At 40.0% G+C, this 57,671-nt stretch carries 60 protein-coding genes and 1 riboswitch (2 of these 61 cut by a window edge); of the genes, 25 read left to right on the forward strand and 35 right to left on the reverse strand.

Annotated elements, in window-relative coordinates; genetic code table 11:
• On the reverse strand, positions 1-469 hold the 5' end (the start) of the coding sequence (locus INP93_RS00560; RefSeq protein ID WP_197545303.1) for a protein-disulfide reductase DsbD. It extends 1,298 nt beyond the left edge of the window; only the first 469 of its 1,767 coding nucleotides appear in the window; it begins with the start codon at positions 467-469; the stop codon falls past the left edge of the window.
• A gap of 179 nt (positions 470-648) precedes the next feature.
• On the opposite strand from INP93_RS00560, the gene arcA reads away from it, so the two are divergent.
• From arcA to ykgO, 4 genes are all read left to right on the forward strand, one after another.
• Positions 649-1,362: a two-component system response regulator ArcA gene (arcA, locus tag INP93_RS00565; protein ID WP_197544845.1), complete on the forward strand. Its 714-nt coding sequence runs from the start codon at positions 649-651 to the stop codon at positions 1,360-1,362.
• A 112-nt stretch (positions 1,363-1,474) separates the two neighbouring features.
• Positions 1,475-1,957 carry an SsrA-binding protein SmpB gene (gene smpB / locus INP93_RS00570; protein ID WP_049357636.1) on the forward strand — a complete coding sequence of 161 codons (483 nt, stop codon included), beginning with the start codon at positions 1,475-1,477 and terminating at the stop codon, positions 1,955-1,957.
• Positions 1,958-2,117: 160 nt separating this feature from the next.
• Positions 2,118-2,384, forward strand: coding sequence for a type B 50S ribosomal protein L31 (locus INP93_RS00575; RefSeq protein WP_014064115.1), 267 nt, complete (start codon positions 2,118-2,120; stop codon positions 2,382-2,384).
• A 9-nt stretch (positions 2,385-2,393) separates the two neighbouring features.
• Positions 2,394-2,531 carry a type B 50S ribosomal protein L36 gene (gene ykgO, locus INP93_RS00580; protein WP_005695435.1) on the forward strand — a complete coding sequence of 46 codons (138 nt, stop codon included), beginning with the start codon at positions 2,394-2,396 and terminating at the stop codon, positions 2,529-2,531.
• A gap of 51 nt (positions 2,532-2,582) precedes the next feature.
• Here ykgO and cgtA read toward each other — a convergent pair whose 3' ends face one another.
• The 4 genes from cgtA to rplU form a co-directional block, all read right to left on the reverse strand.
• Complete coding sequence (cgtA, locus tag INP93_RS00585; RefSeq protein ID WP_005697855.1) at positions 2,583-3,755, reverse strand: Obg family GTPase CgtA; 1,173 nt, start codon at positions 3,753-3,755, stop codon at positions 2,583-2,585.
• A gap of 27 nt (positions 3,756-3,782) precedes the next feature.
• Complete coding sequence (locus INP93_RS00590; RefSeq protein WP_197544846.1) at positions 3,783-4,700, reverse strand: DMT family transporter; 918 nt, start codon at positions 4,698-4,700, stop codon at positions 3,783-3,785.
• 175 nt (positions 4,701-4,875) lie between these two features.
• Positions 4,876-5,133, reverse strand: coding sequence for a 50S ribosomal protein L27 (rpmA, locus tag INP93_RS00595; RefSeq protein WP_005539872.1), 258 nt, complete (start codon positions 5,131-5,133; stop codon positions 4,876-4,878).
• A gap of 20 nt (positions 5,134-5,153) precedes the next feature.
• Positions 5,154-5,465 carry a 50S ribosomal protein L21 gene (gene rplU / locus INP93_RS00600; protein ID WP_005695431.1) on the reverse strand — a complete coding sequence of 104 codons (312 nt, stop codon included), beginning with the start codon at positions 5,463-5,465 and terminating at the stop codon, positions 5,154-5,156.
• Between the two features lie 228 nt (positions 5,466-5,693).
• On the opposite strand from rplU, the gene ispB reads away from it, so the two are divergent.
• Both ispB and INP93_RS00610 read left to right on the forward strand, forming a co-directional pair.
• Positions 5,694-6,683 (forward strand): octaprenyl diphosphate synthase, encoded by a 990-nt coding sequence (gene ispB, locus INP93_RS00605; RefSeq protein WP_197544847.1) that lies wholly within the window; start codon positions 5,694-5,696, stop codon positions 6,681-6,683.
• 1 nt (position 6,684) lies between these two features.
• Positions 6,685-7,425, forward strand: coding sequence for an epoxyqueuosine reductase QueH (locus INP93_RS00610; protein ID WP_049379906.1), 741 nt, complete (start codon positions 6,685-6,687; stop codon positions 7,423-7,425).
• A 50-nt stretch (positions 7,426-7,475) separates the two neighbouring features.
• Here INP93_RS00610 and INP93_RS00615 read toward each other — a convergent pair whose 3' ends face one another.
• Positions 7,476-7,781, reverse strand: coding sequence for a cell division protein ZapA (locus tag INP93_RS00615; protein ID WP_005695425.1), 306 nt, complete (start codon positions 7,779-7,781; stop codon positions 7,476-7,478).
• 160 nt (positions 7,782-7,941) lie between these two features.
• Here INP93_RS00615 and polA point away from each other — a divergent pair, with 160 nt between their 5' ends.
• The 5 genes from polA (at position 7,942) to INP93_RS00640 (ending at position 13,826) form a co-directional block, all read left to right on the forward strand.
• Positions 7,942-10,740 carry a DNA polymerase I gene (gene polA / locus INP93_RS00620; RefSeq protein WP_197544848.1) on the forward strand — a complete coding sequence of 933 codons (2,799 nt, stop codon included), beginning with the start codon at positions 7,942-7,944 and terminating at the stop codon, positions 10,738-10,740.
• Positions 10,741-10,751: 11 nt separating this feature from the next.
• Positions 10,752-11,066, forward strand: a complete 315-nt coding sequence (locus tag INP93_RS00625; RefSeq protein WP_197544849.1) for a cupin domain-containing protein — start codon at positions 10,752-10,754, stop codon at positions 11,064-11,066.
• 19 nt (positions 11,067-11,085) lie between these two features.
• Positions 11,086-12,390, forward strand: coding sequence for an L-cysteine desulfidase family protein (locus INP93_RS00630; protein WP_197544850.1), 1,305 nt, complete (start codon positions 11,086-11,088; stop codon positions 12,388-12,390).
• 165 nt (positions 12,391-12,555) lie between these two features.
• Positions 12,556-13,596, forward strand: coding sequence for a YeeE/YedE family protein (locus INP93_RS00635; RefSeq protein ID WP_269473959.1), 1,041 nt, complete (start codon positions 12,556-12,558; stop codon positions 13,594-13,596).
• Between the two features lie 8 nt (positions 13,597-13,604).
• Positions 13,605-13,826 carry a sulfurtransferase TusA family protein gene (locus tag INP93_RS00640; RefSeq protein ID WP_005631077.1) on the forward strand — a complete coding sequence of 74 codons (222 nt, stop codon included), beginning with the start codon at positions 13,605-13,607 and terminating at the stop codon, positions 13,824-13,826.
• Between the two features lie 67 nt (positions 13,827-13,893).
• On the opposite strand, the gene nanQ is transcribed toward INP93_RS00640, so the two are convergent.
• Positions 13,894-14,361, reverse strand: a complete 468-nt coding sequence (gene nanQ / locus INP93_RS00645) for an N-acetylneuraminate anomerase (RefSeq protein WP_049364874.1) — start codon at positions 14,359-14,361, stop codon at positions 13,894-13,896.
• 242 nt (positions 14,362-14,603) lie between these two features.
• On the opposite strand from nanQ, the gene pnp reads away from it, so the two are divergent.
• The 5 genes from pnp to INP93_RS00670 all read left to right on the forward strand — a co-directional run bounded on the left by pnp (position 14,604) and on the right by INP93_RS00670 (position 21,350).
• Complete coding sequence (pnp, locus tag INP93_RS00650) at positions 14,604-16,742, forward strand: polyribonucleotide nucleotidyltransferase (RefSeq protein ID WP_197544851.1); 2,139 nt, start codon at positions 14,604-14,606, stop codon at positions 16,740-16,742.
• Positions 16,743-16,805: 63 nt separating this feature from the next.
• Complete coding sequence (nlpI, locus tag INP93_RS00655) at positions 16,806-17,747, forward strand: lipoprotein NlpI (protein ID WP_197544852.1); 942 nt, start codon at positions 16,806-16,808, stop codon at positions 17,745-17,747.
• A gap of 75 nt (positions 17,748-17,822) precedes the next feature.
• Positions 17,823-19,661: a DEAD/DEAH box helicase gene (locus tag INP93_RS00660; RefSeq protein ID WP_197544853.1), complete on the forward strand. Its 1,839-nt coding sequence runs from the start codon at positions 17,823-17,825 to the stop codon at positions 19,659-19,661.
• Between the two features lie 95 nt (positions 19,662-19,756).
• Positions 19,757-21,151, forward strand: a complete 1,395-nt coding sequence (mltF, locus tag INP93_RS00665) for a membrane-bound lytic murein transglycosylase MltF (RefSeq protein ID WP_197544854.1) — start codon at positions 19,757-19,759, stop codon at positions 21,149-21,151.
• 55 nt (positions 21,152-21,206) lie between these two features.
• Positions 21,207-21,350, forward strand: coding sequence for a hypothetical protein (locus INP93_RS00670; protein WP_005697833.1), 144 nt, complete (start codon positions 21,207-21,209; stop codon positions 21,348-21,350).
• 46 nt (positions 21,351-21,396) lie between these two features.
• Here the strand turns inward: INP93_RS00670 and hpf are convergent, their stop codons facing one another.
• The 4 genes from hpf to INP93_RS00690 all read right to left on the reverse strand — a co-directional run bounded on the left by hpf (position 21,397) and on the right by INP93_RS00690 (position 26,612).
• The gene (gene hpf, locus INP93_RS00675; RefSeq protein ID WP_005695412.1) at positions 21,397-21,720 is read right to left on the reverse strand and encodes a ribosome hibernation-promoting factor, HPF/YfiA family; all 324 of its coding nucleotides are present in this window, start codon (positions 21,718-21,720) and stop codon (positions 21,397-21,399) included.
• 240 nt (positions 21,721-21,960) lie between these two features.
• Positions 21,961-23,331, reverse strand: coding sequence for an alanine/glycine:cation symporter family protein (locus INP93_RS00680; protein WP_197544855.1), 1,371 nt, complete (start codon positions 23,329-23,331; stop codon positions 21,961-21,963).
• A gap of 88 nt (positions 23,332-23,419) precedes the next feature.
• Positions 23,420-23,541: riboswitch (glycine riboswitch) on the reverse strand.
• 310 nt (positions 23,542-23,851) lie between these two features.
• Positions 23,852-25,849: a transketolase gene (gene tkt, locus INP93_RS00685; RefSeq protein ID WP_197544856.1), complete on the reverse strand. Its 1,998-nt coding sequence runs from the start codon at positions 25,847-25,849 to the stop codon at positions 23,852-23,854.
• A gap of 85 nt (positions 25,850-25,934) precedes the next feature.
• On the reverse strand, positions 25,935-26,612 hold the full coding sequence (locus INP93_RS00690; protein ID WP_148129973.1) for a YtjB family periplasmic protein: 678 nt from the start codon (positions 26,610-26,612) through the stop codon (positions 25,935-25,937).
• Between the two features lie 68 nt (positions 26,613-26,680).
• Here INP93_RS00690 and serB point away from each other — a divergent pair, with 68 nt between their 5' ends.
• Genes serB through INP93_RS00705 form a run of 3 tightly spaced genes read left to right on the forward strand, consistent with a single transcriptional unit; the run spans position 26,681 to position 28,618 of the window.
• Positions 26,681-27,625, forward strand: a complete 945-nt coding sequence (serB, locus tag INP93_RS00695) for a phosphoserine phosphatase (protein WP_197544857.1) — start codon at positions 26,681-26,683, stop codon at positions 27,623-27,625.
• Between the two features lie 20 nt (positions 27,626-27,645).
• Positions 27,646-28,137, forward strand: coding sequence for a YajQ family cyclic di-GMP-binding protein (locus INP93_RS00700; protein ID WP_197544858.1), 492 nt, complete (start codon positions 27,646-27,648; stop codon positions 28,135-28,137).
• Between the two features lie 4 nt (positions 28,138-28,141).
• A complete protein-coding gene (locus INP93_RS00705) occupies positions 28,142-28,618 on the forward strand; it encodes a hypothetical protein (protein WP_232087404.1) in 477 nt (158 codons plus the stop codon).
• 58 nt (positions 28,619-28,676) lie between these two features.
• Here INP93_RS00705 and argH read toward each other — a convergent pair whose 3' ends face one another.
• Positions 28,677-30,050: an argininosuccinate lyase gene (argH, locus tag INP93_RS00710; protein ID WP_197543726.1), complete on the reverse strand. Its 1,374-nt coding sequence runs from the start codon at positions 30,048-30,050 to the stop codon at positions 28,677-28,679.
• Between the two features lie 230 nt (positions 30,051-30,280).
• Between argH and rho the strand changes: the two genes are divergently transcribed.
• Positions 30,281-31,543 carry a transcription termination factor Rho gene (rho, locus tag INP93_RS00715; RefSeq protein WP_005695393.1) on the forward strand — a complete coding sequence of 421 codons (1,263 nt, stop codon included), beginning with the start codon at positions 30,281-30,283 and terminating at the stop codon, positions 31,541-31,543.
• Positions 31,544-31,603: 60 nt separating this feature from the next.
• Here rho and rplS read toward each other — a convergent pair whose 3' ends face one another.
• The 23 genes from rplS to INP93_RS00830 all read right to left on the reverse strand — a co-directional run bounded on the left by rplS (position 31,604) and on the right by INP93_RS00830 (position 53,218).
• The gene (gene rplS, locus INP93_RS00720) at positions 31,604-31,954 is read right to left on the reverse strand and encodes a 50S ribosomal protein L19 (protein WP_005697898.1); all 351 of its coding nucleotides are present in this window, start codon (positions 31,952-31,954) and stop codon (positions 31,604-31,606) included.
• A gap of 36 nt (positions 31,955-31,990) precedes the next feature.
• Positions 31,991-32,731 carry a tRNA (guanosine(37)-N1)-methyltransferase TrmD gene (trmD, locus tag INP93_RS00725; RefSeq protein WP_197543727.1) on the reverse strand — a complete coding sequence of 247 codons (741 nt, stop codon included), beginning with the start codon at positions 32,729-32,731 and terminating at the stop codon, positions 31,991-31,993.
• A gap of 37 nt (positions 32,732-32,768) precedes the next feature.
• Entirely contained in the window at positions 32,769-33,296 is a 528-nt protein-coding gene (rimM, locus tag INP93_RS00730; RefSeq protein WP_197543728.1) for a ribosome maturation factor RimM, read from the reverse strand.
• Between the two features lie 44 nt (positions 33,297-33,340).
• Positions 33,341-33,586 (reverse strand): 30S ribosomal protein S16, encoded by a 246-nt coding sequence (gene rpsP, locus INP93_RS00735; protein ID WP_005697005.1) that lies wholly within the window; start codon positions 33,584-33,586, stop codon positions 33,341-33,343.
• 226 nt (positions 33,587-33,812) lie between these two features.
• Positions 33,813-35,162, reverse strand: coding sequence for an NADP-specific glutamate dehydrogenase (gene gdhA, locus INP93_RS00740; RefSeq protein WP_049371531.1), 1,350 nt, complete (start codon positions 35,160-35,162; stop codon positions 33,813-33,815).
• 233 nt (positions 35,163-35,395) lie between these two features.
• Positions 35,396-36,418, reverse strand: coding sequence for a porphobilinogen synthase (hemB, locus tag INP93_RS00745; protein WP_197544859.1), 1,023 nt, complete (start codon positions 36,416-36,418; stop codon positions 35,396-35,398).
• A gap of 56 nt (positions 36,419-36,474) precedes the next feature.
• Entirely contained in the window at positions 36,475-37,269 is a 795-nt protein-coding gene (gene tatC, locus INP93_RS00750) for a twin-arginine translocase subunit TatC (RefSeq protein ID WP_197544860.1), read from the reverse strand.
• 9 nt (positions 37,270-37,278) lie between these two features.
• Positions 37,279-37,884, reverse strand: a complete 606-nt coding sequence (gene tatB, locus INP93_RS00755; RefSeq protein WP_197544861.1) for a Sec-independent protein translocase protein TatB — start codon at positions 37,882-37,884, stop codon at positions 37,279-37,281.
• A 2-nt stretch (positions 37,885-37,886) separates the two neighbouring features.
• Positions 37,887-38,117 carry a twin-arginine translocase TatA/TatE family subunit gene (gene tatA, locus INP93_RS00760; RefSeq protein WP_197544862.1) on the reverse strand — a complete coding sequence of 77 codons (231 nt, stop codon included), beginning with the start codon at positions 38,115-38,117 and terminating at the stop codon, positions 37,887-37,889.
• 165 nt (positions 38,118-38,282) lie between these two features.
• Positions 38,283-40,202, reverse strand: a complete 1,920-nt coding sequence (locus tag INP93_RS00765) for a BCCT family transporter (RefSeq protein WP_197544863.1) — start codon at positions 40,200-40,202, stop codon at positions 38,283-38,285.
• A gap of 64 nt (positions 40,203-40,266) precedes the next feature.
• A complete protein-coding gene (locus INP93_RS00770) occupies positions 40,267-42,294 on the reverse strand; it encodes a BCCT family transporter (RefSeq protein ID WP_049364860.1) in 2,028 nt (675 codons plus the stop codon).
• A 273-nt stretch (positions 42,295-42,567) separates the two neighbouring features.
• Entirely contained in the window at positions 42,568-43,389 is an 822-nt protein-coding gene (locus tag INP93_RS00775) for a hypothetical protein (RefSeq protein WP_197544864.1), read from the reverse strand.
• Positions 43,390-43,470: 81 nt separating this feature from the next.
• Positions 43,471-44,622, reverse strand: a complete 1,152-nt coding sequence (mnmA, locus tag INP93_RS00780; RefSeq protein ID WP_197544865.1) for a tRNA 2-thiouridine(34) synthase MnmA — start codon at positions 44,620-44,622, stop codon at positions 43,471-43,473.
• 60 nt (positions 44,623-44,682) lie between these two features.
• On the reverse strand, positions 44,683-45,228 hold the full coding sequence (locus INP93_RS00785; RefSeq protein ID WP_197544866.1) for a hypothetical protein: 546 nt from the start codon (positions 45,226-45,228) through the stop codon (positions 44,683-44,685).
• A gap of 4 nt (positions 45,229-45,232) precedes the next feature.
• Positions 45,233-45,493, reverse strand: coding sequence for a (Na+)-NQR maturation NqrM (gene nqrM / locus INP93_RS00790; protein WP_049379890.1), 261 nt, complete (start codon positions 45,491-45,493; stop codon positions 45,233-45,235).
• 2 nt (positions 45,494-45,495) lie between these two features.
• Entirely contained in the window at positions 45,496-46,536 is a 1,041-nt protein-coding gene (locus INP93_RS00795) for an FAD:protein FMN transferase (protein ID WP_197544867.1), read from the reverse strand.
• Between the two features lie 132 nt (positions 46,537-46,668).
• Positions 46,669-47,904, reverse strand: coding sequence for an NADH:ubiquinone reductase (Na(+)-transporting) subunit F (gene nqrF, locus INP93_RS00800; protein WP_160222065.1), 1,236 nt, complete (start codon positions 47,902-47,904; stop codon positions 46,669-46,671).
• Positions 47,905-47,914: 10 nt separating this feature from the next.
• Positions 47,915-48,511 carry an NADH:ubiquinone reductase (Na(+)-transporting) subunit E gene (nqrE, locus tag INP93_RS00805; RefSeq protein WP_049362633.1) on the reverse strand — a complete coding sequence of 199 codons (597 nt, stop codon included), beginning with the start codon at positions 48,509-48,511 and terminating at the stop codon, positions 47,915-47,917.
• Positions 48,512-48,514: 3 nt separating this feature from the next.
• On the reverse strand, positions 48,515-49,144 hold the full coding sequence (locus INP93_RS00810) for an NADH:ubiquinone reductase (Na(+)-transporting) subunit D (RefSeq protein WP_005695375.1): 630 nt from the start codon (positions 49,142-49,144) through the stop codon (positions 48,515-48,517).
• A complete protein-coding gene (locus INP93_RS00815) occupies positions 49,144-49,935 on the reverse strand; it encodes a Na(+)-translocating NADH-quinone reductase subunit C (RefSeq protein WP_197544868.1) in 792 nt (263 codons plus the stop codon). The genes INP93_RS00810 and INP93_RS00815 overlap by 1 nt, the downstream gene beginning before the upstream one ends.
• Positions 49,928-51,163, reverse strand: a complete 1,236-nt coding sequence (locus INP93_RS00820; protein ID WP_197544869.1) for an NADH:ubiquinone reductase (Na(+)-transporting) subunit B — start codon at positions 51,161-51,163, stop codon at positions 49,928-49,930. Before INP93_RS00820 ends, INP93_RS00815 begins: the two co-directional genes overlap by 8 nt.
• 2 nt (positions 51,164-51,165) lie before the next feature.
• On the reverse strand, positions 51,166-52,509 hold the full coding sequence (locus INP93_RS00825; protein ID WP_197544870.1) for a Na(+)-translocating NADH-quinone reductase subunit A: 1,344 nt from the start codon (positions 52,507-52,509) through the stop codon (positions 51,166-51,168).
• 397 nt (positions 52,510-52,906) lie between these two features.
• Positions 52,907-53,218 carry a BolA family protein gene (locus tag INP93_RS00830; RefSeq protein ID WP_197544871.1) on the reverse strand — a complete coding sequence of 104 codons (312 nt, stop codon included), beginning with the start codon at positions 53,216-53,218 and terminating at the stop codon, positions 52,907-52,909.
• 84 nt (positions 53,219-53,302) lie between these two features.
• On the opposite strand from INP93_RS00830, the gene INP93_RS00835 reads away from it, so the two are divergent.
• From INP93_RS00835 to leuS, 5 genes are all read left to right on the forward strand, one after another.
• The gene (locus INP93_RS00835; RefSeq protein WP_049364852.1) at positions 53,303-53,902 is read left to right on the forward strand and encodes a YajG family lipoprotein; all 600 of its coding nucleotides are present in this window, start codon (positions 53,303-53,305) and stop codon (positions 53,900-53,902) included.
• 313 nt (positions 53,903-54,215) lie between these two features.
• On the forward strand, positions 54,216-55,163 hold the full coding sequence (corA, locus tag INP93_RS00840; protein WP_065244534.1) for a magnesium/cobalt transporter CorA: 948 nt from the start codon (positions 54,216-54,218) through the stop codon (positions 55,161-55,163).
• Positions 55,163-55,708: a YggT family protein gene (locus INP93_RS00845; RefSeq protein WP_070868260.1), complete on the forward strand. Its 546-nt coding sequence runs from the start codon at positions 55,163-55,165 to the stop codon at positions 55,706-55,708. The genes corA and INP93_RS00845 overlap by 1 nt, the downstream gene beginning before the upstream one ends.
• Positions 55,709-55,786: 78 nt before the next feature.
• On the forward strand, positions 55,787-56,074 hold the full coding sequence (gene yggU / locus INP93_RS00850) for a DUF167 family protein YggU (protein ID WP_049372764.1): 288 nt from the start codon (positions 55,787-55,789) through the stop codon (positions 56,072-56,074).
• Between the two features lie 118 nt (positions 56,075-56,192).
• Positions 56,193-57,671: the 5' portion of a leucine--tRNA ligase gene (gene leuS / locus INP93_RS00855; RefSeq protein WP_197544872.1), read on the forward strand. Its footprint extends 1,110 nt past the window's final position; the window shows 1,479 of its 2,589 coding nt (coding positions 1-1,479); the start codon lies at positions 56,193-56,195; its stop codon lies off the right edge, out of view.

Below are 57,671 nucleotides of genomic sequence, written 5' to 3' on the forward strand. Positions count from 1 at the left end.
TTTTTTCAGTATTGGCGATCTGTGCAATCGGCAAATCCGCCACTTTGATTTCTTTCACTTCAGGCGGATAACAAAAGCCCGATGTACAACCTTGGTAAGCAATTTCAACCACATCTTCGGCTTTTAATGGCGGGTGGCTTGCTTTAAAAATAGCTTGCACGGGCTTTTTGAAAATCTTCATTAAGCCAAAATAAGGATCGTTATAATCTTCAGGTGAAATAGAAAATGTCGGCACATCAAATGATGAGGTTTCCTCTTGGTTGAGCTTCACAGATATTTTTTCTTGATAGAGATAATACCCTTCTGCTATCGACCAATTGACGATCACATTTTCTTGATTCTCGCTTTTCGCAGCTGAAAATTGAAAAGCGTCATCCACAGGTAAGAAAGCCGGTTTCTTATCAAAAAGACCGGCTTGAGTGGAAAGAGCGGTAAAAATAAAAAATAAAAAAAGAAGAATTCGCTTCATCATAAAGTCCCAACTATTGTTCCTACTAAAATTCTAGCATAGATCAAAAGAATGTTAATAATTTATGACTTAGATCATAAAATTAAATGTAATTTAAACAATGACCACACTTTTCTGTTGTTACAGCAATGTTACAATTATAGAATATGCCCATAACAAAGAATAACAAGGAGCAACGAATGGCTACCCCCAAAATTCTCATCGTGGAAGATGAAGCGGTAACCCGTAATACGTTAAAAGGAATTTTTGAAGCTGAGGGCTATGAGGTATTACAAGCACAAGATGGTGCCGAAATGTATCGTCAGTTAAGCTCGGAAACGGTTAATCTCATCGTATTAGATATCAATTTACCCGGTAAAAATGGTTTATTACTGGGCCGTGAATTACGTGAAAAAACACCTATCCCTCTGATTTTCCTAACAGGGCGAGATAATGAGGTCGATAAAATTTTAGGTTTAGAAATCGGGGCCGATGATTATCTCACTAAGCCATTTAATCCAAGAGAACTCACCATTCGTGCAAGAAATTTATTGCATCGTACGATGACATTAAATGGCAAAGAGACCCATTTACAACGTGAGAACTATCGTTTTAATGGTTGGACACTGGATTTAAATAGTCATAATTTAATTACACCTGAAGGCACTGAGTTTAAGCTACCGCGTAGTGAATTTCGTGCCATGTTGCATTTCTGTGAAAATCCAGGAAAATTGCAAACTCGCGAAGAATTATTGCTAAAAATGACAGGACGCGAATTAAAACCACAAGATCGTACTGTGGATGTAACAATTCGCCGCATTCGGAAACATTTTGAAGATCATCCTAATACACCAGAAATTATTGCTACCGTGCATGGTGAAGGCTATCGTTTCTGTGGTGAATTAGAAGAATAATCTCTCATTAAGTAATAAAAGGCTGAGTCAAATCAGCCTTTTGTTTTTTGCTATCCACGGCGAGATTCGGTAAAATCAACGCCAATTTACGATTAATAAACAACGGATAACAATGACCAAAAAGAAAGTCAAAGTCGGCTCTAACACCATTGCGTTAAATAAACGAGCTCGACACGAATATTTTATTGAAGATGAAATTGAAGCCGGCCTTGAATTACAAGGTTGGGAAGTGAAATCAATGCGCGCAGGTAAAGCCAATATCAGCGACAGCTATATCATTTTTAAAAATGGGGAAGCCTATTTATTTGGCGCAACCATTCAACCATTAAGCTTGGCCTCGACCCACGTAGTTTGCGATCCGACGCGTACGCGTAAGCTTTTATTGAATAAACGTGAACTGGATAATCTTTTCGGTAAATCAAGCCGTGATGGTTTTACCATTGTTGCCCTTTCTCTTTATTGGAAAGGTGCTTGGGCAAAGATCAAAATCGGTCTTGCGAAAGGTAAAAAACAACATGATAAACGCGATGATATTAAAGAGCGTGAATGGAAAGTAGCGAAAGAGCGTATTATGAAAAACGCACATCGTGGATAACTCTCCCTCCAAACTGACAAAATGCCTTTCAATCGAAAGGCATTTTTCTTTTTCTCAATATGAAAAAAATTCTCATCGCCATGAATAAAATTATATTGATAATCATTCTCTTTTGAATTAGTATCTTCGCCCAATTCTTTTCGTTATATAAGGAGCTCTAATGAAAAAAGGCATTCATCCTGAAAATTATCGTACCGTTTTATTTTACGATTCCAATGCGAAACAAGGCTTTCTCATCCGTTCTTGCGCTAAAACTAACAACACCATGAAATGGGAAGATGGTAATGAATACCCTGTATTTATGTGCGATACCTCATCTGCTTCTCACCCATTTTATACTGGTAAAACTCGTCAAATTGGTAATGAAGGTCGTGCAAGTGAATTTGCAAGCCGTTACGGTAAATTTGGCGCATTTAAATCAAAATAGGAATATTCAATGAAAGTATTATCTTCACTCAAAAGCGCAAAAAACCGTCCTGGCTGCAAAATTGTTCGTCGCCACGGTGTCGTTTATGTCATTTCGAAAACCAACCCTCGCTTTAAAGCACGTCAAGGTGGGAAAAAGAAAGGTTAACCCCAATAAAAAAAGAGCGGTCAAATTTCCGCTCTTTTTTTCATTTAGGCATTAAGGTTTGTAAATAAATTCAACACCTTCTTCATCTTCTTCGTCCCAATCATCCCAGTCGTCATCTTCATCATCAAATTGATGTTCAGCGAGTTGTTCTTGATGGTAATCTTCCCATTTGAATTTCACTTCTTCCGGTTTATTTTCTTCTACTTCCGCATCACGTGGATTTGCTTCAATGAAATCCATAATATCACGACAAAGTGGTGGCACATTTTTACCAGTTGCGGCAGAAATAAGGTGATACCCTTCTTCCCAACCAAGACGTTCAGTAATCTCTTGTGCACGTTCATGCGCCTCTTCTTCTGTCATCGTATCAATTTTATTGAAGACTAACCAACGCGGTTTATCTGCCAATTTTTCACTATATTGGAATAATTCTGACTCGATGATCGCAATATTATCAGCAGGATCGGATTCATCAATTGGGTTAATATCCACTAAATGAATTAACACACGACAACGTTCCAAGTGTTTTAAGAAACGAATTCCTAAACCTGCACCATCTGATGCGCCTTCAATCAATCCAGGAATATCTGCCACTACAAAGCTATGGCTCTCATCCACTTTCACTACACCTAAACTTGGCACTAAAGTGGTAAATGGATAATCAGCAACTTTTGGTTTTGCAGCTGAAACGGCACGAATAAAGGTCGATTTACCTGCATTTGGTAAACCTAACATCCCGACATCCGCAAGAAGCATCAATTCTAATAATAAATCACGTTTTTCCCCAGGTGTCCCCATGGTTTTTTGGCGAGGTGCACGGTTCACTGAAGATTTAAAACGTGTGTTCCCTAAACCATGATAACCGCCTTTCGCCACTAACATTTTGGCGCCATGCTTTGTTAAATCACCAAGCACTTCTTTAGTGTCATTATCAATTGCACGCGTTCCCACTGGCACACGTAACGTAATATCTTTACCGCGGCGACCGGTACAATCTGAACTATGACCATTCTCACCGCGCTCAGCTGCAAAACGTTTCGTAAAACGATAATCGATCAAGGTATTTAAGTTTTCGTCTGCAACCAAATAAACATCACCGCCATCACCGCCATCACCGCCATCAGGACCACCTTTGGGGATAAATTTTTCACGGCGGAAACTTACACAACCGTTTCCACCATCCCCTGCTTCCACACGAATCAGGGCTTCATCAATAAATTTCATAAAAACTCTCCAATATTTAACCGCACTTTACTTTGATTGCGGTAATAACTTATGTCCGATTGCCGACAAAATTGCTCCGCATACTACAACAAACGCCCCGATATAGCTAATCATATTTAATTCTGGCGCGGCAAAATTATCAGGGCTCGCATAATGCGCAAGATGAGCAAAGAAAATTGTAAATAGTGGTACTAAGGTAATCACAACGCTTACTTTAGAAACTTCCCAACGATTAAGGGCTTCAGCATAAGCGCCATAACCAAATAAGGTATTTAAGCAACAATAAGCTAAACAACCAAATGCTAACGGGCTGAGCTCTCTCACTTGGGAAAATTCAGCAACAGGCGTAAATACCAAAAGACAACCGAAATACATCATTAATAAAATTTGTTGTGAACTAAAACGACGAAGCATTAATTTCTGTGCCATACCATAAGCAACCCAAACTAATGAAGCTGTTAGGCTTAGCAAGACGCCCGTTAAATAACCACTTTCTCCTTTAAACACCTCAAATTTATCATTGAAGAAAAGCACTAACCCAGCCAATAACAGACCTAAACCAATCTTTTGATGTAATCCAAGCTTTTCTTTAAAGACAAAAATACCGCAAATCAACATGCCAAAAGAAGAAAAATGAATAAAAATTTGAGCTGAAGAAGGATCGATAAAATTAAGTGAGCTATTGAATAAAAAGAAATTACCCGCTAACCCTGCTACACCGATGAGTACAAGCCAAATGAAACGACCACCTTTCGAAAATTGGGGCAGTTTTTTCTTGTAACCTAACAGAATCAATAGCGCAAGAGAAGCTACCGCAAATCGATACCAAACGATCGTTTGTGGCGTCATCACGGATAGAACCTGTTTTAACGCAATAGGTAAAGATCCCCACGCCATCGCTGTAATTAACGCGAAGAGAAAACCTAAAAGCGGTTGTTGTTTCATGATATCTTCCTTTATTTTACTAAAGTGCGGTTAGGAATTAAGATAAATTTCGACTAAGAAATATAAAGATAAGCAATAGTGCCAGAATAACAAATGTGATTGATGATTGTAAATGACTGGTAAAAAAGAAAACGCCCCACAGATAATGCGGGGCGTTTACAAATCAGATGTAAAATTATTCAGTTACAATACTTACGTATTTACGGCTTTTCTCGCCTTTCACTTCAAATTTTACTTTACCGTCAGCGGTAGCAAATAAGGTGTGGTCACGGCCCATACCTACGTTGTTACCTGCGTGGAATTTAGTACCACGTTGACGTACAATGATGCTACCTGCTAATACAGATTCGCCACCGAAACGTTTAACACCAAGGCGTTTAGCTTCAGAATCACGACCGTTACGAGTTGAACCACCAGCTTTTTTAGTTGCCATCTACTTGATCTCCTCTGAAATTATGCTTGAATCCCAGTGATTTTCACTTCTGTGAACCACTGACGATGACCTTGTTGTTTACGGCTGTGTTTACGACGACGGAACTTAACGATTTTAACTTTATCGCCACGACCTTGTGCCACAACTTCAGCCACTACTTTCGCGCCAGCTACTACTGGTGCACCAATTTTAACATCTTCACCATTAACGACCATCAACACTGAGTCGAACTCAACTGTTGCGCCAGTTGCAAGTTCAAGTTTTTCTAAACGAACAACTTGACCTTCGCTCACACGGTGTTGTTTACCGCCACTTTGGAAAACTGCGTACATAAATACTCCGCTATAATTGTGCTTCTCCGTTACTATTTTCGGTCCGCACTTCAAAATTCATATAAATAGGTCGCAAATTCTACGGAAAAAACAACTCGATCGCAAGCACTTATTTGCAATAAAATAAAAAAAAGCGCTTTTCCTCGAGTTTAATTTCAGAAACCTTGAAAAATCGGGTAAAATTCACCGCACTTTCTTTTATATACACAACCATCGAACCAAATGAAGATGAACAAACAAGATTTAATGGATATGCATGCAATCCAAGCATTAACAGATGCGGATATGCAAAAAGTCAACCAAGCCATTTTAGCACAAATTAACTCCGATGTGCCGATGGTTAATCAGCTTGGTTTTTATATTGTGCAAGGTGGCGGAAAACGTATTCGACCACTTATTGCGGTTTTAGCGGCGCGTGCATTAGGCTACGAAAGCGATAAAGTGGCCACTTGTGCGACCTTTGTTGAATTTATTCACACCGCTTCTTTATTACATGATGATGTGGTAGATGAATCGGATATGCGTCGTGGCCGCGCAACAGCAAACTCTGCCTTTGGTAATGCGGCTAGCGTATTAGTGGGTGACTTCATTTATACTCGTGCATTCCAATTAGTGGCGCAATTACAATCGCTAGACATTCTTCGCATTATGGCAGATGCCACCAACGTGTTGGCGGAAGGTGAAGTGCAACAATTAATGAACGTGAACGATCCCGATACCACGGAAGAAAGCTATATGCGTGTGATTTATAGTAAAACAGCACGTTTATTTGAAGTGGCAGCACAATCTGTGGCGATTGTTGCAGGTGCCGAAAAATCAATTGAAACCGCATTTCAAGAATATGGTCGCTATCTTGGTACCGCATTCCAATTAGTGGATGACGTACTAGATTACAGCGCTAACGCAGCCGCACTAGGTAAAAATGTGGGTGATGACCTCGCTGAAGGCAAACCTACTCTCCCTCTATTACACGCAATGCGTCATGGTAATCCAGAACAAGCCGCGCTTATTCGTGAAGCCATTGAACAAGGCGGAAAACGTGATGCGATCGATGACGTACTTGCAATTATGGCAGAACATAAATCCCTTGATTACGCAATGGATCGTGCGAAACAAGAAGCCCAAAAAGCGGTTGATGCTATTGCCTTATTACCTGAAAGCGAATACAAAAAAGCCTTAATTTCACTGGCTTATTTATCGGTAGACCGAACTTATTAATATGACTGAAGAACAAATTCAACCGCAAAGTGCGGTCGATTCTCAACCTAAATTTCAAAAACCACGTAAACAAAAAGTGCGCAAAGATCCCAATGCGCCTTTTATTCGTGAAAAACTCGAATTACCTGAAGGGCATAATAAGCTACTTCTCCACTCTTGTTGTGCGCCTTGTTCGGGTGAAGTGATGGAAGCCATTTTGGCCTCAGGTATTGAGTTTACGATTTATTTTTACAACCCGAATATTCATCCATTGAAAGAATATTTAATTCGTAAAGAAGAAAACATCCGCTTTGCCCAAAAATTCGGGATTCCGTTTATTGATGCAGACTACGATCGCCAACAATGGTTTGATCGCGCAAAAGGCATGGAGTGGGAACCTGAACGTGGCATTCGCTGCACCATGTGTTTTGATATGCGTTTTGAAAAAGCCGCTGAATATGCTCATGAACATGGTTTCCCTGTATTCACCAGCTGTCTTGGTATTTCTCGCTGGAAAGATATGGATCAAATTAATGGTTGTGGTCACCGTGCGGCTGAAAAATATGATGATGTGATTTATTGGGATTACAACTGGCGTAAAGCAGGTGGATCGCAACGCATGATCGAAATCAGTAAGCGTGAACGTTTTTATCAACAGGAATATTGTGGCTGCGTTTATTCTTTACGAGACAGCAATAAATGGCGTGAAGAAACAGGGCGACAAAAAATTGAAATTGGTAAACTCTATTACACGCCAGATTAAAAAACACATAAAAAAAGAACCGCACTTTCAACATGCGGTTCTTTTTTTATTTAATCTACGATGGTACGCCCACCTAATGCATTCTCTAAAGAATGATCTAACTGCTGAATTCGCGTACATAACACGTTTTCAATCTGGGCATTTTTATTTTTTTCTTGGGTTAATTCAAAACTTAAATTCAAGGCAACAATAGAAAGCACACGGTCTAATTGCAATAAACCTGTACGCTCTTTCATTTCAGACACTTGAAGATCTAAATTACGCGCCGCTTGACGCAAAATCTCTTCTTGTTCTGCAGGGACATTCAAGCGCAGCACTTGCCCTAATACAACAACTTCAACCAGTTTTAATGACATGTTATTCCCTTATGTTGAATGCTCAAGTAATCCTATTATGCCACAGCCAAATGCCTTCGTCATACTTTTTACGTTTAATTGACCGCACTTTATCCGTTCGCCCCATTTCGCAATTTACGCTATAATGCGACACTTTTCATTATTTTTGAACGGAATATTTATGCCAACTATCGCTCCAAATCCATTAGTCCTAGTGGACGGTTCATCTTATTTATATCGTGCTTTTCACGCATTTCCACCACTCACCAATTCAGCCGGCGAACCAACCGGTGCCATGTACGGTGTGTTAAATATGCTCAAAAGCCTGATTTCGCAAGTGCAACCGAGCCATATTGCGGTAGTCTTTGATGCAAAAGGCAAAACGTTCCGTGATGAAATGTTTGAACAATATAAATCCCATCGTCCACCGATGCCGGACGATCTGCGCAAACAAATTCAGCCGTTACACGATATTATCCGTGCCCTTGGCATTCCTCTGTTAGTCATTGAAGGCGTGGAGGCTGACGATGTCATTGGTACCTTGGCGGTAGCGGCTTCTAAAGCCAATCAAAAAGTCTTGATTAGTACCGGTGATAAGGATATGGCACAACTGGTGGATGACAACATTATGTTGATCAACACCATGAATAACACCTTATTAGATCGCGAGGCCGTGATTGAAAAATACGGTATTCCGCCAGAACTCATCATTGATTACTTAGCGCTAATGGGCGATAGCGCCGATAATATTCCAGGCGTAGCGGGTGTCGGTGAAAAAACCGCACTTGGCCTCTTGCAGGGTATCGGCAGTATGGCAGAAATTTATGCCAACTTAGACAAAGTGGCCGAATTGACAATTCGTGGCGCAAAAAAATTAGGGGATAAATTATTGGCGGAAAAAGAAATGGCCGACTTATCTTATCGTCTTGCCACGATCAAAACCGATGTCGCCCTCGATATCACTCCGGAGCAACTTACCCTTGGTGCAAGCAATAACGATCAACTTACCGAATATTTCGGCCGTTATGAATTTAAACGTTGGCTCAATGAAGTGATGAATGGTGCTGATTCCATCACCAATAACAGCGAACAACCGACTAAAATTAATCATTATCAAGCCACACCTGCGCTTGCTCAAGACAATAGCGATGAATCATTGCCGGCAATTCAAATTGATCGCAGCCGTTATGAAACCTTGCTCACTGAAGCAGATTTAAATCGTTGGGTGGAAAAACTCAATCAAGCCAAACTTTTTGCCTTGGATACAGAAACCGATAATTTAGATTATATGGCTGCCAACTTGGTGGGTATTTCCTTTGCGTTAGAAAACGGTGAAGCCGCTTATTTACCGCTACAATTAGATTATTTAGGCGCACCAAAAACTCTCGAAAAAACAACCGCACTTACGTTGTTAAAACCGATTTTAGAAAATCCTACTATTCAAAAAGTCGGGCAAAACTTCAAATACGATCTCACCATCTTCGCCCGTAATGGCATCGATGTGCAAGGTGTGGCTTTCGACACTATGCTTGAATCCTATGTACTCAACAGCACAGGCCGTCATAATATGGACGATCTGGCGAAACGTTATTTAGGACATCAAACCATTAGTTTTGAAGAGATTGCAGGCAAAGGTAAAAATCAGCTGACCTTTAACCAAATTCAGTTGGAACAAGCCGCCGAGTACGCGGCGGAAGATGCTGATGTAACAATGAAACTGCAACAAGTGCTATGGGAAAAACTCTCTAAAGAACCCACTCTGGAAAAACTCTTTAAAGAAATGGAATTGCCGTTGTTAGGCGTACTTTCCCGTATGGAACGTCGTGGTGTCTTAATTGATAGCGATGCGCTATTCCTACAATCTAACGAAATCGCTAACCGTTTAAATGAATTAGAAGAACAAGCCTATATCTTAGCGGGGCAGCCATTTAATTTGGCTTCCACCAAACAATTACAGGAAATTTTGTTTGATAAATTAGGTTTGCCGGTCATTCAAAAAACACCAAAAGGCGCGCCATCCACCAACGAGGAAGTATTGGAGGAACTTGCATTTAGCCATGAATTGCCGAAAGTGTTGGTAGAACATCGTGGTCTCAGCAAACTAAAATCGACCTACACTGATAAATTGCCGCAAATGGTGAATCCGCAAACGGGTCGAGTGCATACTTCCTATCATCAAGCGGTGACAGCCACCGGTCGTCTTTCATCAAGCGATCCGAATCTGCAAAACATTCCGATTCGTAATGAAGAAGGTCGCCGTATTCGTCAGGCATTTATTGCGCGCGAAGGCTTTACTGTTGTGGCAGCTGACTATTCGCAAATCGAGCTGCGCATTATGGCGCACCTATCACAGGATCAGGGGTTAATTAACGCCTTTACCCAAGGCAAAGATATTCACCGCTCTACTGCAGCAGAAATCTTTGGTGTGGCACTGGACGAAGTGACTTCCGAACAACGCCGCAATGCTAAGGCAATTAACTTCGGTTTAATTTACGGTATGTCAGCCTTTGGCTTATCGCGTCAACTCGGTATTGGCCGTGCCGATGCCCAGAGCTATATGGATTTGTATTTCAAACGCTATCCTGGCGTACAAACTTTTATGCACGATATTCGCGAAAAAGCCAAAGCCCAAGGCTATGTGGAAACCCTATTTGGCCGTCGTTTATATCTACCAGATATTAACTCTTCTAATGGTATGCGCCGTAAAGCAGCCGAACGTGTCGCGATCAATGCGCCAATGCAAGGCACTGCCGCAGACATTATTAAACGCGCCATGATTCAATTGGATCAAAAACTACAAAACGATCCCGATATTGCGATGATTATGCAGGTGCACGATGAATTGGTGTTTGAAGTGCGGTCAGAAAAAGTCGCGTTTTATAGCGAGCTCATCAAAACACAAATGGAAAGTGCGGCTGATTTAGTGGTGCCATTGATTGTAGATGTGGGGCAAGGCACTAACTGGGATGAGGCTCACTAACAAATTTAGTCATGAATAAAGTTATTAGAAGTCACCTATTTACGGCTGAACGCGCTTGGGGAGCCCTTGATATTACCAATATGAATGGCATTTCCGTGCGTCTTCACTGGACAGATAAACCTTACAAATGGCATATCAATGACGGTGAAGAAGTCTTTGCTGTCATGGATGGTACGGTGGAAATGCGCTACAAAGAAGAGGGCCAAGAGAAAGCCGTATTGCTCTATGCGGGTGATATTTTTTATGCGGGTATCGGTACCGAACATGTAGCTCATCCACAAGGCGAAGCGCGTATATTAGTTATAGAGAAAGAAGACAGCATTTAACAGACTTAAAAAGAATTTTATGAATCAAGAAAGACTTAACGAAATCGAAAAACCATTACTTCATCTTGTAGAACGTGATGTTGTTCCTGCACTTGGCTGTACTGAACCTATCTCTTTGGCGCTTGCCGCAGCAACTGCAGCTAAATATTTAGGCAAAACACCTGAACGTATTGAAGCTAAAGTATCACCAAACTTAATGAAAAATGGATTGGGTGTTGCAGTACCTGGAACCGGCATGGTGGGCTTGCCAATCGCAGCCGCGATTGGTGCTTTAGGCGGTGACCCTGAGGGTGAGTTGGAAGTATTAAAACACATCACACCAGAGCAAGTTTCCCAAGCCAAAGCGATGCTTGATAAAAAACTCGTTAATGTCGATATTCATCAAACCGATCATATTTTATATTCGGAAGCCGTGTTGTTTGCGGATAAGGACCGAGTGAAAGTAGCGATTCAAGATCAACACACCAACATCATTTTGATTGAAAAAAATGGCGAGGTCATTTTTGAGAAAGAACACGATGAATGTGCTGATTGCGACCCTTATGATATTTTCAAGCAGGTGAGCGCACGTGAAATCTTTGAATTTTCTTGTGAAGTTGAGCTCGATAAAATCCGCTTTATCGGACAAGCTGCCGCGCTCAACCGCGCGCTGTCTAACGAAGGATTGCGCGAAAATTATGGTTTACATATTGGCAGAACGTTACGCAAACAAGTTGGTAGTGGCTTAATGTCAGACGATTTACTCAGCAAAATTATGATCGAAACCACTGCAGCCTCCGATGCCCGTATGGGCGGGGCTACATTACCAGCAATGAGTAATTCAGGCTCTGGCAACCAAGGTATTGCCGCGACTATGCCTGTGGTTGTGGTCGCCGATTATTTAAACGTGAGTGAAGAAAAACGTCTCCGAGCGCTCTTCTTATCACACTTAATGGCTATTTATATCCACAGTAAATTACCCAAACTTTCTGCCCTTTGCGCAGTAACCACTGCCTCAATGGGAAGCTGTGCAGGTATCGCTTATTTACTTACGGGAAAATTCGAAACCGTGAGCATGGGGATTTGCAGCATGATTGGTGATATTAGCGGAATCATCTGCGATGGCGCATCTAATAGCTGTGCGATGAAAGTGTCCACCAGTGTGGCTTCTGGCTATAAATCGGTACTCATGGCGATGGATGAAACCCATGTGACGGGTAATGAAGGTATCGTTGAACACGATCTCGATCGCACTATCGACAATCTATGTTCAATTGCCTCTAAGAGTATGCACCATATTGATCGCCAAGTGATTGAAATTATGGTGAGTAAACCCTGCCCTTAACATCGAGATAGCTTACGATAAAGTGCGGTCAGAAAAATATACAAATTTCTGACCGCACTTTTTTTATATCAAAAAAATATATTTTCTAGCAAAAAGTTATTGGCGTTACCTTCTTATTTTTTTAGAAAATACTGCCCTACTTAGTTCTAAAAGAAAGGAATATTTATGCTTTTAACCGGATTACTTTGCGGAATTTTACTCGGATTTGTGATGCAGCGTGGACGCTTTTGTATTACTGGTGCATTTCGCGATATGTATGTCACCCAAAATAACAAAATGTTTGTAGCCCTTCTATTAGCGATTACCGTGCAATCCATCGGTTTCTTCCTCTTAAAAGAAATCGGTGTATTAAATGTCGATCCGGCTGAAAATTTTGCCTTTTTAGCGGTGATTATCGGTGCATTTGTATTTGGTATTGGTATTGTTCTTGCTGGCGGTTGTGCGACAGGTACATGGTACCGTGCTGCGGAAGGCTTAGTCGGCAGTTGGGTCGCGTTATTCACTTATATGTTGTTAAGTGCCATCATGCGTACTGGCCCATTAGGCGAATTCAATAAAACTTTACGTAGCATCAATATCGAACAACGCAATATTTATGATACATTCGGTATTTCACCTTGGTGGTTAGTCGCATTATTAACTTTAGTGACAGCTTTCTATATGTACAAACATCTCAGCAAACCAAGCGTAAAAGTCGCGGCATTAAAACCGAAGAAAACGGGTCTTGCTCACTTATTATTTGAAAAACGCTGGCACCCATTTTTCTCTGCCGTATTAATCGGATTAATCGCACTTGCAGCTTGGCCACTCAGTGTCGCTACTGGTCGTGAGTTTGGACTTGGGATCACTGGTCCATCAGCCAATATCATGCAATTCCTCGTTACTGGCGACGGTAAATTTATTAACTGGGGCGTATTCTTAGTTTTAGGGATTTTTATTGGATCATTCATCGGCGCGAAAGCAAGCAATGAATTCCGTGTCCGCGTACCGGATGCCACCACAATTCTACGCAGCGGACTCGGCGGTATTCTCATGGGTATCGGTGCAACCCTTGCAGGTGGCTGTTCTATCGGTAATGGCTTAGTCGAAACCGCCTTTTTCTCTTGGCAAGGTTGGGTCTCATTGCCATTGATGATTCTCGGTACTTGGGTAGCCGCCTACTTCACCATTATTCGTCCACAACGTTTAAAATTATCAAAAGCATAGGAGCTTATATGATCGTTAAATTACCAACACTCGGCCTTGTTTGCCCATTTCCTCTCGTTGAAGCTAAGGAAGCCATGGCTAAGCTAAATAAAGGCGATGGCCTCGAAATTGAATTCGACTGTACCCAAGCCACTGAAGCTATCCCCGCTTGGGCGGCTGAAGAAGGTTATGAAGTGACTAACTTCGAGCAAATTGATGATGCCAAATGGTCAATTACAGTGATTAAATAATAAAAAAGAGCGGTCAGAAAAATATATAAATTTCTGACCGCTCTTTTGCTTTAATGAATCGAAATAATTAAATCAATTCGACTGGTACTTTCACCACCAGTTTTTTCACAAAACTTGATTTGCCGTTTACGGTGCAACCTGGTTTATGTGGCTCATAAGGGAAAAAGACAGCGAACATTTTTGGTAAAAGTGTCACAGTGCTTTTATTTTCAATTTGCGGGGTGAGTTGGTAATCATCGGCATCACGATATTCATCGTATAAGCTGAGGTTTGGATAAGTCGCGCTTACTTCAACATTCTCTTCACCACGAATAAGTAATTGAATATCCAAATATTTATGGTGAAGTTCAGCTTGTTTGCTATCCGCTTCAACCGTATCAAATTCCATGACATTCATATAGACTTGCTCGCTTAAATCATGACGGCCATTTTCTAATGCTTCAAGATCTAAGGTATTGAGATGATCGCAAATGTCCGCGATAACTTTTGGTAAACCCACTTTGAAATTTGGGTTATTTAATGCACTGATAATCATAGTGTCTCCTTACGTATGTATTTGTATGAGAATATGATAACAAGTTGCTTATATTAAATAAAGTTACCAATAAATTTAAAACTCTGTATAATAAGCGAGCTTTATTTTCTGCATTAGCGTGCGGCTATCAAAAGAGATTTTTAAACGCCCAAAGTGCGGTCATTTTTTCGAAAGATTTCTTTTGCTAGTCGCAATCTGGAAAATAAAGCTTTGTTTTAAATATTATTTTGAAGGAAAACATTGTGAATCCAATTGTTAAACAATTTAAATACGGTCAACATACCGTTACTCTAGAAACCGGCGCAATTGCACGTCAAGCAACTGCTGCGGTTATGGCAAGCATGGACGATACCACGGTATTCGTGACTGTTGTTGCTAAGAAAGATGTGAAAGAAGGTCAAGACTTCTTCCCATTAACCGTAAACTATCAAGAGCGTACTTATGCGGCGGGTAAAATCCCTGGTGGTTTCTTTAAACGTGAAGGTCGTCCATCTGAAGGCGAAACCTTAATTGCACGCTTAATCGATCGTCCAATTCGCCCATTATTCCCAGAAGGTTTCTTCAACGAAATCCAAGTTGTGGCAACTGTAGTTTCTGTAAACCCACAAATCAGCCCTGACTTAGTGGCAATGATTGGTGCTTCTGCTGCATTAACCTTATCTGGTGTGCCTTTCAATGGTCCTATCGGTGCAGCACGCGTTGGTTTTATCGACAACCAATTCGTATTAAACCCAACTATGGCCGAACAAAAACAAAGCCGTTTAGACTTAGTGGTTGCAGGTACTGACAAAGCCGTATTAATGGTTGAATCTGAAGCTGACATCTTAACTGAAGAACAAATGTTAGCGGCAGTCGTATTCGGTCATCAACAACAACAAGTTGTAATCGAAGCGATCAAAGAATTTGCAAAAGAAGCAGGCAAACCACGTTGGGATTGGGTTGCACCACAACCAAACACAGATTTAATCAACAAAGTAAAAGCGATTGCTGAAACACGTTTAGGCGATGCATACCGCATTACTGAAAAACAAGCTCGTTACGAACAAATTGATGCGATTAAAGCAGATGTGATTGCACAAATCACAGCTGAAGATGAAGAAATCAGCGAAGGTAAAATCGTGGATATTTTCACCGCACTTGAAAGCCAAATCGTTCGTGGCCGTATCATTGCAGGTGAACCACGTATTGATGGTCGTACCGTTGATACCGTTCGTGCATTGGATATTTGTACTGGTGTATTACCACGTACTCACGGTTCTGCAATTTTCACCCGTGGTGAAACGCAAGCGTTAGCCGTAGCAACTTTAGGTACTGAACGTGATGCACAAATCATTGATGAATTAACAGGTGAACGTCAAGATCACTTCTTATTCCACTACAACTTCCCTCCATACTCTGTAGGTGAAACCGGTATGATCGGCTCACCAAAACGTCGTGAAATCGGTCACGGTCGTTTAGCAAAACGTGGTGTCGCTGCGGTTATGCCAAGTCTTGCAGAATTCCCGTATGTGGTGCGTGTTGTATCTGAAATCACTGAATCTAACGGTTCTTCTTCTATGGCATCTGTATGTGGTGCGTCTTTAGCATTAATGGATGCGGGTGTTCCAATCAAAGCCGCTGTTGCAGGTATCGCAATGGGCTTAGTAAAAGAAGAAGAAAAATTTGTGGTGCTTTCAGATATTTTAGGTGATGAGGACCACTTAGGTGATATGGACTTTAAAGTGGCTGGTACACGTGAAGGTGTCACCGCACTTCAAATGGACATCAAAATTGAAGGTATCACCCCTGAAATTATGCAAATTGCATTAAACCAAGCAAAAGGTGCACGTATGCACATTCTTGGCGTAATGGAACAAGCAATCCCTGCACCACGTGCAGATATTTCTGACTACGCACCGCGTATTCACACCATGAAAATTGATCCGAAGAAAATCAAAGATGTTATCGGTAAAGGTGGTGCAACTATCCGTGCATTAACTGAAGAAACTGGTACTTCTATCGATATCGATGATGATGGTACAGTGAAAATTGCTGCAGTAGATAGCAGTGCAGCGAAAAATGTGATGGCACGTATTGAAGAAATTGTTGCTGAAGTTGAAGCGGGCGCAATTTACAAAGGTAAAGTGACTCGTCTTGCTGACTTCGGTGCATTCGTCGCTATCGTTGGAAATAAAGAAGGTTTAGTTCATATTTCTCAAATCGCCGAAGAGCGTGTAGAGAAAGTGAGTGATTATCTTCAAGTGGGTCAAGAAGTGACTGTTAAAGTGGTTGAAATCGATCGCCAAGGTCGTATCCGCTTAACCATGAAAGATCTTGCACCAAAACAAGAAACTGAAGCAGAATCTGCACCAGCAGAAGAGACTTCTGTAGAACAAGAATAATCTCACAGGGTGTGTAAAAAACCTTACACACCCGTTTTGATTATCAAACTAACTTATAAAACAATGCAATATTTTCGGTTATTCCGTTTTCTAGTTTCATTATCTAGCCTAAGTCTGACTTTATTTATTTCCGGTTGTGTGCAATCGGGAAACGTGTTTGTCGCACCAAATAAAGTCGTACTCGCAGATCAAACGCCGAATACGCACTTCGAACAAGAAGTGATGATTACCCGAATCGGGCAAGTTTTATTAGTTGGTAAAATGAGTAATGAAGAACGGGCGACGCTTCACTTTGAACGTGGCGTTTTATATGATTCCCTCGGTTTATGGGGCCTCGCACGTTATGACTTTACACAAGCCCTTGCATTACAGCCAAAGATGGCTTCCGTTTATAATTACTTAGGGCTTTACTTACTGCTTGAAGAAGATTACGACAGCGCATTAGAAACCTTTAATGTGGTGTTTGAGTTGGATCCAAGTTATGACTATACCCACCTTAATCGTGGTTTAAATTTTTATTACGTCGAACGCTATAATCTTGCTGAAGACGATTTGATGAAGTTTTACGAAGCCGATACCAAAGATCCCTATCGCGTACTCTGGCTCTATTTGAACGAACAAAAATTAAAACCACAAGAAGCCCATGCCAACCTTGTTGAACGAGCTAAAGGGCTATCTAAGGACTTCTGGGGAACAAATATCGTTCAATACTATTTAGGTAATATTTCCGTGAGTGACTTGCAAGAACGGGCAACTAAATTTGCAGAAAACTCACAACAATATGCAGAAATATTAACCGAAACCTACTTTTATCTAGCAAAACAAAAACTCAATTTGGGGCAAATTGATGAAGCGGCGGCTTTATTCAAACTTGCTATTGCGAATCAGGTGTATAACTTTGTTGAGTATCGTTTTGCCGTGTTAGAGCTGATGAAATTGAAACCAGCTCAAACTGACGACGAAAAAGAAGAAAAAAGTGCGGTCACAAAAACTGCTGTTTTTTAGACTTGCCTCTTTCTTTTGTAACAAATAAACCTGAAAGCGAAATTGAGCTTTCCTTACTTACATTCGAGTATTTTAATGACAGACAAAATCACTTTTAATGATTTAGGCTTGCCTGAATTCATTCTAAAAGCCGTTTCTGACCTTGGTTTTGAAACACCTTCGCCAATCCAACAAGCTTGTATTCCTGCTCTTTTAGAAGGCAGAGATGTACTGGGTATGGCACAAACCGGTAGTGGTAAAACTGCCGCATTCTCTTTACCTATTTTGGCAAAAATTGATCCTGCCGCAAAACATCCACAATTATTGGTAATGGCACCAACCCGTGAACTTGCAATTCAAGTTGCTGATGCTTGTGAACACTTCATGAAATATGCAAAAGGCATCAACATCGTGACCCTTTATGGTGGTCAACGCTATGACATTCAATTACGAGCATTAAAACAAGGTGCACAAGTTGTTGTAGGTACACCGGGTCGTATTTTGGATCATATCCGTCGTAACACATTAGATCTATCTGAATTAAAAGCTATCGTACTTGATGAAGCAGATGAAATGCTTCGCATGGGCTTTATTGATGATGTAGAAACCGTTATGGCTGAATTACCTGAAGAGCACCAAACTGCGCTTTTCTCTGCTACCATGCCTGAGCCAATTCGTCGTATCACAAAACGCTTCATGAACAACCCGCAAGAAGTAAAAATCAAAGTAAATAACGATAATGCGCCAGACATTGAGCAAAATTGTTGGTATGTTCAAGGTTTCCGTAAAAATGACGCATTATTACGCTTCTTAGAAGTAGAAGATTTTGATGCAGCCATCATTTTTACCCGTACTAAAACGGGCACACTTGATGTGACTGAATTATTAGAAAAACACGGTTTCCGTGCTGCGGCATTAAACGGTGATATGACCCAACAATTACGTGAGCAAACCTTAGATCGCTTACGTAATGGTAGCCTTGATATCGTCGTTGCAACCGATGTGGCTGCGCGCGGTATCGATATTGAACGTATCAGCCTTGTAGTGAACTATGACATCCCACTTGATGCAGAGTCTTACGTTCACCGTATCGGTCGTACTGGTCGTGCAGGTCGTTCTGGTCGTGCATTGTTATTCGTTGAACCACGTGAACGCCGTTTACTTCGTAATATCGAACACTTGATGAAAAAACCAATCAATGAAGTTGAATTACCAAATCATGAAGTGTTGCAAGCCTGTCGTCGTAAAAAATTCCAAGACAAGATTACCAAACAATTGGAACATCATGATCTTGAAATGTATCGTAGCCTATTGGAAGATTTATTTACCGCGGATCAGGATCAAGAAGATATTGCTGCAGCCATGTTGATGTTGCTTCAAGGAAAACAAAAACTCATCCTTCCACCTGATCCACCAATGGATAAGCGTCGTCGTGAGCGTAATGATCGCGGTGATCGCCGTGAAAATCCACGTTCAGCTGAACGTCGTGGTGAACGTAAAGGCTACGGCACGCCACAACCGATGGATTTATATCGTATCGAAGTAGGTCGTGCAGATGGCATAGAAGTGCGTCATATCGTAGGTGCTATCGCAAATGAAGGTGATATTAACAGCCGCTATATTGGCCATATCAAACTTTACGATGACTACTCTACTGTTGAATTACCACAAGGTATGCCAAAAGAATTGCTCCAACAATTCGGAAAAACTCGCGTTTTAAATAAACAAATGCAAATGAGCTTTATGGGCGCAGCACAGTCAGACAATAGACGTGGTGGCAATGACTTTGGTGGAAAAGGTCGCCGTAATGAACGTGGAGACCGAGGCCAAGATCGTTTCCGTGGTGAACGTAATGGTGATCGTCGTCAGCGTAAATTTAACGATAAAAACGACCGCACTTTTAACGAACGTGGTCGCCGAGATCGCCAACGTTAATCCTTATTTAACAGCCCCTTGAAGTAAAAGGGGCTTTTTTATTGTCTTAATTCTCGTTACAATCGTCTCTTATCTCAATTTATAAGGTTTATCTATTGAAAGGTCTATTTTTACGTATTATTGCTGCTTTTGCATTATTACTTTGGGCAATTGATATGGTCTTCCCTTGGCAAAAAATTATGCAATCGGAGCAAAACCCTTACACCACGATCAAAAATCGTGGCAGCCTGATTGTCGGCACCATTAATAATCCCATTTACTATTTTATTGGGAATGAAGGCGAATCAGGCTTGGAATACGAATTAGCAAAAAACTTTGCTGATTATTTAGGGGTTCGCTTACAAATTAAAACCTTAGAAAATAACGATCAACTTTTTAATGAATTGGAGAACAATAATATTGATATCGCTGCTGCGAATCTTTTGTTCCAGCCTCAACGAGCAGAAAAATTTCAGTTAGGACCATCTTACACCTCTGCCTCTTGGCAGCTTGTATATAAAAAAGGTGAAAATCGCCCGAAAGATTTAGCGCAAGTCCAGCAAGAAATTATTATTTCTGCGGGGGAAGACTTAGAAAAATTATTATCCCTTGCACAGAAAAAACTTCCTGCACTTAAATGGCAGAATAACAAGCAGTTAACCCAAGAAGAATTATTAATTCAAGTAGCGGAAGGCAAAATTCCTTATACAATTGCAAATAGTATTGATGTGGCAGCAGCACAACAAATTCGCCCTAACTTAGCAATTGCATTTGACCTAACAGATGAAATGACTGTGCATTGGTATCTTTCTAATAAATCCTATAATGAGCTACAAGCAGGCTTGTTGGATTTTATGAATAACGCCATTGAAACGGGATTAATTGATCGTATTGAGGAAAAATATTTCCGCCATATTACCGCCTTTGACTATGTAGATACTCAGGCTTATTTAGAGGCGGTTGAAAAAATCCTTCCTCAATATCAACCGCTCTTTGAAAAATACAAAGGGAATTTAGACTGGCGATTATTAGCTGCTGTAGCCTATCAAGAATCGCATTGGGACCCTTATGCTACCTCTCCAACAGGTGTACGCGGGATGATGATGCTTACCAAAGATACGGCTATGCGGATGAATATTAATAATCGCACTGATGCCGAACAAAGTATAAAAGCGGGATCGGAGTATTTGCATTGGCTACTCGACCAAATGCCAGACAGTATTCCAGAAGAAGATCGAATTTGGTATTCTTTAGCAGCGTATAACATGGGATTAGGACATATTTTAGACGCACGTCGCTTAACAAAAAAATTAGGCGGCAATCCTGATAACTGGTTAGATGTGAAAAATAATCTTCAACTATTATCGGAAAAGCGCCATTATTCAAACTTAAAATATGGCTATGCTCGCGGCTATGAAGCCTACCAATATGTCGAGAATATTCGCCGTTACATGAATAGTATTGTAAATTATCATCGCGTTCAAGAAAACCAAGCGACTGCAACAGAGTAAGTGCGGTCAGAAAAAACAACGCTTTATTGAACTCAAAGAAAACAAGGAGAAAAAGATGTTAAAAAGAAAAACTTTTTTAAAGAAAAAAGCATCAAGAGATATCTCTGCCTCACGCAACTTGCGTTTAAGACGCTTAAAACACCGCAAAGCAAAACAATTTCAACGTCATGCGTTACAATTAGTGATTCAAGATATCTAAAAAAGGGCGAACATCATGTTCGCCCTTTTTATTTATTCATTATCCTTTATTTTTCAAAAGAATCTTTCAAACGCTCATCTGCTCGGCGGGATTCGCCTTTATGTTGAAGTTTATTTAATTGACGTTCTAATTTTTCTTCAACTTCATTGATCGCTTTATACATATCATCAGCCGTTGCCGTGGCTAACAGATTACCTAATGGAGTTCCAATTGAAGCCTCTACAGAAAAGCCGTTTGGTACTTTACTTAAAACAAAGTGTGGGCTAATCAGTTGAGTGTGCCATTTCTCTAATTTTGCAAGTCTTCCCTCCACATGTTCACGAATTGCAGGGGTGATTTCCATTTGTTTACTTGTGATATTGAGTGTCATAGCATTTACCTCTTTTGCTTAAATGAACCCTTCGGTTCCGTTCATCTTTAATAACAACATATCGACCTTGAACCACTTTTTCAAGTGCTTTTAGGTAAATAAAAAAACAAATGTTCAAAAATATGATCGGGATCTAATTTCTGAAAAAATGTGATTTCATTTCCGTGTAAACTTGTTATGATGTAAAGCTGTAAACAACAAAGGGAAGCTCTCGGCTTCCCTTTTCTTTTATGAGATAAATTAGGCTAATTCATCTTGATCATGTTGCGTCGCTTTTAAACGTTCAAAGTAATCTTTGGTTTCTGAAATAATCTCTTTACGTAAACCAATTAATGCAACTAAGTTTGGAAAGGCCATTAAACCATTCACGATATCCGCTAAGATCCAAATTAAATCTAAAGTCAGGAATGAGCCTGCCCCAACCAGAACAATAAACACGAAGCGATACAATTTAATACCACGGATACCGACTAAGTAAAGGAAACAACGTTCACCGTAGTAGCACCACCCTAAAATAGTGGTGAAAGCAAAGAATAATAATCCTACTGTTACAATCGTTGCACCAAATGATGTACCTAATCCCTGTGCAAAAGCATAGTTAGTCACACTTGCACCTGAAAGCTCAGGATTACTCCATGCTCCTGTAATCACAAGCACTAAGCCTGTCATCGTACATACGATGATAGTATCTAAAAATGTCCCCGTCATCGAAATTAAACCTTGGCGAACGGGCTCTTTCGTTTGCGCTGCTGCGGCTGCGATCGGCGCACTCCCTAAACCTGATTCATTTGAGAAAATACCGCGCGCAACCCCCGATTGAATTGCTTTCATTACTGTAAAGCCAACTGCGCCACCTAAAGCTGCTTGTGGATCAAACGCACTGTGAATAATTAATGAAATTGCAGCAGGTAATTTATCGTAATTAACGATTAAGATGATAATTGAGGTCATCACATAACCCAGCGCCATAAAAGGCACAATGACTGCAGAGGCTCTCGCAATACGTCTTACTCCACCAAGAATAATCATCGCGACCAATATCGTCACCACTGTTGCAGTAATCACAACAGGCACGTTAAAGGTGTCTTGCATCGCATGCGTAATCGCATTCACTTGAGGGAAAGTACCGATACCGAAAAAGGCCACCAACACCCCAAATAACGCAAATAATTTCGCTAACCATTTGATACCAAGACCACGTTCGATGTAATACATTGGTCCACCAGCCATAAAACCGTATTTATCGCGCACACGATATTTCACTGCAAGCAAACATTCGGCATATTTGGTTGCCATGCCTAATAATGCAACTAGCCACATCCAAAAAATCGCGCCAGGTCCACCCGCTTGTACTGCGGTCGCTACACCCACGATATTCCCTGTACCAATGGTTGCCGCTAATGCGGTACAAAGTGCAGCAAAAGAAGACACGTCCCCTTTGCCTTTATTTGCACCACGAGCAAATAAATATCCCAAGGCACGAGGCAAATAACGAATTTGCAAAAAGCCTAAACGAAGGGTGAGATAAAGTCCGGTTCCGGACAATAGAATAAGTAGGGGCGGTCCCCATACAAAGTTGCTGATAGCAGATAAGGTTGTCTGTAATGACATTGATGATTCCTCGTCGTTTAAAATACAAATAAACTCGACAAGGAGACAAGAAGAATCCCGATAGAAATATTTTTGATAATACCGATTGTCTTTTGCCCCTGTCCTTTTGCCTGAGCGTTTGGAAAACAATCGAAAAATCGACCGCTCTTTTGCGCCTTCGGCGTCCATTTACATCGATAAAATGCAATGGATCTCTCCAAGGGTTCGTCCAGTAACAGTCCCTGCAATCTTGCGATTGCGCCTGAAAGATTTTACCTCGTCGGCGTAGGGGCAATTCCCTACTCTCCAGCTACCTTCTTCCGAACTCACTTTTTACGTTTTATTTTTTATCGCAAAAAGTGTCGCGAATTTTAGCAAACTTGAAAGGCTAACTCAATGGATTGACGAAAAAAGGCTTAGATAACAAGGTGAAAGCAGATAAAAACAAAGTGCGGTCAAAAATTTTCTTATTTTTTGACCGCACTTTTTTCAAATCAAAAAATAAAGGCAGGTCATTGCCTGCCTTTATCTATTTTAATAATTATAAAATCTCTTTTGCTTTTGCTACCACGTTATCCACGGTGAAACCAAAGAGTTTGAATAATTGATCCGCTGGTGCTGATTCGCCGAAGCTATTCATACCTACCACGCGGCCTTCGAAGCCGACGTATTTATACCAGAAGTCTGCAATACCTGCTTCGATTGCAACACGTTTGGTTACGGCTGCAGGTAACACACTTTCACGGTACGCTGCATCTTGTTTGTCGAAACGGTTAGTGCTTGGCATAGAGACGACACGTACTTTTTTACCTTCAGCAGTCAATACATCTGCTGCTTTCACCGCTAATTCCACTTCAGAACCTGTCGCAATGAAGATTAACTCTGGTGTACCCTCACAGTCTTTTAACACATAAGCACCACGTTTAACTGCCTCTAATTGTGCAGAAGTGCGGTCCATTTGTGCTAAGTTTTGACGGGTAAAGATCAACGCACTTGGGCCATCTTGACGCTCAACCGCTTGTTGCCATGCGATGGCTGATTCCACTTGGTCACATGGACGCCATGTTTCAAGATTTGGAATTAAGCGTAATGATGTAGTTTGCTCAACCGGTTGGTGAGTTGGACCATCTTCGCCTAAACCGATCGAGTCATGAGTATAAACGAATAAAGTGCGTTGTTTCATTAATGCTGCCATACGCACTGCATTGTGTGCATATTCGTAGAACATTAAGAAGGTTGCGCCGTAAGGAATGAACCCGCCGTGTAAAGCAATACCATTCATGATCGCGGACATGCCAAACTCACGCACACCATAGTTGATATAGTTACCACCTACGTTTTCGTGTGCACGAATTGGTTTAGAACCGCTCCATAAGGTTAAGTTAGAGCTTGCTAAGTCTGCAGAGCCACCTAAGAATTCAGGTAATACATGTGCATAAGCTTCGATTGCATTTTGTGATGCTTTACGGCTTGCAATGCTTGCAGGGTTAGCTTGTAATTTTTCAATGAACGCTTTAGATTCTGCCGCCCAATTTGCTGGTAATTCACCGTTTACACGACGTGTAAATTCTGCTGCAAGTTCAGGGTATGCTTTCGCATAAGCGGCAAATTTTTCTTCCCAAGATTTTTCTGCTGCAGCGCCTTTTTCTTTCGCAGACCATTCAGCATAGTACTCAGCTGGAATTTCAAATGGATCATATTCCCAGCCTAGTGCTTTACGAGTTAATGCAATTTCTTCATCACCTAATGGTGCACCGTGACAATCATGAGAACCTGATTTATTTGGTGAACCGAAGCCGATGATGGTTTTACAAATAATTAACGTTGGTTTTTCTTTTTCTGCTTGAGCAAGAATGGTTGCAGCACGAATTTGTTCTGCATCGTGACCATCTACATTACGGATTACTTGCCAGCCATAAGCTTCAAAACGTTCTGCCGTATCATCGCTGAACCAACCATCAACATGACCATCAATCGAAATATTGTTGTCATCGTAGAATGCGATTAATTTACCTAGGCCTAATGTTCCTGCTAAAGAGCAAGCTTCGTGAGAAATCCCTTCCATTAAACAGCCATCGCCTAAGAACACATAAGTGTGGTGATCAACAATTTCATGGCCTTCACGGTTAAATTGACCTGCTAATGTTTTCTCAGCAATCGCCATCCCTACTGCATTAGTGATACCTTGGCCTAACGGACCAGTTGTGGTTTCAACACCTGGTGCATAACCATATTCTGGGTGTCCTGGGGTTTTAGAATGTAATTGACGGAATTGTTTTAAATCTTCGATAGAAAGATCATAGCCTGTTAAATGTAATAAGCTATAGATCAACATTGAACCGTGGCCATTAGAAAGTACAAAACGGTCGCGATCGGCCCATTTAGGATTGTTTGGGTTATGTTTTAAGAAATCGCGCCATAATACTTCAGCGATATCCGCCATTCCCATCGGTGCACCTGGGTGGCCTGATTTCGCTTTTTGTACTGCATCCATTGATAGCGCACGAATTGCGTTGGCGAGTTGTCTACGAGTTGCCATGTTTTTCTCCTATCTAAATAATTCTCAGTATTCTACCCTATTTACTGATTGGCTTAACCAATATTTGCAATTTTATTTAACTTGATCAAATTCTTCGACGACGTTGATGGAAACGTTGGCTACTCGATTTACCTTGTAAATTGACTACCGTTTTAGTTTCCACTGGTTTTCGATATGTTCGACGATAATGACTTAAAAAATAATGAATGGAACTGGCGAATAAAGCGCCTAATAAAAAGACCACGACAATTTCACCATATAAGCGGTGAAAAACTTGATTGATTTTGCTCTGCGTCGTTTGAGCATATTGGGCGTCAAAGGTCACGCGCAAAAAGCCACGAACCGCATTATTGGAAGCCGAGTAAATCGGTTCAACAATTTGTTGTGTTGAAAACTCACCTTCATTTTTATGCTCAAGGCCAAGTTGCTCACGAAGATTACCGGTATTGGTACTTTGTGCCAATTCTTTGCCGTTATAATCATAAATGGTCGCATCGAGCACAAAGTCTTCTTTGACTAAATTATCTAAATTTTCGACGAGCTGATCGGATTTCGCATTATTGGTTAATAAAACTGAAAATAAATTGGCCTGCTGACGAACCAAAGTATGCGATAAATTCGCTACTTGATTCACACTTGAAAGCTGTGAACCAATCTTAAATTGTTTCACGCCAAACAAAATCACCGCCATGGCCGCAATACAAAGCAGCACGATGAGCCCAAACATCAGTGATTTTTGAAGTTTTTCTTTAATTAATTGCACGTTGTTTTTCCATTTTTTCGCCAAGATCGGCTAGAATAGATGAGTATTCACAATTTACAGGATTTTCTATGCAAATTCAAAACCTTGCAAGCATTACCCAAAAATATCCCCAATTTCCTACCGCACTTTCGTCTGATTTGCCTCATTCCGATGAAACACATGCGTTTATTTTATACGGCACAACGCTGAATTTAGCGAAATTACTCCAATTTCAACAAAAGTGCGGTCAATCTTTCCAGTGTTTTGATGCATGGAACGTTGAAAAAAATACCGTTGTCCTTTTAAAAGGCAAATGGCTAGCCGATTTTAATGCCCATGCCCACGACCTGCAATTAGACATCGCTAAACTGGATTTTGATGCAAAATTATCAGAAAAAGGTTTATTGGTGATGGATATGGATTCTACGGCAATTCAAATTGAATGCATTGATGAAATCGCCAAACTGGCTGGTACAGGTGAGTTAGTTTCAGCCATTACTGAAAGCGCAATGCGTGGCGAGCTCGATTTTGAACAAAGTTTGCGTCGCCGTGTGGGAACACTTAAAGGCGCACCAGAAAGTATTTTGCAACAAGTACGTGAAAAATTACCGTTAATGCCGGGCTTAATTGAAACCATTAAGACATTACAACAACATGGTTGGAAAACTGCCATCGCTTCCGGTGGCTTTACCTATTTCGCCGATTATTTAAAAAGTTTATTAAACCTCGATTTTGCGGCATCTAATCAATTTGAAATTATTGATGGCACGCTGACTGGCAATGTAAAAGGTAGCGTGGTCGATGCACAATACAAAGCGAATACCTTGCAAAAACTCTCTGAAGAATACAACATTCCACGCAAAAATACCCTCGCCATTGGTGATGGCGCTAATGATTTGGCTATGATGAATGTCGCAGGATTAGGCGTAGCATTTCATGCCAAACCGAAGGTGCAACAACAAGCACAAATTGTGGTAAACTTTGCTGACTTAACCGCACTTTTATGTCTTTTAAGTGCAAATGATCGAATTTAATTCATTTTGGGAGAAAACTTATGCCATCTTTTGACATCGTATCAGAAATTACTATGCACGAAGTGCGTAATGCGGTTGAAAATGCAAACCGCGTATTAAGTACACGTTATGATTTCCGTGGCGTGGAAGCCGTCATTGAATTAAATGAAAAAAGCGAAATGGTGAAAGTGACCACCGAATCTGATTTCCAATTAGAACAATTAATTGAAATCTTGATTGGTGCGTTTGTAAAACGTGGCATTGAGCATAGCTCATTGGATATTCCAACAGAAAGTGAACATCACGGTAAACTTTACACCAAAGAAATCAAATTAAAGCAAGGGATTGAACCTGATATGGCGAAGAAAATCACTAAATTAGTGAAAGATTCAAAAATCAAAGTTCAAACTCAAATTCAAGGTGAACAAGTACGCGTAACCGGTAAATCCCGTGATGATTTACAAGCCGTTATTCAACTAGTGAAAGGTGCTGAATTAGGTCAACCATTCCAATTTAATAACTTTAGAGATTAATTTAATGAAAAAATATCTGTGGGTATTTTTGGCTACCGTTCCACTATGTTCGCTCGCAAATGAGAATGCCATGAATCTCGGTGATAGCATCATTGATGTTGTAAAATGTGAAAGCACCAAAGGGGAAAAACTTTGGGTCGCGCTAAATAATCTTAAAACATTCACTTACATGAAAAACGATGTGAATGTGGCTGATCAAACGATAGATAATGCTTACTTACAAGCTTATGCCACAGAAGCGACTCTTTTTCTTCCACCAACAGAAAATAATCAGTTGTGGACGATAATAAAAGAAAGAGCAGTAGATAAGACGAGCATCAGTCAAGTTACTATCGATTTGCGTAATAAGAAAGGTAAGCTAATTTCTCATGCTGCTTGCAAACGAAATGACGAGACTTTTTCATTATTAATGGGATCGAGTTTCGATATAAAAGAGCCTACCGATAAAATCCTTGAATTAATGGATCCACTTCCACAATAAAACTAAAGAGCGGTCAAAAAGCACAATATTTTTTGACCGCTCTTTTTATTTACGTTAATTAAGCTAATCTCGCTTTTGCTTCTGCAATCGCTTCTGCCACTCGAAGTGGTGAAACCCCACCTTTCGCACAACGTTTATCTAAACAAGATTGTAGTGAAAGAATGTCATATACATCATCCCCTACCACATCACTGAATTGACGGAATTCAGGAATGGTTAAGTCTTCCAAGGCTTTGCCTTTTTCAATGGCATAAACCACGGTTTCACCGACAATATGGTGAGAATCACGGAATGGTACACCTTTTGCTACAAGATAATCTGCTAGCTCTGTTGCATTTGAGTAACCTTTTAAAGCAGCTTCACGAGTACGATCGGTATTCACTTTTAATTCATCTAGTACAAAAGTCGCCATATCTACGCAATCTTGCCAGGTATCTAACGCATCAAAGATCCCTTCTTTGTCTTCTTGCATATCTTTGTTATACGCTAACGGTAAACCTTTTAAGGTCATCAACATACCGGTTAATGCGCCCATTACACGGCCCGCTTTACCACGAATCAATTCACAAGCATCTGGATTTTTCTTTTGTGGCATTAAAGAGGAACCTGAAGTTACACGATCTGACAATTCGACAAAATTCGCTTCACCACTGTTAAAAATGATCATATCTTCTGCGAAACGAGAAAGGTGCGCCATACTTAAAGACGCCGTTGAAAGTAATTCCACAATATGGTCACGATCAGAGACGCTATCCAAGCTATTACGCGTCGCAAAAGCAAAACCTAAATCTGATGCTAATTGTTCACGATCAACTGCATAGGCTGTTCCTGCAAGTGCACCACTGCCTAATGGACAGCTATTCATGCGTTTATAAGCATCAGCGAGACGTGAATAATCACGCTCAAACATTTCCACATAAGCCATACACCAATGGGCAAAAGTAATTGGTTGAGCACGTTGTAAATGAGTATACCCCGGCATCACCGCATCTTGCGTCTTTTCCGCTGTTTGCACCAAATGACGTTGAAGATTACGAATAGATGCTTGCAACTCCGTTACACGTTGTTTGCACCACATTTTGATATCGAGTGCAACTTGGTCATTACGGCTACGACCCGTGTGTAATTTTTTACCTAAATTACCCACTTTATCGATAAGCTTACTTTCTACCCAGCTATGAATATCTTCTGCATCATCTTGTAAAATCGCTTGTGGATTTGACCGCACTTCGATTAATAATTCATTTAAGGCAACTTCTAGCTGTTGTTGCTCTTCAGCACTTAATACACCAACATTGACTAAAGCTTTAGACCAGCCAATGGAGCCTTCGATATCTTGCTCTGCCAAGCGATAATCAAAACGCAGGCTATCATTAAAATCTTTAAAACGTTTATCTGCCGCTTGTGTAAAACGACCACCCCAGAGAGCCATAGGTTATCCTTCTCTTAATACCAAAATTGATTAATTATTCAATTATTACGCATAATTAATCAATATGCAATAATAATCTCTTCATAGTTTGCTATTTTACCCTGTTTTTTCTAACAAAAACTAGACAGTATTAAATTTTAGTGGTAATTTACGCACCATTCTTAAGGGCATTGCCCACCATTCAAACATTTCAGTATTATCAACTCTTATTCGTTCCAACATTATTAATTATGCATCTTACAGAACTTAAAAATACGCCTGTTTCTGATCTTGTGAAACTTGGTGAAGAACAAATGGGTTTGGAAAATCTTGCCCGTTTACGTAAACAAGATATTGTTTTTGCTATTTTGAAACAACACGCCAAGAGCGGTGAAGATATTTTTGGCGGCGGCGTGTTGGAGATTTTACCCGATGGTTTCGGTTTCTTACGCTCCGCAGACAGTTCCTACCTTGCTGGTCCTGATGACATCTACGTTTCTCCAAGTCAAATTCGTCGCTTCAATCTTCAAACTGGTGATAAAATCGAAGGTAAAATCCGTCCACCAAAAGAAGGCGAACGCTATTTTGCACTTTTAAAAGTCGACCAAGTCAACGATGACAAACCTGAAGTCTCTCGCAGCAAAATTCTTTTCGAAAACTTAACCCCATTACACGCAAATTCTCGTTTAAGAATGGAACGTGGTAATGGTTCAACCGAAGACTTAACTGCGCGTATTTTGGATTTAGCCTCTCCGATTGGTAAAGGTCAGCGTGGTCTTATCGTGGCTCCACCAAAAGCTGGTAAAACCATGTTGCTACAAAATATTGCACAAAGCATCACGCACAACTACCCAGAATGTGAACTTATTGTACTTTTAATCGATGAGCGTCCAGAAGAAGTAACGGAAATGCAACGTTCAGTAAAAGGTGAAGTGATTGCTTCAACCTTTGATGAACCAGCTGCTCGTCACGTTCAAGTGGCTGAAATGGTTATAGAGAAAGCAAAACGTTCTGTTGAGCATAAAAAAGACGTAGTGATTTTACTCGACTCTATTACACGTTTGGCACGTGCTTACAATACCGTTACACCAGCGTCTGGTAAAATTCTTTCTGGGGGTGTGGATGCAAATGCTTTACATCGACCAAAACGTTTCTTTGGTGCTGCACGTAACGTAGAAGAAGGCGGGAGTTTAACCATTATTGCAACCGCACTTGTAGATACCGGCTCAAAAATGGATGAGGTTATCTTTGAAGAATTTAAAGGTACCGGTAACATGGAATTACATCTTTCTCGTAAAATTGCAGAAAAACGTGTGTTCCCAGCGATTGACTTCAACCGTTCTGGTACGCGTAAAGAAGACTTACTTACCACACCAGATGAATTACAAAAAATGTGGATTCTTCGCAAAATCCTTAACCCAATGGGTGAAGTGGAAGCGATGGAATTCCTCATCGACAAACTTATGGTGGCGAAAACCAACGATGAGTTTTTTGAAATTATGAAGCGGTCTTAATTCTGACCGCACTTAAAAACAAAAAAGGCTTGGAAAACCAAGCCTTTTTTATTTTGCGAATTATTCGCCCAAACGCTCTTTAATACGAGCTGATTTACCTGAACGTTCACGTAAGTAGTAAAGTTTAGCTTTACGTACTGCACCTTTACGTTTAACAGCGATAGAATCTACTGCTGGAGAGTGAGTTTGGAATACACGCTCAACACCTACGCCGTTAGAAATTTTACGTAAAGTGAATGCTGAGTGCAAGCCACGGTTACGAATTGCAATAACCACGCCTTCGAATGCTTGCAAACGACGTTTGCTACCTTCAACTACCCATACTTTAACTTCTAAAGTATCACCTGGGCGGAAGCTAGGTACGTTTTGTTTTAATTGTTCTTGTTCAAGTTGTTTGATAATGTTAGACATTGTTTGATCCTTTATTGATCCTAGATGTAACTGAAACTAACTGTTATGTTCGGCTTTCGCCTCTTTTAACAGCTTACGTTGTTCGTCAGTCAGAGCTAGGCCTTCTAAGAGCTCAGGGCGTCGGAGCCACGTTCTTTGTAGCGATTGTTTTAATCGCCATTTCCGAATTTCTTCGTGATGTCCCGACATCAGCACGGGTGGTACAGTTAATCCTTCTAACACTTCCGGTCTGGTGTAATGAGGACAATCTAATAAACCATCTGCGAAAGAATCTTCTTCTGCAGAGGCTTGCTTGCCTAATACACCGGGAATAAAACGCGCAACAGCATCAATTAATGTCATTGCCGGCAATTCTCCACCGGTCAGAACATAATCCCCGATTGACCATTCTTCATCGATTTCAGTTTGAATCAATCGCTCATCAATACCTTCGTAACGTCCACATACCAAAATCAATTTCTGATTTTGAGCAAGCTCCGTTACGCCGCCTTGATCGAGTTTACGTCCTTGTGGCGAAAGGTAAATCACCTTTGCGCCTTCTCCTGCAGCAACTTTCGCAGCATGAATCGCATCCCGTAAAGGTTGCACCATCATCAGCATTCCAGGACCACCACCATAAGGACGGTCATCCACAGTTTTATGCTTATCGAATGTAAAATCTCTTGGATTCCAACATTCCACTTGCAGAAGATTGTGTTTTACGGCTCTACCTGTAACCCCAAATTCCGTAATCGCTTTAAACATTTCAGGGAATAATGAAATCACCCCTATCCACATAAAAAGCCTACTACATTACGTTTGTGCATACTTGAGATTAGAAACCAGCGTCCCAATCCACTTCAATTGTTTTCGTGGTGAGATCGACTCTTTTAACTACTTGTTCATACAAAAACGGAATTAACCGCTCTTGTTTTCCAAAAGCATCTTTGGCATTGGCTTTAACTACTAACACATCATTAGAACCGGTTTCCATCATCTCTGTTACCGTTCCCATTGTATAACCTTCTAGGTTGACGACTGAACAACCGATTAAATCGTGCCAGTAATAATCGCCCTCTTCCAGTTCAGGGAAAACAGATAAATCCACACCAATTTCAACATTCGCTAAAGTTTGTGCAGCTTCCCGATCATCAACGCCTTTTAATTTAACGATGATTTCGTGATTATGATGACGCCAGTTTTCTAATTCAGTTGGCTGCCATTCACCTTTGATTTTTAAAAACCAAGGTTGATAATCAAAAATGCTTTCAGCTTGTTCTGTTGATGAATAAATACGTAACCACCCACGGATACCGTAGGTTGAGCCTAATTTGCCCACAACTTCAATGCGTTGTTGTTCCATATTTTTCACCTATCTTAGTTTAAGAACTAAATCAAAAAGCGAGATTATGCTTTTTGAGCTTCTTTTACCAACGTTGCAACACGATCTGAAAGTGATGCACCTTGAGCAACCCAGTGGTTTACACGCTCAAGATCAACACGAAGACGCTCTGCGTTACCTTGTGCGATTGGGTTGAAGAAACCTACACGCTCAATGAAACGACCGTCACGTGGTGAACGACTGTCAGCTACTACAATTTGATAAAATGGGCGTTTTTTAGCTCCGCCACGAGATAAACGAATGGTTACCATAACCTTCCTCTAAATGTTTAATTACTAAAAGAATATTCTCAAACTCGAAAGTGATTTAAGAATATAGCTTACTTTTTTCTCTGTATATATAGACAAAAAGCCTGAAGATTTTACACTTTTTGAGCAAAAAAGCAAGCCAATAGCCTATTTCTACTTGAGAAATTCACCATAAAAAATGACCGCACTTCATCACAAAGTGCGGTCAAGTTTTCACTCATTTATTGGATTAATAAACCCCTTGTGCCAACATTGCATCGGCTACTTTTACAAAGCCAGCTACGTTTGCGCCCACTACATAGTTAATGTTTGCTTGGCCTTCTGCTGAACCGTATTTTTTACAGTTTGCATGAATATCTAACATGATGCGATGAAGCTGTCTATCCACCTCTTCAGCTGTCCAGTATAAACGTTGTGAACTTTGCGCCATTTCTAAGCCGGATGTCGCAACACCACCAGCATTAGCCGCTTTACCTGGGCCAAATAATACACCAGCTTCTAAGAATGCTTCTGTCGCTTCGATAGTGGTTGGCATGTTTGCCCCCTCAGCGACTAATTTCACACCATTTGCAATTAAGGCTTTTGCATCAGAGATCTCTAATTCATTTTGGGTTGCGCAAGGAAGTGCAATATCTGCTTTCACTTCCCAAGGGCGTTTACCTGCAAAATATTGAAGACCAAATTGTTTTGCAAACTCTTCTACTCGACCACGTTTTACATTTTTAAGCTCTAATAACGCTTCTAATTTTTCACGATCGAATCCTTCTGGTAAATACACGTAACCTGCAGAGTCAGAACAGGTTACAACTTTCGCACCTAGCGCCATCGCTTTTTCAATGGCATATTGCGCCACGTTACCCGAACCGGACACTAAAACCGTTTTACCTTGGAAACTATCCCCTTTCTCTGCAAGCATTGCTTGGGCAAAATAAACCAATCCATACCCCGTTGCTTCTGGGCGAATTAAGCTTCCACCAAATGAAAGACCACGACCAGTAAAGACACAAGCAGCTTGGTTTGATAATTTTTTCATATAGCCTGCAAGATAACCGACTTCGCGACCACCTACACCAATATCACCGGCGGGCACATCGGTATCTGGGCCAACATGACGATACAATTCAGCCATTAATGCTTGGCAGAAACGCATCACTTCAGCATCTGATTTGCCTTTAGGATCAAAGTCTGAGCCGCCTTTCGCACCGCCCATTGGCAATGTGGTTAAGGCATTTTTAAAGATCTGTTCAAAACCTAAGAATTTTAAGATTGATAAGTTAACGGATGGATGGAAACGCATGCCACCTTTAAAAGGGCCAATTGCACTGTTGAATTGCACGCGGAAAGCACGGTTTACTTGAACTTGGCCTTTATCATCAGTCCATGCCACACGGAATTGGATTGCGCGCTCTGGCTCAACTAAACGCTCTAATAAAGCTTCTGAACGGTATTTAGGGTTTGCTTCCAAGAAAGGCCAGATTGACGTGAAGACTTCACGAACGGCTTGTAAAAATTCAGGTTGGTGGCCGTCACGTTGAGCCACTTTTTCAAGAAATGCGTCTAATGATGCTACTGCTGACATAGGATTTTCCTTCTAGTAGTGAGTTAATATGATGTGTGTAACGTTATTTTATTTATCACCGTCTTGTTGCGGCGTGTCATCAATATAACAATAGAAAAATCAACTAGGCAATAGTTTTTTTATAGAAAAAATGAAGAAAAAATAAAAAACGAGAAAACATTTAATATTTTCTCGTTTTTATTAGACGGTATCTAAAATTAGCACCTGGATTAGCACTTCAAGTTAAAAAGTGCTTATTTATTTTTACCTTCTAAGTAAAGCCATTCAGCGACTTGCTTCGCAAAATACGTCAAAATACCGTCTGCACCCGCACGTTTAAAGCAAAGCAATGATTCCATAATGCATTCTTTTTCTTTCAACCAACCATTTTGAATGGCTGCCATATGCATCGCATATTCACCAGAAACTTGATAAGCAAAGGTTGGCACGCCGAAATAGTCTTTCACACGATATACCATGTCTAAATATGGCATACCTGGTTTTACCATCACCATATCTGCCCCTTCTTGTAAATCAAGAGCCACTTCTTGCAAGCCTTCATTACCGTTGGCTGGATCAAGTTGATAGGTTTTCTTGTCACCACCTTTCAGGTTACCGGCAGAACCGACTGCATCACGGAATGGACCATAATAATTAGACGCATATTTTGCAGAATACGCCATAATTTGCGTATTGATATGACCATCTTCTTCCAATGCCTGACGAATACGACCAATACGTCCATCCATCATATCACTCGGTGCAACAATATCAGCACCCGCTTCAGCGTGTGAAACAGCCTGTTTAATCAGGATATCTGTTGTAATATCGTTTAATACATAGCCTTCTTCATCAATGATCCCGTCTTGCCCGTGTAGTGTATAAGGATCGAGTGCGACATCGGTTAATACACCTAATTCTGGATAAGCGGCTTTCAATGCTCTCACTGCACGCTGTACCAAACCATTCGGATTAAACGCTTCATCTGCCATTAACGATTTTTTATCTTGCTCAACCACAGGGAATAATGAAATCACAGGCACACCGTATTTCACTAAAAGGCCTGCTTCAATTAATAATTGATCGATCGTTAAACGTTCAACTTTAGGCATAGAAGGGACAGGCTCACGATGATTTTCACCTTCAATGATAAATACCGGATAAATTAAATCATTCGCGGTTAACGTATTTTCTGCCACTAAACGACGACTAAAATCATGTTTACGTAAACGACGAAGACGACGGGTTGGGAAACCGCCTAAAATTTGTTGAGTCATAATAATATTCCTGTTTTTTATGATGTTAAAAGGGCGTATCACCTACGCCCATTTTCTTAATCTTTGTGATTTAAATCAGCCTGATTTTCTACCGCACTTTCTTCATCCGTTGTCTCTTCTTCATCCTCTTTCGGTTGATAGAAACGTGCAACTAACAAGCCTAACTCAAAGAGAAGGCACATTGGCACAGCTAGTAAAGTTTGTGAGAAAACATCGGGTGGCGTTAAGATCATGCCAACAAAGAACGCACCCACAATAATATAAGGACGTTTTGAAGCCAATGCTTTCGTCGTAGTTACACCAGTCCAACAAAGCAAAATAATAGCAACAGGTACTTCAAAACACACACCGAATGCCAAGAATAACGCTAAGGCAAAATCAAGGTAACTGCTAATATCTGTGGCGATAGCCACCCCTTCTGGTGCAGTTTGGGTAAAGAAACTAAACACAAAAGGGAAAACAATATAATAAGCAAATGCTACACCGCAATAGAATAAAACTGTACTGGAAAATAATAACGGATAAATTAAACGTTTTTCATGTTGATATAGTGCCGGTGCAACAAACGCCCAAATTTGATAAAGCAAATAAGGCACCGAAATAAACACCGAGACAATCGCGGTTAATTTAATTGGCGTAAAGAAAGGTGTTTGGATATTGGTTGCAATCATCGTTGCACCTTTTGGCATCACAGCTGTTAAAGGTGCGGCAACAAAATGATAAATATCATTAGAAAAATAAACCAACGCCACAAAAACCACTAAAATACAAATTACACAACGTAATAAACGGTTTCTGAGTTCAACAAGATGGGTAATTAACGGTTGGGAATCGTCCGTCGTATTGCTCATAATTATTCTCTAGGACTTAGCTTCAGATTTAGGTGCAGGTTGCAGTTCCACATCATCCGGCGAATAGTAATCAGATAAACGCTCGGTTAATTCAGCTTGTTCATGGGCTTCAAGTGCGGTTAAATCTACTTCTGTTTTTTCAGGTTCTGAAACTTCAGCAAGTTCATTCTCTACATGCTCTATCGATGCTGTTTCAGCCGGTTTTTCTGTAGTTTCTTGTGAATTCACCACGAGTTTTTCAGCAGAATCAGCCGAATTTTCAGCCGCACTTTTAATTTCTTTAATTTGCTCTTCTACCGTTGTGCCCGCTGCAGCCGCTTTTTCTTCTAGCTCTGCACGCATTTTTTGAGCCTGCTCTTTCAGCTCTTCAACGGTTTTACTTAAGTCTGGGGAAAGCTGTTTCAGATTAAGTTGTTCCGCTTTCTTAATGCTATCTTGCAATTCTTGCAATTTAAGCTCTTGTTTTAATTCATTTTGAACATTAGCTGCCAACCCGCGGATCGTTTTCACCCAGCCCATTACCGTGCGAATAGCCACAGGTAAACGCTTAGGGCCTAGTACGACTAAGCCCACAAGCATCAATAAAACAAGTTCGGAAAAACCAATATCAAACACGGTTATGCCTGTTCTTTATCTTTTACAGTTTCAGTTTTTTCAGCGGTGCTTGTACCGTCTTTAATTTGAGTAAATTCCGCATCTTTTTTCGGCTCGTCATCAGACATCGCTTTTTTAAAGCCTTTTACTGCTGCGCCAAGATCAGATCCCGCATTGCGTAATTTTTTTGTACCGAATACTAATAAAATCACGACTAATAAAATAATCATTTGTGCTGGGGATAAACCAAACATAGAAAAACTCCGTTAGAATTAAATTGAAAATTTGGGCTTGAATATACTCTTTTTATGCATTTGTCTCAAGAGGTAATTTTAAAAGTGCGGTCAAAAAATAATGTTATTTTCAACCGCACTTTATTCTTATTATTCAGCCAGTTCTGTTTGCTCATGAGACAGGAATTATGAAATAACAAAATCCAGCTCTCTCATGTATCGCTCATAACATTGCAAGATGTCCACGATCAAATCCTCTTCCTTCGTGATATTCAAAGGATAACCTTCCAATTGAATATTGGTTGAAACCATTAATGCATGATGAACTTGTGCTGTTTCAGATACAGGCTTCTCAAACAAGGTAATTTGGTAAAAAAAATCTTCTGCTAATCCATTTTCAATAGAAAGGACCAGTTGATTATTATCGACGTCAAAACGTTGCTGTAATGTCACATTTAGACCATAGGTACCAATGAGTAACTGCCGTAACTCTCTCATTGCTAAAAGTGCCGTTGTTTTTAAATGGGAAATAGCGTCATCTCGCTTAGGTTCAATCACTAACTGTCTTAAACGGCTACGCCAGTTTGCACCTGTCCACAAATCTGAAACCTCTGTGGAATAATATTGACGTTCAAATCGTAAACCTTTTAACAAACTCCATGCCATCACTGACATCAACAGAGCAAAAGGTAAAGAGAAAAACAACATCGTTGATTGTAGTATTTCAATACCGCCAAAAAGATAAAGAACAAATGTAACAGCTGACAATAAACCACCCCAAAACATAGATTGCCAACGAGGTGAAACCTGGCTTTTGTCTTCAATTGCGATATTATTAAGCGTATAAATACCAAAGTTAATGGTTACAATAAAAAAGAGTGTGATAATAAATAAAGCTAACGTTTTAGTTAAACCGGAATAGGGTAAATAACTCAAAAAATCAAAAAGAAGTGATCCCACATCATTTACAGCTCGACCTAATGCCCCCTTAGCAAGATGCTCATTCACCCAAATTGCTCCATTACCAAATACCGTGAACCACAAAACGAAGAATAAACTTGGCACCATCAATACGCCGAAAATAAACTCCCGCAAAGTTCGTCCGCGAGAAATCCGTGCGATAAAAATCCCAAAGCCTGGCGCCCATGAAAACCACCATGCCCAGTAAAAAACCGTCCAATCCATAAACCAATCTAGATGTTCTACATCATAGGCATAAGCCTTGAAGCCGACTCTAATTAAACCGCTTAAATAGGTACCAATATTTTCCGTAAAAGCAGAAATTAAATATATTGTCGGACCGAATAGCAAAACCAATAGCATAAAGAGAAAGGTAATGCCTAGATTAAGCTCACTAAGAATTCGGAACCCGTTGGCGATACCCTGCAGTGAAATTAAGATAGCAATGATAAAAACACTCACTAAAATAAGGGGAACCAAATAGGGTGAGTTATCCAATAAATGCATTGAGTGGAATGCTGCAGCCAACCGAATCGCACTGTAACCTAAGGTTGCGACTACGCCAAATAAGGTGGTACAAATCCCGAGAATATCAATGACATCCCCTACTTTTCCATTAATCTTTTCTTTCAGTAAGGGATAAAAACAAGAGCGTAAAGAAAAGGGTAATTTATAGCGAAATCCGAAGTAAGCTATCGTAAGTGCAATTAATCCATAAATAGCCCAAGCACTGATACTCCAATGAAAAATACTAAAAAATAATGCTGTTCGAACTTTCTCATATTCACCTATTGGTGAAAGAAAATGTGAAAGCGGTTCAGCAACACCAAGAAAAACAATACCAATACCAATTCCAGAGGTAAAGAGTAATGCAATCCAAGAGCCTAATTTAAACTCTGGTTCTTCCTCATCACTCCCAAGTTTAATATCGCCGTATCGTCCTAACGCCAAGAAAAGTAAAAAGAACAGAAAAAATGCACTCAGTAAAATATAAAACCAGCTAAATTGAGAGAAAATAAAGGCTTTCGCCGCAGCAAGATAAGATATCGTTTGCTGCGTATCAAATAAAAGGGCTGCAATAATCGCTAAACTAAAACCTAAACTGCCCCAAATAACATTTGCTTTGAAAGTATTTTGTATCTTCATATTTGTTTTAAGATAAAAAGTGCGGTTAAAAACTTAGAGGATTTTCAACCGCACTTTAGTCTTATTATTCAGCCAATTCTGTTTGCTCGTGTGCCATCAATTCTTGACCAACATCGTCTAGCAAACTTAAATAACGTTCATAATGTTTCAACATATCAGCAATTAATTCATCTTGATCCATATATTGCACATCATAACCCACTCGACCATCAAAGAAATAAGTGTATGGCTCATAAGTCATACTATGCTGGATATGTGGCAAGTTATCGTCATTAATTAATTGCTCTGACACCTCACGACCGATAGATTTCACCCCGTACATAAAGTCTCTCATCAAATCTTTCTGAATGACTAACTCGACTGCAGGTTCATCTTGATCAAATAACGTGTTAATTTGCACACTCAATTCATATTTACCAATCAATTCTTGGCGTAGCTCACGCATTGCCGGCAATACCGTATGTTTAAGGAAACGTAAAATATCTTTTTCTTGCGTTTGGTTCATCATTTGTTCCAAACGTTCTTTCCATTTATCCCCCGTCCAGAAAATACTGGTTGGATTAACTTTGGTATCAAAATATTTTTTATCCGCATTCAAACCTTTCCATAAACTAAAACACATCAATAACATCAACATCGCGAAAGGTAATGCCACTAATAGCGTCATTGTCTGTAGATTAGCCAAGCCGCCTGATTGCATCAAAACAATGGCGACAGTTGACATTAATACGCCCCACATCACCGCTTGCCAACGTGGTGCAGCAAGACTTTTATCGCGTGATGCAATGTTATTTAATACATAAATGCCCGAATCCGCAGAAGTGATAAAAAATAAAGAAATCACCACCAAACTCACTAAACCCGTCACACCAGAAAGCGGTAAATAATCTAAGAACTTAAAGAGCAACGTTTCAGGCGAAGAAATCATTTGTCCTAACGCACCTGCAGCTTCACCATCATTCAACCAAATGGCTGTATTACCAAATACGGTAAACCACAAGATACCGAACATGCTAGGAATCACCAACACGCCGAAAATAAATTCGCGAATGGTACGCCCTTTCGAAATACGAGCAATAAATAAACCGACAAATGGCGCCCAAGAACACCACCATGCCCAATACAGAATTGTCCAACCGCTAAACCAACTAGTATGTTCTTGTTCATAAACATAGGTTTTGAAACTTAATTTTACTAAGTTGCTGAGATAAGTTCCGATATTGTCGCTAAAAGCGGATAATAAATAAAGTGTTGGCCCCGCCACTAAGACGAAAATCAACAAACAGAAAGCTAATGTTAAATTCAGCTCACTTAAGATTTTTACCCCTTTCCCTACACCGGAAATCGCGGAAAATATCGCTAAACTCATTACCACGGCAATTACGACAACTTGCAAGCTGAAGCTATTTTCGCTAATCCAGCCTAATTGATGTAAGCCTGCACCCAATTGTGATGCACCAAAACCTAATGTTGTGATAACACCAAATAAGGTGGCAAGTAACGCCATAATGTCGATAAGATCGCCTAACTTGCCATTAATACGCTCTTTCAATAACGGATAGAAACAAGAACGTAATGCCAAAGGTAATTTGTAACGGAATCCAAAGTAAGCCAATGCCAACGCAATCGTGCCATACACCGCCCAGGCATGAATTCCCCAGTGGAATAAGGTGTGTAACAAGGCTTCTTGTTGCTTATGCTCTGCGCTGCCTGTGGTAATATCAGATAAGTAATGCGTCAATGGCTCTGCGACACCAAAGAACATCAACCCTACCCCCATACCGGCAGCAAATAACATCGCCAACCAAGACAGAAAACCAAATTCAGGCTCTTCTTCATCATTGCCTAATTTGATATTACCTAGGCTACTGACTGATAAAATGACTAAAAAGCCCAAAAATACTGAGAATGCTAATACGTAAAACCAACTAAAGTTGGCAAAAATGCCCGATTTAGCAGCATTTAATAAAGTTTGTGTTTGTTCAGGTGCGATTAAAATCATCGCGACAAGCAACACCACAAAAAATAACGTTGCACCAATCACTAAAGGATTGAACGACGTTTGCTTTTCCATAAATTTAGATAAAGACAACGCTTCCCCCTTAAAAATTAAGTGAATAAAAATAAAATCAGATTAAATAAAATAAGGCTTTAAGCCCTAAATGGTGAGATGGAACCATCGCAAATGATAGCACGGAGAAGTGCGATTTTGAAGGAAACGCTCAGTAGGATTTGAGTGGATTGTTTCCAAATACGAAATATATATTATCAAAATATCAATATTTTTTCAAATTGCCTAAAATTGAAAAATTATGAAAGAAAAAGTGCGGTCAGAAAATCTCTAAATTTCTGACCGCACTTTAACTTAATAATACTCATATGAATGTTCAACAATAGTGCTGCTAGGTTCATTAGCCTCATCAAACTCTTCATCCTTCAACACGTTGCCATAGTTATCAACAGTCTTTTTCCAACGTTTTACAGAAGATTTTGAACCATCTCCAAATCCCAAAGGTGGGAATTCTTCAAATTGAATTTGATGTCCATTAGCATCAAAAGTCCTCACCTCTTTTCCACCATAACTGAATTCTGTCTGTTCAATTAGTTTTCCATCAGAGTATTTATTGGTATATTTTACAGGCTCAACAGCAAAAAGCTCATTCTTAAATTCTACAACATTGCCATGTTCATCATAATGGTAGCTATATTTGTTCATGCCATTTTCAAGTTTCTCGCACTCATTCTCACAAGAGTCATCTGTTTCTTTTTTAATGATTAATAATCCATTTTCATCATAAGTATTTTCAGATATAACTCGAGATTCGCTATCTTTAAATTTCTGTTTCTCTATAACCGTCAAAGTACCATCTGAATTAGTACGATAGCTATATTCGAGAACAGCGTCATCATCACTCCAAAAAATTTTAATCAATCGCCCTTGTTCGTCATACACAAAGTTTTTTGTTTGAGCAGAAGAATCTAATGTTTCTTCTTTGATTTTAAATCCCTTTGGATTAAAGTGAGTAATCTTATGTTCCAAAACAGAAGAATTACGTAGATCTGTTATTTTCATTTCCCATTTTTTTACTGGTCCTTTCAAATTTAATAAGGCTAAATCTGTTTTTAAGTGGGCAAAAAGTGTAGTGGAAAACAAAGTTAACAGACATCCCAATACGATGTGACGCATAAAAAGCTCCATTAGGTAAATAATTAAAAAGTGCGGTCAGAAAAATCGTTAAATTTCTGACCGCACTTTATTGAATGTTGATTAAATTCGTTCTTCGATAATTCCGCCACCTAAGCAGACTTCATCTAGGTAAAACACGGCTGATTGACCTGGTGTGACCGCGGCTTGTGGTTCGTCAAAAATCACTCGGATGCAATCGTCATCAATCGGCTCTACCAAACAAGCAATATCCGTTTGGCGATAACGAGTTTTTACCGTACAACGGAACGCTTCACGCACAGGTTCGCGACTCACCCAATGTAGCTGCTTGGCAATTAAGCCTTTGGAGAACAAACGTGGATGATCATGGCCTTGTGCCACAATCAATTCATTATTTTCCACATCTTTATCTACTACATACCAGGCTTCATCTCCGGCATTTCTTAATCCACCGATACCTAGTCCTTTACGCTGTCCGAGAGTGTGATACATCAAGCCTTCATGGCGACCAATAATCTCGCCATCCACGGTACGGATGTCACCTGGTTGAGCCGGCAAATAACGCGCTAAGAAATCTTTAAATTTACGCTCACCGATAAAGCAAATCCCAGTAGAGTCTTTTTTCTTCGCGGTAATTAAACCTAAATCTTCTGCAATAGCACGCACGATTGGCTTTTCGATTTCACCTACAGGGAAAAGGCTTTGACCTACCTGATTTTTACTCAAGGTGTAAAGAAAATAACTTTGATCTTTGTTGCTATCTAAACCCCGCAATAGTTCAGCCTGATCATCTGCCCCGCGACGACGCACATAATGGCCGGTAGCAATATAATTAGCACCTAAATCTTCTGCCGCATATTCTAAGAAAGCTTTAAATTTAATTTCTTTATTGCACAGAATATCGGGGTTTGGCGTACGACCGGCTTTGTATTCTGTTAAGAAATGTTCAAACACGTTATCCCAATATTCCGCGGCAAAATTAATTTTATGCAGTTTAATGCCTAGTTTGTCGCATACTGCCTGCGCATCAGCTAAATCCGCTGCTGCCGTACAATAATCGGTATCGTCATCCTCTTCCCAGTTTTTCATAAACAAGCCTTCCACTTGGTAGCCTTGTTGTTGAAGAATAAACGCAGAAACGGAGGAGTCTACCCCACCAGACATACCACAAATGACTTTTTTAGTGGCATTTTCGGCAAGTTGTTCTGCACTCAAAGGTGTGAAATGTTGATTATAAGTATTTGAAGTTAACATAAGTCTCCCGTAACTTCGGTTAAGGCGAAGCACATTGGTTGTTGATAAATAATAGCTACTTTATTGCTGAATAATTGATGTATCTTCTTTTAAAATATAAGAAGGCTCATCATTAAAAGAAATTTTATAAAACGTTTTACCCGATTCGCCTACAATCTCCTTGAAAGTTTGGCAAGGAATATCGGTTGCTTTTAATGTAAATAAAGTCGGCATATTTTCAATTTCAGCCGCTGTTTTACTCAATACCGATTTACTATAAATAGGTGTATCTTTTTGGATAAGTACATCAGGATAAGAATTAGAGGTATCGGGTTCCTCATCATCAAAAATACCTTTTTCAAGCACTAATGATTTTTTATCACCTAATTTTATTTGATCCTGTTCAGTCATATAAACTGAGCCTGTTCCATAACGAATCTCGGTAGCAGAAAACATCGGCATTGTATTTAACCATGCTCCTGCTTTTACAAGAATAACGGGTTTATTAAATTCAGAATCTGCATATAAATTAAGATCTGCATTTACCTTTGCGGGGTAATATCCTGCAAAGGCAAAAGATGAAACCGTCAATAAAATTAATGTATAAACAAATTTTAATAATTTCATCTATTTATTTCACTTCATAAAATTGCGAATCATCGTCTTTCTTCGCAAATTTTTGTTCGTATTCAGCTTTGGCATTTTCATCGCCAGCATCTAATTTTTCTTGTAAAGTGTCGCAAGGTTTATCGCAGTCACAGGCTTTGGCGATACCGAGTGATGAAAGTCCGCCACAGCTGCCCTTTAAGCTTTGTTTTTTAAAGATAAAGCCCACAGACATTAATACAATAATGGCCACAAAAGCGATTAGGGTAAAAAATAACGTTTGCATGATTATTCCTTATTTGCGAGTAATTTTTGGAAGGCTGAGGACATTTTCGTTTCAAAGCCTTGTTCCGTTTTCATGATTAAATAAACCGGAATATTTTCTTTCTCAGCCACTTCCAAAGCTTTATCTTCACCAAGTACAAATAGGCCTGTAGATAAGCCATCAGCAGTCATTGAGCTTGGTGCGAGCACGGTAATTGAGGCTAAATGATGCTGAATTGGATAGCCAGTTTTCGGATCAATTTCATGTGCAAAACGTTGGCCATTTTCCTCGAAATAAATACGGTAATCACCTGAAGTTGCCATCGCCATATTATTTAAACCAATCACTTCTTGAACTGATCTTTCACCCGTATTATTCGGTTTTTCAATAGCGATTTGCCAAGCTTTATTTTCGGCATTTTTACCTTTTGCACGGATTTCTCCGCCAATTTCCACCATATAGTTCTGTACGTGATTTTGCTCTAAGACATCTGCGACTTGATCCACACCAAAACCTTTAGCGATAGATGATAAATCAATATAAACCTGTGGCAAGGCTTTACTTAATGTTGGGGTTTTACCGCTCATATCAAGGTGAATCTTATCAATCCCCACCCAACTTTGACGTTCAGCAAGTTGCTCTGGGGTTGGCTTACGTTCTGGGCGTTTTTCTGGCCCAAAGCCCCATAAATTTACTACAGGACCGACTGTCACATCCAATGAACCTTCAGTAACCTTATTTAAACGGATCGCTTCTTGTAATACTTTGGCAAAGTCCGCAGAGATTTCAATTGGCGTATTCACTTGTGTATTTTGATTAAAGCGACTTAATTCGGAATCTTTAATGTAAGTGGACATTTTCTGATTCACGTCTTTTAAAACCACTTCAATTTGTTCATGTGTTTTTTGTGCGTTTTCGCTAACAGAATCATCCTCAATATAACGGATATGGTAAGTGGTGCCCATAGTTTTACCGCTAAGTGAAATAATTTCGGGATCTTTCTTACATGCACTTAATGAACAAGCTAGGACGACAGCAATCAATCCGCTTAATACTTTTTTCATCTATTCCTTCCTAAATATATGAATTACAGGCAAACCGACTCTTCCATCAGCTTGCCTGTAATCCATCTTAAATATTGACCGCACTTCATCACAAAGTGCGGTCAGTTTTAATGATGTTTTGATTAACTAAAATCAACCACCGAAGTCATCTAATAAGATGTTTTCATCTTCAACACCGAGGTCTTTCAACATTTTGATTACCGCAGCGTTCATGACTGGAGGTCCACACATGTAGTATTCACAATCTTCTGGTGCTTCATGATTTTTCAAGTAGTTTTCATAAAGTACGTTGTGAATAAAGCCAGTATAACCTGTCCAGTTATCTTCTGGTAACGGATCAGATAATGCCACGTGCCATGTAAAGTTTGGATTTTCTGCTTGAAGCTGATCAAAATCTTCTACATAGAACATTTCACGTTTAGAACGTGCACCATACCAGAACGACATTTTACGTTTAGAGTGTAAACGTTTTAACTGATCAAAGATATGAGAACGCATTGGCGCCATACCTGCACCACCACCGATGAAGACCATTTCATTATCGGTTTCTTTTGCGAAGAATTCACCGAACGGACCAGAAATTGTCACTTTATCACCTGGTTTTAATGACCAAATGTAAGAAGACATTTGACCTGGAGGCGCATCAGGTTGACGTGGTGGTGGCGTTGCAATACGCACGTTAAGCATAATGATGCCTTTCTCTTCTGGGTATGAAGCCATTGAGTAAGCACGGATAATATGCTCATCCACTTTAGACACATAACGCCATAAATCGTATTTGTCCCAATCTTCGTGGTATTCTTCTGGAATATCAAAATCTTTATAGTAAACCGTATGTGGATCAGCTTCGATTTGGATATAACCACCTGCGCGGAAAGGGACTTCTTCGCCTTCAGGAATCGCTAATTTAAGCTCTTTAATGAAGGTTGCTTTGTTATCATTAGAAATAACGGTACATTCCCATTTTTTCACGCCGAAGATTTCTTCTGGAAGTTCAACGTCCATATTGCCTTTTACATTCACTTGGCAAGCTAAACGATAACCTTCTTTTGCTTCACGTTTATTAATGTGAGAAAGTTCGGTTGGTAGAATTTCACCACCTCCACTTTTCACTTTCACCACACATTGACCACAAGAGCCACCGCCACCACAAGCAGAAGAAACGAAGATACCTTTACTTGCTAACGCACCAAGTAATTTACCGCCAGCAGGTAAGGTGATCGCTTTTTCAGGATCGTCATTAATAGAAATGGTGATATCACCAGAATCCACTAATTTTGATTTAGCGAATAAAATAATCGCAACGAGCACTAAAAGGATAACCGTAAATGCCGCAACACCTAATAATAAAATTGAAGATTCGCTCATTTATGCCTCCTTATAACTGAATTCCAGAGAATGACATAAAGCCAAGCGCCATCAAGCCTGCAGTAATAAAGGTAATCCCTAATCCTTTTAAGCCTGCCGGTACATCGGCATATTTCATTTTTTCGGTTAAGCCTGCAAGCGCAACGATTGCTAACATCCAACCAAGCCCCGCACCTACACCATAAACTGCAGATTCTGCAAAAGTGTATTCACGTTGTACCGCAAAAGATACACCACCAAAGATCGCACAGTTTACGGCGATAAGTGGAAGGAAGATACCTAATGCGTTATAAAGTGCTGGGAAGAATTTATCTAAAGTCATTTCAAGTAATTGAACAAGACCCGCAATAATCCCGATAAAGGTAATGAAGTTTAAAAACTCAAGGCTTACACCTTCTACCAATGCGCCATCTTTTAATACATGTTCATACACAAATTGGTTCGCAGGTACCGCAATACCAAGTACTACTGTTACCGCAACACCAAGGCCAAATGCCGTAGAAACTTTCTTAGAAACCGCAAGGAAAGTACACATCCCTAAGAAGAAAGAGAGCGCCATGTTTTCAATGAAGATCGCCTTCACGAATAGGCTAATATAATGTTCCATTGATTATTTCTCCTGTTGCTCAGGTTTCCACGTTCTTAAGCCCCAAATAACGAAGCCGATAATAAAGAACGCACTTGGTGCAAGAAGGAATAAACCGTTTGGTTGATACCAACCACCGTCTTGAATTGTTTGGAATACAGGGAAACCAAATAAACGACCAGAACCGATTAGTTCACGTAATGTTGCAACAATTAATAAGATCGCACCATAGCCTAAACCATTACCGATACCATCAACAAAGCTTTCTAACGGAGGTGATTTCATCGCAAACGCTTCTGCACGGCCCATTACGATACAGTTTGTAATGATAAGACCAACGAATACAGAAAGTTGTTTAGATAAACCATAAGCATAAGCTTTTAGTACTTGGTCAACCAAGATTACTAAAGATGCGATAATCGCCAGTTGCACAATGATACGGATACTATTTGGAATATAGTTACGAATCAATGAAATGAACAAACTGGAGAAACCGGTTACCAAACTTACCGCAATCGCCATAACAATCGCGGTTTGTAATTGGGTCGTTACCGCTAATGCAGAACAGATACCCAAAATTTGCAAGGCAATCGGGTTATTTTTAACAATAGGATCGAATAAAAGACCTTTTAAGTTTACTTTTGCATCAGCCATTATTTGATTTCTCCTGCTTTAAATTTCGCTAAGAATGGACCAAAGCCATTTTGGCTGAACCAATAATCAAATGAACCTTGAACACCGTTACTGGTTAACGTTGCACCTGATAAACCATCTACACCGTGCTCTTTATCTGCAGCAGAGCTACCTTTGTAGATTTTGAATTTTTGGTTACCTTGTTCATCGAATAATTTTTTATCAACGAACTGTGCTTGCCAACGTGGGTTCGCAATTTCGCCCCCAAGACCAGCTGTTTCACCTTGATCATAGTAAGTAATACCTTTGATGGTATTTGCATCTGGTGCAACAGAAACAAAACCATACATGGTTGACCATAAACCACGGCCATACATTGGTAATACCACTTGGGTTACATTGCCTTGTTCATCTTTTACAAGATAAACACGCGCTTGGTTTGCACGAACCTTAATTCCTGCTTTATCAGACTCAGCTGGGATAGCTTGGCTTTTAGCTGGATCTTTAACGGCATCTTTAGGTTCAAATTTATTAATTTCTTCTGCTGAAGCTTGAACGTAATCACCACTTTGCAAATCCACTAAACGTGGTTCAATAAATTTGCTGTAAGTGTCTTTAATTACTGATGCATTATCTTCTTTCATTAAGCCAGCAACAGTTAAAATGTTACGTTGAACGTCGAGTGCTTTTTGTTCATCTTGTTTGGATTTTAATGCTACTGCAGCACCAGAAACCACGATAGAACACACTAAACTTAGCAACACAACAACGGTAACTGTACCGCTAACGCTATCTTTATTAAATTTAGCCATTTGTTCTTGCTCTCCGACGTTTGATATTTGCTTGAACCACGATGTAGTCGAAAATTGGTGCAAATAAGTTTGCAAATAAAATCGCTAACATCATCCCTTCTGGATAAGCTGGGTTCACTGTACGAATTAATACCGCCATCACGCCAATTAACGCACCGTACCACCATTTACCCGTGTTGGTAAATGAAGCGGATACAGGGTCTGTAGCCATGAAGATCATACCAAGTGCAAAACCACCTAATACAAAGTGCCAATGCCAAGGCATTGAGAACATTTGGTTAGAATCAGAACCGATTAAGTTGAATAAGGTTGCTGTACCAATCATACCGATCATGACACCAGCCATAATGCGCCAAGAAGCAATTCGAGTGAATACAATCACTGCACCACCGATTAATAACGCAAGCGTTGAAACCTCACCCATTGAACCTGGGATATTACCAATGAATGCATCCATCCAAGTAATTGGTTGACCAGTTACGGTGTGTTGTAATGCCGCTTGACCACCTTGAGACCATTGTGAAAGTGCGGTTGCACCTGAGAAACCATCTGCTGCAGTCCATACTAAGTCACCGGAAATTTGAGCCGGATAAGCAAAGAATAAGAATGCACGACCCGCAAGTGCAGGGTTCATAAAGTTACGACCTACACCACCAAAGATTTCTTTCGCAACCACGATACCAAAGGTGATACCTAGTGCGGCTTGCCATAATGGCAATGTTGGTGGAACGATTAACGCAAATAAAATGGTTGAAACGAACATCCCTTCATTAACTTCATGACCACGTACTACTGAGAACAATAATTCCCAAATTGTACAAACGGTAAATACCACTAAGTAAATTGGTAAGAAGAAGATCGCCCCTAACGCCATTTTTGAGCTCCAAGTTGCATTATTGGTTAAATCTAAACCTAATGAACTTGCAAGCGCATAGTGCCAATCGTTAGCAATTAATTGATCTAAATTGCCTAATTGATTTAAGGCAGGGATCGCTTGGTTACCCACATTGTACATCCCGTAGAAAATCGCTGGGAACAACGCAAGGAAAACCGTAATCATCATACGTTTTGAGTCTAACGCATCACGAACGTGTGTGTTTTTGTGCGTTACCGTACCTGGTGTATAAAGCAAGGTATAAATCGATTCAAAGATCGGATAAAACTTGCTGTATTTACCGCCTGGTAAAAACGCGGGTTCCATTTTTTCAAAAAGATTTTTTAAACCCATTTTTAACCTTCCTTCTCAATCTTATCTAAAACTTGACGCAAGATTGAACCGTATTCATATTTGCCCGGGCAAACGAAAGAACATAACGCTAAGTCTTCTTCATCTAATTCAAGACAACCTAACGCTTGTGCGCCATCGGTATCGCCCACGATTAAATCACGCAATAATAATGTCGGTAAAATATCCAACGGCATTACGCGCTCGTAGCTACCAATTGGTACCATTGCACGCTCACCACCATTTTCTGCAGTAGTAAAGTTGAATAATTTCTTACCAAAGTGACCTAATACGGTACGGGTAATCGAATATTTGTTCGATTGTGGTGTGATCCAACCTAAGAACTCTTTCTCATTACCTTCTGCAATCACAGAAACTTGTAATGCATAACGACCTAAATAGTCGTGAGCATCTTTTGCAGTTTGACCACAAAGCACAGAACCAGAAATCACACGGTTATTACCGTCTTTTAACTCACCTGCCGTTAATTGAGAAAGGTTAGCACCGATTACGGTACGAACTAAACGAGGCTCTTTCACTTGCGGACCGGCAAGAGAAATAATGCGTTCGACATAAAGTTCGCCCGTGGTGAATAATTTACCGACAGCAATCACATCTTGATAATTGATGTGCCATACGGTTTTATTTACACCAACCGGATCGATAAAGTGAATATGAGTACCTACTAAACCAGCTGGATGGACTCCGCCAAAATCATGTACTTTAAGGTTAGGTAAATCCACGGTTGGGATATTGCTATCACCCGCTTTACATAGATTTAATGGTTTATTTGGGAATAGACGACTTAATACCGTTAAACCGTCAATAAAATCTTGCCAATGCTCTTTTAATACCACCTCTGGATTTGCCGCCAAAGGATTGGTATCCATCGCATTTACAAACAGAGAAGAAGGTTCTGCATCTAAGGCAGGCACTTTGCTGAACGGACGGGTGCGGAACGCTGTCCACAAACCGGATTCAACGAGGTTTTGTTTAACTTGTTCAGAAGAAAGCGTATTGAGCTCACCTGCGTTATATTTAGCGAAAGTAACTTGATCGTTACCTTGCACATCAATGACCACAGATTGTAATACACGTTTTTCGCCACGATTAATTACAGTGATAGTACCACTCGCAGGGGCTGTAAAAACCACTCCAGGGTTTTTCTTGTCTTCAAAAAGCACTTGGCCTTTTTTAACAACATTGCCTTCGCGTACCTTCATAGAAGGACGCATACCCACATACTCTTCACCAAGAATCGCAACCTGATTCACAGCTTTACCGCTATGGATTACTTGTGCTGGCTTTCCTGCAATAGGAAGATCCAAGCCTTTTTTGATTGTAATCATACTGTTTGCACTACTTTTCTAGGTTAAAAACACGATTGCAATCAAAGCATATGCCTTAAAAGCAATCTCGCGATTGAGCGTGACAGAAAATACTTTGAGATCAAAGTATTATTAACTGACACATAAATTTAAAAACTCAAATCTGTTTAATTTCTCGACGAGTAAGGAGTTGCTCACTTATCCAGAAATTGAAATTCGAAAATTAAAAGCGCCTTATTCTATCGGAAAATGGGCTTTTATTCCACTTTACGCCCTCATTTTTTGTGAAATATTTGTGGACGTTTTAGACGGATATTTATCTGGAGTAAAAATAAATCTCCATCAAAATAAAAAGAGAGAACGCTTATCGCATTCTCTCTTCTCATGAAAATCGAATATAGGGAACGTAAGGGAATACTTACTGTCCAACACCAAGACAATTTGGTGATTTTGGAAATGCTTTACCTAGGCTCTCCCATTCGCTTTTTGTATAAAGATGAAGAGCTAATGCGTGAATGCCATTTTTTAAATCATCGGAAAAAAGTTGGTAAAGTTTTTGGTGACGTTGCACTTTTCGCATGCCTTCAAAAGCATCGCTAACAATCACTAATTTAAAATGAGAATCGGCTCCTCGACCTGAACTGTGCATATGGCTTTCATTTTCTACAGTAACAAAGTGCGGTTGAAATTCGGCTTGAATTCTCTCTAATAATTCTTGTTGTTTTGACATAAATAAACTCCCTAACTTTTTGCTATACATTCAGCGTTAAGTTTGTAAGAATAACACAAATTAACCTAATTCAATGAGGAAATTATGAAAGTAACAAACAAAATCAAAGCATTATCAACAATGACGTTGGCGGCTGCGACATTATTTTTAGCAGGTTGCCAAGCGCAATCTAATACCTTAACTTTTGCGCCTCAATCACCGACTGCATCAATGAATATTAACCAATCAGCAGTGGTAACAGTTAATACTCGCGATTCTCGTCCACAACAAGAAATTGCAACTTATACTAAATCAGGCGAACTAATTAAATTAAATGCATCACCAAGCGTCACTCAACTTTTCCAACAAGTGATGCAACAAAATTTGGTTAGTAAAGGTTTTCGTATTGGACAAGCGAATAATGCGAATGCCGGCGTAACTGTTGATGTAAAAGAATTCAACGCTAAAGTGGAGCAAGGTAATTTACGTTATACCTTGAACAGCAAAATTCAAGCGGTGGTTTACGTACAAGGTCCACGAGGACAATACAACAAAACCTTCAATGCAACCCGTTCACAGTCTGGCGCATTTAATGCGAGTAATGATGAAATTCAAAAAGTGTTAGGCGAAACCTTCAAAGATATTGTTAATAATATTTATCAAGATCAAGAAGTTACTAACGCAATTAATCAATATACCAATTAATTAAAAAGTGCCGTGTCCTTTTCAATAATCACTTGACGAATACGCCTTTCAAGCGTAACATTCGACCGATTTTTTAACGAGAAGGACACACACTTTGGACAGTCATAGTCGATACCGAATATCGCTCTAGACTCTCGCCTCTTATCAGCGAGAGCTCGCTGGTAATCAATTTACCTTTCTTCGGCATCTTTTATCGAACGAAACCCATTTTAAAACATTCAAAAATTTGACCGCACTTTTCTCTAGTGCCAATTTCGTTTGATCTTTTTTTGTTCACAGTTGGATCTTCATAATCCCAAAAGGAGTATGACCAATGATTAACGCTTTTGCCATTAACGATTCCCGCTTGCTTCGTATTGATGACGAACCAGCCGATCTCAGCTCTGCCATTTGGTTAGATTTGCTAGAGCCGACAGGGGAAGAACGTGAAATGTTGCAAGAAGGCTTAGGACAAAGTCTCGCCTCATTCCTCGAATTAGAAGACATCGAAGCATCCGCGCGTTTCTTTGAAGACGAAGACGGCTTGCACTTGCACTCATTCTTCTATTGTGAAGACGAAGAAAACTACGCCGATCTCGCAAGCGTAGCGTTTACTATTCGTGATGGCCGCCTATTTACCCTGCGTGATCGTGAATTGCCGGCATTCCGTTTATATCGTATGCGTTCTCGTAGCCAGCGCTTATTTGAATGTAATGCATATGAAGTCTTACTCGACTTATTTGAAACCAAAATTGAGCAATTAGCCGATGTTATCGAAAACGTTTATGCGGATTTGGAAAAATTAAGTCGCGTAATTTTAAACGGTACGCAAGATGAAGCTTTCGATGAAGCCTTAAATACCCTAACAGAACAAGAAGATACCAGTTCTAAAGTGCGTTTGTGTTTGATGGATACACAACGCGCATTGGGTTTCTTGGTACGTAAAACGCGCTTGCCACCAAACCAGTTAGAACAAGCACGAGAAATCTTACGAGATATTGAATCCTTGCAACCGCATAATGAGTCTTTGTTCCAAAAAGTAAACTTTTTAATGCAGGCCGCGATGGGTTACATTAATATTGAGCAGAATAAAATCATGAAATTCTTCTCAGTGGTATCGGTTATGTTCCTACCGGCAACACTTGTCGCATCTACTTACGGGATGAACTTTGAATTTATGCCGGAACTCCATTTTAAATATGGTTACCCAATGGCTATTGGATTAATGATTGGTGCGGCGCTTACGCCTTATATCTATTTTAAACGGAAAGGTTGGTTATAATGGAAATTTCCCAAACTGCATTATTTTTAGGATCGATTATCGATCTGTATTGTTTAGTGTTAATTTTACGCGTATGGCTCCCCTTAGCGAACGTGGATTATTACAATCCTATTTCTCAATTTACGCTGAAATTTACCCAACCGGTTATTGCACCATTACGTAAAGTTTTTCCTGTGGTGAAAAAAGTGGAAACGGCGGCACTGTTTTTAGTCTTCTTGCTTTGCGGACTAAAATCGATTCTCTTTGGCGGATTAAATCTCAGTTTCTTCTTACTATTGGGCATATTAGGACTAATTAAAAATATCGGTGTGGCAATTTTCTATGTGTTAATCGCCGGTGCAATTTTAAGTTGGTTTAATCGTGGCAATAATCCTGCATTCTATGCGTTATATCAACTTACCGAACCCTTATTGAAACCAATTAAACGCATTTTACCAACTGTGGGCGTGATTGATTTTTCACCGATGGTTATTGCTATTATCCTGTTATTTTTGAATAATCTCTTTTACGATTACTTTAACCTTTTATGGGCAATTGCTGCGTAAAGTGCGGTTAAAAATAATATTATTTTTTCGGGCTGGATTTTCCAGCCCTTATTGTAAATGTGGTGAGTAAATTTAGTTATGTCAGCAATCGAACAAACACCTGAAGGACTACGTCTTAAAATCATTCTGCAACCTAAAGCCAGTAAAGATCAAATTGTGGGATTACATGATGATGAACTCAAAATCACGATCACCGCACCACCTGTTGATGGTCAAGCCAATGCTCACTTGATGAAATTTTTGAGTAAAGCATTCAAAGTACCTAAAAGTGCAATCATACTTGAAAAAGGTGAATTAAACCGACATAAACAAGTTTGGATTCCTTCGCCTAAATTAATTCCATCTGAAATTCAAAATCTCTTATAAAATCAGTAAAAAAATCACCGCACTTTCTACCAATTTTCCCCGTTTTACGCTATCCTATATCACATTTTACAAAGCAAAATATGCCGCAAAGTGCGGTCAAAATTTAAGGTGATTTTCTATGCAACAACATTACCGTCCTGATTTGATTGAACCTGCCGTTCAACAATATTGGGCTGAAAATAAAGTCTTCAAAGCAATCAAAGATACGTCTAAAGAAAAATATTACTGTCTTTCAATGTTCCCTTACCCATCAGGTCGTTTACACATGGGCCATGTGCGTAACTACACCATCGGTGATGTAGTTTCACGTTACCAACGTATGAACGGCAAAAACGTATTACAACCGATTGGTTGGGATGCTTTCGGTTTGCCAGCTGAAGGTGCTGCGATTAAAAATAAAACTGCGCCCGCAAAATGGACTTACGAAAACATTGAATACATGAAAAACCAGCTCAAAATGTTGGGCTTTGGTTATGACTGGGATCGCGAAATTGCGACTTGCCGTCCGGAATACTACAAATGGGAACAATGGTTCTTCACCGAGCTTTATAAAAAAGGCTTAGTTTACAAAAAAACCTCAACTGTGAACTGGTGTCCGAACGATGAAACCGTATTGGCTAACGAACAGGTGCATGAAGGTTGTTGCTGGCGTTGTGACACTCCGGTCGAGCAAAAAGAAATCCCACAATGGTTTATTAAAATCACTGATTACGCTGAACAATTACTAGGTGGATTAGACCAACTGCCACAATGGCCAGATATGGTAAAAACCATGCAACGTAACTGGATTGGCCGTTCTGAAGGGGTGGAAATTACGTTTGATGTGGCAGATACCGCAGAAAAAGTCGCGGTTTATACGACCCGTCCTGATACCTTCTATGGTGTGAGCTATTTAGGTATCGCGGCAGCGCACCCATTAGCAGAATTAGCGGCAGAAAAAAATCCTCAATTGGCTGAATTCATCCGTGAAGCAAAAAATGCCAAAGTGGCCGAAGCAGACCTAGCCACAATGGAGAAAAAAGGGATGGCAACCGGCTTATTCGCTATTCATCCATTAACCGGTGAAAAATTACCAATTTGGGTCGCTAACTTCGTGTTAATGCACTACGGTACTGGTGCAGTAATGGCGGTTCCAGCACATGACCAACGTGACTTTGAATTTGCTCAAAAATACAGTTTGCCAATTAAACAGGTAATCGCACCACTTGCAGATGAAGAAATTGATTTAACCAAACAAGCTTTTGTTGAACACGGTAAATTAGTGAACTCTGCTGAGTTTGATGGTTTGGATTTTGATGCGGCATTCAACGGTATTGCGGACAAATTAGAAAAATTAGGCGTGGGTAAACGCCAAGTGAATTATCGTTTACGTGACTGGGGCGTTTCTCGTCAACGTTATTGGGGTGCACCAATTCCAATGCTGACCTTGCCAAACGGTGAAACCGTACCAGCCCCAATCGAAGATTTACCGATTATTCTACCGGAAGATGTGGTCATGGATGGCGTGAAAAGCCCAATTAAAGCCGATCCAAACTGGGCTAAAACCACCTTCAACGGTGAACCTGCATTAAAAGAAACCGATACCTTTGATACCTTT

Source organism: Haemophilus parainfluenzae, assembly GCF_014931415.1.
In the GTDB taxonomy this organism is placed as follows: Bacteria; Pseudomonadota; Gammaproteobacteria; order Enterobacterales; family Pasteurellaceae; genus Haemophilus_D; species Haemophilus_D parainfluenzae_AF.

What these genes read in the sequence shown, in the direction of transcription:
- mnmA (WP_197544865.1), bottom strand. Translation starts at nt 44,622, where the DNA reads ATGTTAACTTCAAATACTTATAATCAACATTTCACACCTTTGAGTGCA.
- INP93_RS00705 (WP_232087404.1), top strand. Translation starts at nt 28,142, where the DNA reads ATGAAAAAATATCTGTGGGTATTTTTGGCTACCGTTCCACTATGTTCG.
- INP93_RS00795 (WP_197544867.1), bottom strand. Translation starts at nt 46,536, where the DNA reads ATGAAAAAAGTATTAAGCGGATTGATTGCTGTCGTCCTAGCTTGTTCA.
- INP93_RS00700 (WP_197544858.1), top strand. Translation starts at nt 27,646, where the DNA reads ATGCCATCTTTTGACATCGTATCAGAAATTACTATGCACGAAGTGCGT.
- INP93_RS00670 (WP_005697833.1), top strand. Translation starts at nt 21,207, where the DNA reads ATGTTAAAAAGAAAAACTTTTTTAAAGAAAAAAGCATCAAGAGATATC.
- INP93_RS00820 (WP_197544869.1), bottom strand. Translation starts at nt 51,163, where the DNA reads ATGGGTTTAAAAAATCTTTTTGAAAAAATGGAACCCGCGTTTTTACCA.
- INP93_RS00630 (WP_197544850.1), top strand. Translation starts at nt 11,086, where the DNA reads ATGAATCAAGAAAGACTTAACGAAATCGAAAAACCATTACTTCATCTT.
- rho (WP_005695393.1), top strand. Translation starts at nt 30,281, where the DNA reads ATGCATCTTACAGAACTTAAAAATACGCCTGTTTCTGATCTTGTGAAA.
- arcA (WP_197544845.1), top strand. Translation starts at nt 649, where the DNA reads ATGGCTACCCCCAAAATTCTCATCGTGGAAGATGAAGCGGTAACCCGT.
- INP93_RS00640 (WP_005631077.1), top strand. Translation starts at nt 13,605, where the DNA reads ATGATCGTTAAATTACCAACACTCGGCCTTGTTTGCCCATTTCCTCTC.
- tatA (WP_197544862.1), bottom strand. Translation starts at nt 38,117, where the DNA reads ATGTTTGGTTTATCCCCAGCACAAATGATTATTTTATTAGTCGTGATT.
- INP93_RS00810 (WP_005695375.1), bottom strand. Translation starts at nt 49,144, where the DNA reads ATGGCTGATGCAAAAGTAAACTTAAAAGGTCTTTTATTCGATCCTATT.
- INP93_RS00680 (WP_197544855.1), bottom strand. Translation starts at nt 23,331, where the DNA reads ATGTCATTACAGACAACCTTATCTGCTATCAGCAACTTTGTATGGGGA.
- polA (WP_197544848.1), top strand. Translation starts at nt 7,942, where the DNA reads ATGCCAACTATCGCTCCAAATCCATTAGTCCTAGTGGACGGTTCATCT.
- INP93_RS00785 (WP_197544866.1), bottom strand. Translation starts at nt 45,228, where the DNA reads ATGAAATTATTAAAATTTGTTTATACATTAATTTTATTGACGGTTTCA.
- rplU (WP_005695431.1), bottom strand. Translation starts at nt 5,465, where the DNA reads ATGTACGCAGTTTTCCAAAGTGGCGGTAAACAACACCGTGTGAGCGAA.
- INP93_RS00830 (WP_197544871.1), bottom strand. Translation starts at nt 53,218, where the DNA reads ATGTCAAAACAACAAGAATTATTAGAGAGAATTCAAGCCGAATTTCAA.
- INP93_RS00815 (WP_197544868.1), bottom strand. Translation starts at nt 49,935, where the DNA reads ATGGCTAAATTTAATAAAGATAGCGTTAGCGGTACAGTTACCGTTGTT.
- INP93_RS00635 (WP_269473959.1), top strand. Translation starts at nt 12,556, where the DNA reads ATGCTTTTAACCGGATTACTTTGCGGAATTTTACTCGGATTTGTGATG.
- rplS (WP_005697898.1), bottom strand. Translation starts at nt 31,954, where the DNA reads ATGTCTAACATTATCAAACAACTTGAACAAGAACAATTAAAACAAAAC.
- nlpI (WP_197544852.1), top strand. Translation starts at nt 16,806, where the DNA reads ATGCAATATTTTCGGTTATTCCGTTTTCTAGTTTCATTATCTAGCCTA.
- INP93_RS00775 (WP_197544864.1), bottom strand. Translation starts at nt 43,389, where the DNA reads ATGCGTCACATCGTATTGGGATGTCTGTTAACTTTGTTTTCCACTACA.
- hemB (WP_197544859.1), bottom strand. Translation starts at nt 36,418, where the DNA reads ATGACTCAACAAATTTTAGGCGGTTTCCCAACCCGTCGTCTTCGTCGT.
- INP93_RS00590 (WP_197544846.1), bottom strand. Translation starts at nt 4,700, where the DNA reads ATGAAACAACAACCGCTTTTAGGTTTTCTCTTCGCGTTAATTACAGCG.
- smpB (WP_049357636.1), top strand. Translation starts at nt 1,475, where the DNA reads ATGACCAAAAAGAAAGTCAAAGTCGGCTCTAACACCATTGCGTTAAAT.
- INP93_RS00610 (WP_049379906.1), top strand. Translation starts at nt 6,685, where the DNA reads ATGACTGAAGAACAAATTCAACCGCAAAGTGCGGTCGATTCTCAACCT.
- gdhA (WP_049371531.1), bottom strand. Translation starts at nt 35,162, where the DNA reads ATGTCAGCAGTAGCATCATTAGACGCATTTCTTGAAAAAGTGGCTCAA.
- ykgO (WP_005695435.1), top strand. Translation starts at nt 2,394, where the DNA reads ATGAAAGTATTATCTTCACTCAAAAGCGCAAAAAACCGTCCTGGCTGC.
- rpsP (WP_005697005.1), bottom strand. Translation starts at nt 33,586, where the DNA reads ATGGTAACCATTCGTTTATCTCGTGGCGGAGCTAAAAAACGCCCATTT.
- INP93_RS00835 (WP_049364852.1), top strand. Translation starts at nt 53,303, where the DNA reads ATGAAAGTAACAAACAAAATCAAAGCATTATCAACAATGACGTTGGCG.
- nqrF (WP_160222065.1), bottom strand. Translation starts at nt 47,904, where the DNA reads ATGAGCGAATCTTCAATTTTATTATTAGGTGTTGCGGCATTTACGGTT.
- nanQ (WP_049364874.1), bottom strand. Translation starts at nt 14,361, where the DNA reads ATGATTATCAGTGCATTAAATAACCCAAATTTCAAAGTGGGTTTACCA.
- cgtA (WP_005697855.1), bottom strand. Translation starts at nt 3,755, where the DNA reads ATGAAATTTATTGATGAAGCCCTGATTCGTGTGGAAGCAGGGGATGGT.
- rimM (WP_197543728.1), bottom strand. Translation starts at nt 33,296, where the DNA reads ATGGAACAACAACGCATTGAAGTTGTGGGCAAATTAGGCTCAACCTAC.
- INP93_RS00575 (WP_014064115.1), top strand. Translation starts at nt 2,118, where the DNA reads ATGAAAAAAGGCATTCATCCTGAAAATTATCGTACCGTTTTATTTTAC.
- INP93_RS00625 (WP_197544849.1), top strand. Translation starts at nt 10,752, where the DNA reads ATGAATAAAGTTATTAGAAGTCACCTATTTACGGCTGAACGCGCTTGG.
- serB (WP_197544857.1), top strand. Translation starts at nt 26,681, where the DNA reads ATGCAAATTCAAAACCTTGCAAGCATTACCCAAAAATATCCCCAATTT.
- INP93_RS00660 (WP_197544853.1), top strand. Translation starts at nt 17,823, where the DNA reads ATGACAGACAAAATCACTTTTAATGATTTAGGCTTGCCTGAATTCATT.
- INP93_RS00765 (WP_197544863.1), bottom strand. Translation starts at nt 40,202, where the DNA reads ATGAAGATACAAAATACTTTCAAAGCAAATGTTATTTGGGGCAGTTTA.
- INP93_RS00615 (WP_005695425.1), bottom strand. Translation starts at nt 7,781, where the DNA reads ATGTCATTAAAACTGGTTGAAGTTGTTGTATTAGGGCAAGTGCTGCGC.
- nqrM (WP_049379890.1), bottom strand. Translation starts at nt 45,493, where the DNA reads ATGCAAACGTTATTTTTTACCCTAATCGCTTTTGTGGCCATTATTGTA.
- corA (WP_065244534.1), top strand. Translation starts at nt 54,216, where the DNA reads ATGATTAACGCTTTTGCCATTAACGATTCCCGCTTGCTTCGTATTGAT.
- ispB (WP_197544847.1), top strand. Translation starts at nt 5,694, where the DNA reads ATGAACAAACAAGATTTAATGGATATGCATGCAATCCAAGCATTAACA.
- nqrE (WP_049362633.1), bottom strand. Translation starts at nt 48,511, where the DNA reads ATGGAACATTATATTAGCCTATTCGTGAAGGCGATCTTCATTGAAAAC.
- INP93_RS00825 (WP_197544870.1), bottom strand. Translation starts at nt 52,509, where the DNA reads ATGATTACAATCAAAAAAGGCTTGGATCTTCCTATTGCAGGAAAGCCA.
- yggU (WP_049372764.1), top strand. Translation starts at nt 55,787, where the DNA reads ATGTCAGCAATCGAACAAACACCTGAAGGACTACGTCTTAAAATCATT.
- tkt (WP_197544856.1), bottom strand. Translation starts at nt 25,849, where the DNA reads ATGGCAACTCGTAGACAACTCGCCAACGCAATTCGTGCGCTATCAATG.
- INP93_RS00845 (WP_070868260.1), top strand. Translation starts at nt 55,163, where the DNA reads ATGGAAATTTCCCAAACTGCATTATTTTTAGGATCGATTATCGATCTG.
- hpf (WP_005695412.1), bottom strand. Translation starts at nt 21,720, where the DNA reads ATGACACTCAATATCACAAGTAAACAAATGGAAATCACCCCTGCAATT.
- argH (WP_197543726.1), bottom strand. Translation starts at nt 30,050, where the DNA reads ATGGCTCTCTGGGGTGGTCGTTTTACACAAGCGGCAGATAAACGTTTT.
- tatC (WP_197544860.1), bottom strand. Translation starts at nt 37,269, where the DNA reads ATGAGCAATACGACGGACGATTCCCAACCGTTAATTACCCATCTTGTT.
- trmD (WP_197543727.1), bottom strand. Translation starts at nt 32,731, where the DNA reads ATGTGGATAGGGGTGATTTCATTATTCCCTGAAATGTTTAAAGCGATT.
- rpmA (WP_005539872.1), bottom strand. Translation starts at nt 5,133, where the DNA reads ATGGCAACTAAAAAAGCTGGTGGTTCAACTCGTAACGGTCGTGATTCT.